The 47,168-nt window shown below is 70.2% G+C and carries 23 protein-coding genes and 1 pseudogene; 6 read left to right on the forward strand and 18 right to left on the reverse strand.

The window, feature by feature from the left end:
* The 9 genes and pseudogenes from IEZ15_RS36695 to eccD all read right to left on the reverse strand — a co-directional run.
* Positions 1-11,426: pseudogene (locus tag IEZ15_RS36695) on the reverse strand (hypothetical protein); the annotation flags it as partial.
* A gap of 6 nt (positions 11,427-11,432) precedes the next feature.
* Positions 11,433-11,768, reverse strand: a complete 336-nt coding sequence (locus tag IEZ15_RS36700) for a hypothetical protein (RefSeq protein ID WP_189281185.1) — start codon at positions 11,766-11,768, stop codon at positions 11,433-11,435.
* 5 nt (positions 11,769-11,773) lie between these two features.
* Positions 11,774-12,298, reverse strand: a complete 525-nt coding sequence (locus IEZ15_RS36705) for a YbaB/EbfC family nucleoid-associated protein (RefSeq protein ID WP_189281186.1) — start codon at positions 12,296-12,298, stop codon at positions 11,774-11,776.
* Positions 12,295-14,943 carry an AAWKG family protein gene (locus IEZ15_RS36710; protein ID WP_189281187.1) on the reverse strand — a complete coding sequence of 883 codons (2,649 nt, stop codon included), beginning with the start codon at positions 14,941-14,943 and terminating at the stop codon, positions 12,295-12,297. The genes IEZ15_RS36705 and IEZ15_RS36710 overlap by 4 nt, the downstream gene beginning before the upstream one ends.
* Before the next feature lie 57 nt (positions 14,944-15,000).
* Positions 15,001-15,468, reverse strand: coding sequence for a type VII secretion system-associated protein (locus tag IEZ15_RS36715; RefSeq protein ID WP_189281188.1), 468 nt, complete (start codon positions 15,466-15,468; stop codon positions 15,001-15,003).
* Positions 15,469-15,566: 98 nt separating this feature from the next.
* Complete coding sequence (locus IEZ15_RS36720) at positions 15,567-15,890, reverse strand: WXG100 family type VII secretion target (RefSeq protein ID WP_189281189.1); 324 nt, start codon at positions 15,888-15,890, stop codon at positions 15,567-15,569.
* Between the two features lie 68 nt (positions 15,891-15,958).
* Entirely contained in the window at positions 15,959-16,192 is a 234-nt protein-coding gene (locus tag IEZ15_RS36725; RefSeq protein ID WP_229846352.1) for a hypothetical protein, read from the reverse strand.
* Positions 16,193-16,529: 337 nt separating this feature from the next.
* Positions 16,530-17,993: a type VII secretion protein EccB gene (gene eccB, locus IEZ15_RS36730; protein ID WP_189281191.1), complete on the reverse strand. Its 1,464-nt coding sequence runs from the start codon at positions 17,991-17,993 to the stop codon at positions 16,530-16,532.
* A gap of 47 nt (positions 17,994-18,040) precedes the next feature.
* A complete protein-coding gene (gene eccD, locus IEZ15_RS36735; protein ID WP_189281192.1) occupies positions 18,041-19,441 on the reverse strand; it encodes a type VII secretion integral membrane protein EccD in 1,401 nt (466 codons plus the stop codon).
* Between the two features lie 259 nt (positions 19,442-19,700).
* Here eccD and eccCa point away from each other — a divergent pair, with 259 nt between their 5' ends.
* On the forward strand, positions 19,701-23,645 hold the full coding sequence (eccCa, locus tag IEZ15_RS36740; RefSeq protein WP_189281193.1) for a type VII secretion protein EccCa: 3,945 nt from the start codon (positions 19,701-19,703) through the stop codon (positions 23,643-23,645).
* Positions 23,646-23,719: 74 nt separating this feature from the next.
* On the opposite strand, the gene IEZ15_RS36745 is transcribed toward eccCa, so the two are convergent.
* Together IEZ15_RS36745 and IEZ15_RS36750 are read right to left on the reverse strand one after the other, a co-directional pair.
* Complete coding sequence (locus IEZ15_RS36745; RefSeq protein ID WP_189281194.1) at positions 23,720-25,003, reverse strand: S8 family serine peptidase; 1,284 nt, start codon at positions 25,001-25,003, stop codon at positions 23,720-23,722.
* On the reverse strand, positions 25,000-28,323 hold the full coding sequence (locus tag IEZ15_RS36750; protein WP_189281195.1) for a right-handed parallel beta-helix repeat-containing protein: 3,324 nt from the start codon (positions 28,321-28,323) through the stop codon (positions 25,000-25,002). Before IEZ15_RS36750 ends, IEZ15_RS36745 begins: the two co-directional genes overlap by 4 nt.
* Positions 28,324-29,064: 741 nt before the next feature.
* Here IEZ15_RS36750 and IEZ15_RS36755 point away from each other — a divergent pair.
* Positions 29,065-30,189 (forward strand): ricin-type beta-trefoil lectin domain protein, encoded by a 1,125-nt coding sequence (locus tag IEZ15_RS36755; RefSeq protein ID WP_189281196.1) that lies wholly within the window; start codon positions 29,065-29,067, stop codon positions 30,187-30,189.
* A gap of 84 nt (positions 30,190-30,273) precedes the next feature.
* Positions 30,274-30,645: a VOC family protein gene (locus tag IEZ15_RS36760; RefSeq protein WP_189281197.1), complete on the forward strand. Its 372-nt coding sequence runs from the start codon at positions 30,274-30,276 to the stop codon at positions 30,643-30,645.
* A gap of 234 nt (positions 30,646-30,879) precedes the next feature.
* On the opposite strand, the gene IEZ15_RS36765 is transcribed toward IEZ15_RS36760, so the two are convergent.
* Positions 30,880-35,013, reverse strand: a complete 4,134-nt coding sequence (locus IEZ15_RS36765) for a S8 family peptidase (protein ID WP_189281198.1) — start codon at positions 35,011-35,013, stop codon at positions 30,880-30,882.
* Between the two features lie 376 nt (positions 35,014-35,389).
* Positions 35,390-38,329, reverse strand: a complete 2,940-nt coding sequence (locus IEZ15_RS36770; protein WP_189281199.1) for a helix-turn-helix transcriptional regulator — start codon at positions 38,327-38,329, stop codon at positions 35,390-35,392.
* A gap of 276 nt (positions 38,330-38,605) precedes the next feature.
* Between IEZ15_RS36770 and IEZ15_RS36775 the strand changes: the two genes are divergently transcribed.
* The gene (locus IEZ15_RS36775; RefSeq protein WP_189281200.1) at positions 38,606-39,589 is read left to right on the forward strand and encodes a transcriptional regulator; all 984 of its coding nucleotides are present in this window, start codon (positions 38,606-38,608) and stop codon (positions 39,587-39,589) included.
* Positions 39,590-39,656: 67 nt separating this feature from the next.
* Positions 39,657-40,148, forward strand: coding sequence for a hypothetical protein (locus tag IEZ15_RS36780; RefSeq protein ID WP_229846354.1), 492 nt, complete (start codon positions 39,657-39,659; stop codon positions 40,146-40,148).
* A gap of 236 nt (positions 40,149-40,384) precedes the next feature.
* Here IEZ15_RS36780 and IEZ15_RS36785 read toward each other — a convergent pair whose 3' ends face one another.
* The 5 genes from IEZ15_RS36785 to IEZ15_RS36805 form a co-directional block, all read right to left on the reverse strand.
* Positions 40,385-41,119: a TetR/AcrR family transcriptional regulator gene (locus IEZ15_RS36785; protein WP_189281201.1), complete on the reverse strand. Its 735-nt coding sequence runs from the start codon at positions 41,117-41,119 to the stop codon at positions 40,385-40,387.
* Positions 41,120-41,354: 235 nt separating this feature from the next.
* The gene (locus tag IEZ15_RS36790; protein WP_189281202.1) at positions 41,355-41,783 is read right to left on the reverse strand and encodes an SRPBCC family protein; all 429 of its coding nucleotides are present in this window, start codon (positions 41,781-41,783) and stop codon (positions 41,355-41,357) included.
* A 334-nt stretch (positions 41,784-42,117) separates the two neighbouring features.
* Positions 42,118-42,693: a TetR/AcrR family transcriptional regulator gene (locus IEZ15_RS36795; RefSeq protein WP_189281203.1), complete on the reverse strand. Its 576-nt coding sequence runs from the start codon at positions 42,691-42,693 to the stop codon at positions 42,118-42,120.
* 805 nt (positions 42,694-43,498) lie between these two features.
* Positions 43,499-45,766: an ATP-binding protein gene (locus tag IEZ15_RS36800; RefSeq protein WP_189281204.1), complete on the reverse strand. Its 2,268-nt coding sequence runs from the start codon at positions 45,764-45,766 to the stop codon at positions 43,499-43,501.
* Positions 45,767-45,833: 67 nt separating this feature from the next.
* Complete coding sequence (locus IEZ15_RS36805) at positions 45,834-46,772, reverse strand: alpha/beta hydrolase (protein WP_189281205.1); 939 nt, start codon at positions 46,770-46,772, stop codon at positions 45,834-45,836.
* A gap of 204 nt (positions 46,773-46,976) precedes the next feature.
* Here IEZ15_RS36805 and IEZ15_RS36810 point away from each other — a divergent pair.
* A partial coding sequence (locus IEZ15_RS36810) for a helix-turn-helix domain-containing protein (protein WP_189281206.1) occupies positions 46,977-47,168 on the forward strand: 192 nt, incomplete at its 3' end.

A 47,168-nucleotide genomic window follows, 5' to 3' on the forward strand; every position in this document is an offset into this window, starting at 1 on the left:
GCCGCGGCCACACGTTCGACCCAGCCGGTCTGCACCTCACGGAACGCCACGGTGTCATCGTCCGTGCCAATGACCAGCCGCAGATGCACCCGGTGCTCGGCCAGGATCTCGACCGCCCTGGCCGTCGCCTCGTCCGGACCCCCGACAGAGTCCTCCCCCGTGACATAGCCGACCGTGACGTCGTCGGCCGTGTCCGCAGGTCCGGTCCCGGCGCTCCGGTGCGGCTGTGCGGGCGGCGTGGCCGCCGACCGCGACGGGCCGGGTGCCCACGGGGCACGCTCGACGGTGCCGGTGGACGGATCCGGCCGCCCTTCGTCGGCACGCCCCTTTCCCGGGTCCGGCCGCTCGCCACCGGTGGTCGTCGAACCGTCGCCGGTCGTCGAACCGCCGGCGGATTCCACTGCCCGGATGTCGCTGAGCAGACGCCCCACGTCGATGCCCGCGGGTGCGCTGACCGGGCGGGCCAGACGTGTCAGCGGCACGGTGAGCATGCCGGGCACGGCATGCGCGCTCATGGGGGTGATCGGTCCGGCGGTCAGGGGGGACGGCAGCCCCGGTCCCGATTGCTGCCCCGGAGTCGACGGGGTGCGCGGCGACCTGTCGAGGAACGAGGCGATCAGCGGCGAGCCCTGGGCGAGGTGGTCGAGGGTGTCGGAGTACGTGGGTGCGGGCCGCTCCCCCGCCGGGTGGGTTTCGATGGTGAACACGGCCCGTCGGCGCAGTTCGCGAGGGTCGGCAGGCACCCGGGACCGTGACTGCGCGGTCGTCTCGGGCAGCCGCCGTCCGCGGTTCTCGCGCTGCACCTCGAAGTCCTTCGCCGTCACCGCGGTGGCGGGATCCGCGCCCTTCTGGAGGTTGGCCAGCGCCTGGTCCAGCTCGTCGAGGAACATCGCGCGCACCGAGTCCAGCCTCCGCCCGCCGGTCGCACGTGCCCGTCGGTCCCGGTCCGGAAGGGCGGGCATCCCGTCACGGACCCCGTTGCCGCCGGCCGAGACGCCGATGGTGGGCAGGGGGAGCCGGTTGCGGTGGTTCCACAGCGCGACGCGGGCCACTCGGCGGGCCAGAAAACGGAGCTTGGGCCGGTCGTCCTCGGTCAGCTCGGCCGCCCTCTCCGCGAAGGTGAACCGGCTGCTCAGCTCGTCGGGCGCGCTGTGCGCCCCGACGACCACCGCGGTGAGCGGGTTGACGACGATGCCCGGCCTGCCGTGCTCGTGCATGCCTGCCAGCTGGTCGTGGAAGGTCTGGTTGCCCCACTTTCTGACGAGCCGCATGTGCCACAGGGTGCTGGGCGTCTTCAGCCCCTGACCGCCGGAGTACCGGTCGAGCGCGCCGACGGCGGCCCGCTCCGCCGGTGTCGGAGCCTGCGGTGCCGTGCGCGTCGCGTCAGCCGTGCCGGGTCCGGCCGCCACCGCGTGCGCCCGAGTCGCCCGCTCCTCACGTACGGCGATGAGCGCCTGCGTCGCGAGGACGCCGGCCCTCGCCGAGGCACGGGCCCGTCCGGTGGCCGTGCTCTCCTCGGCCTCGTAGGCCGCCCGCATCTCCTCCAGGCGGTCGCCGTACCGCTCCAGATTCCGGCCGACGGCGTCTCTGAGAGCGCGTTGAGTACTGCCGCGCCGTGCGTAGTTCTCCAGCGTGACGTGGGAGCTGCCGTCCTCGGCGGCCAGCACCACGGCGGCGTAGTGGTAACCGAAGGGGTTGTCGACCGGGTGGAACGCGCCGACGTGGTCCTCCAGCGTGAACTGGCCCTGCTCGTTCTGCGAGCCGATGGACTGCGTGAGGTAGCCCTCGCCGACAGCCGGCCAGGCGTCCTGGTTGATGTCGACCCGTGGCCCGGTCCCCGCCGGAGCATGCGGGCGGGTGCTCAGGAGAGCGCCGTAGCGCTGCCCCGGCAACGGCGTGGTTGCCGACGCCGGGGACGACGCTGCGGCGGCGCGCGCCCCGCGTCCGCGCGCCTTTCCGGCGGCCCAGAAAGTGTCCGGGACGACGCCGGGACTCGCCTGGCCGTCCACGACCTGAACGATGGCGTGCGCGAGGCGGTGCAGTTCACTGACCTTGAGCCCGTCCGCGGCGTTCATCGGTCCCAGCGCGGTGTGCCCGTCCGGATCGCGGAAGACCAGGTGGTCCGGCATGCCGCCCAGCACCTGACCGGCCAGGTCGCGGCAGACGTCCGTGGGGTCTTCCAGGAAGTCGGGGCGAACCCGGTACAGGGTGCGCTCGGTTCCGTTGTGCCGGACGGTGACCGAGACGTTCTCGTCCAGAGCGAGCCGTACGGAACCCCCGGTGGCCTGGAGCAGGGCCTGGGACCGCTCGAAGGCGGCCCGGCTCGCGAACGCCTCCCGGCTTTCGTTCTCGGTGCTCACGGCGAGGGTGCCGTCGGCCGACACCTGGAGTGCCGGGTGTTCCGGGGCGGCCAGGTCCTGCCGGATGCCGACCAGGCGCGGCACGCCGTCGTCGCTGTGCTGCGGGGCGTTCGGCTCCTCGACACCGGACAGGCCGATCGGCGTGACGTGCTGGAAGACCGGCCCGCCCGCCGGATCCGTAACGTTCACCACGTAGTCGGTGGTGGCGCCGGGGGGCAGGTCCTGTGCGCTGTCCGTGACGGTGATTTGCAACGGGGCCGGACGCCGTCCCACCCGGGTGCCCGAGGGTCGGGTCCCCTCCGGGCGGCCGGATTCGGGCGTGGCGCCGGACAGTCCGCCGTCGGTCCCGGGGTCCTCCTCGGGGATGGAGTACAGCGTCCTGTCCACGCGCACCGACGCGACGGAGGCGTCCGTACCCGCCTCGTCCGAGAGGGACGACGCCGACGTGTGGGCCCGGTACCGCACGACCAGACCCTCGGGGTCGGTGTGCCCCCACGCGCGCAGTGCGTCCTCGTCCATGCGCAGTCGCATGCGTGCGGCACTCTGTGCGATGGCGTCCCTGGCCGGGGCGTCGGCATCCGGCACCGGGACACCGCGGGCCGCCTCGATCCGCCGGCGCCGACGGAGCGCGTGCACTTCGGCGACCCGTTCGTGGGACGCGAGATAGCGCTGCCAGACCGCGGCCCGTGTCGCGGGGAAGTGGTCGGGCCGCCCGGCGCGGTCCGGCACGTACCTGTCGGCGTCCTGGTCGAGCTGCTCCAGCCAGGGCCGCAGGTCCTCAGGGGTCTGTGCTTCCGGGTCCTGAGGGGCGGACTCGGGCACAACGCGTGAGTCCCGCGCTTCGTCCGGCGCTCGGAGAGCAGGCACCGTACGCAGTTCCGCGGCCAGTTCCTCGTCGAGTTCCGGTCGGCGCAGCAGCAGGCGGGCCCGGTCCAGAGGCGTCAGGCCGGCGTCCTTCACGCGGACCGTCGCATCCGGGTTGAGGGTCCAGGTGACGTCGAGTGCGGAGTTGTGGCTCAAGCCGGCCAGGTCCCGCTGGGAGACGTGTGTCCCCATGAAGGGGGAGGTATCGAGCCGCTCCGTCAGCCGGTCCCCGAGCCCGCCGTGCCGGTCCAGGAACGCGGGCGACCGGTACCCCTCGCCGTGGAACACCGAGGGGGTGTCCCGCAGTGCGCGCAGGAGGTCGTCCAGCGCGCCCTCCTGGCCGGTGCCCTCCTCCGTACGGGACAGGCCGGTCCGGGAGGCGATCTCCTCGACGGCCCCGTCCGCGTTGCGGAGCGTGACGTGCGCGTGCCCGTAGGCGCCGCTGACGACGCCGTGGACGCCGTTGCCCGTCACATGGACCGGCAACTCGCTGCCGTCGCTCAACGCGACGCCACGGCCGTGCACCGGCGGCGCCGGCAGCGAGCGGACGATGCGGGCCGGTCGGTGGCTGTCGAGCTGGGCGTCGACGGTCAGCACCGGCTTGTCGGTCACGGACTTGGGGCCGGTGCCGTCGGCGAAGCGCACGTGCTTCTCGGCCGGCGGCTCGGAGGGCGCGGGATCGGCACCAACGACCCCCTCATCGGCCGAGGAAGGAGTGTCTTCGCCCGATGGACCGGTGGTTCCGGGCGCCGGTGGTGACTGCGCAGGGGACGGTGCCGCCGTGCCGTAGGTGTCGAGGACCCGCTGGAAGCGCGCCCGTTGCTCGTCGGAGAGCGTGGCCTTGGCCAGTTGCTCCTCAAGGACCCCCTTGTACGGGTTCTCACCGACGCGAGTGGCCATGACCGTGATCACGGTGGGCGCCGGCCTGGTCCGGGGCAGGACGGTGACCGGCGGGTGGTCGGCGAGCATGGCGACCACCAGGTTCCCCACCTGGACCGTGTTCGCGTCGATGATGACGATGTCCTGGTCCGGCCCGACGACGACATCGGCGAGCAGCCCGGTCGCGGGGAGCGTGCCTGAGGCGCCCGACTCGCGGAAGCGTCGTTCGGCGGCCTCCGGCGTGGTGGACAGCTCCACGAACGCCGTCGCGTCGACGTCGTCGTGCCGGGGGAAGTCCTCGGTGCCTGCCGGGACCAGGGTGACCGGCTCCCCCTGGTATCCCGTCCTCGACGCCGGCTGCTGCTGCACGCGGAACAGGGGCAGGCCCCCGTTGACGAACCTGGTGACGAGGTTCTCCACGGCCGGGTTGATCTTCTGCCCGTCGAACTGGGTGTCACTGATGTAGACGGTTCCGCCCTCGATGGGGACGGCGAACCGGTGGAAGCCCCTCTCGTGGGTCATCTCCTGCATCGCACCGTCGATCAGCACCTGGCGTGTTTCCGGAGCATCGGGTGCGGTGGGTGCCACGAGGGCTGCGGGGTCGTCGGGTACGACGGGCCCGGCGGGCGGGACGGGGGGCTGTGCCGGCTCCGGGGTGGGGGGCGCGGCCGGCGGATCCGACGCCAGCAGCGGAGGCAGCGTGTCGGTGGACCGCCATGTGCCGTAGTCCAGGCCGAGACGCCAGGAGAGCTGGCGGGCCGCCCGTTCGCCCGCGAAACGGTGTTCCGCCGCGATCAGGCGGGTGAACGCCCGGAGCAGTTTGCGCTGTTCCGACGCGACAGAGACCGATTCCTCGGACACCGTCGGCCGCTGGTGGTCGAGTGCCACCCGGAGTTTCGCCCACGACCGCCAGGGGTCGTACTCCAGCGCGATGTCCTCGTCCGGTTCCAGGGGGAGTCTGTCCAGCGCCCCCTGGTCTCTCTTGGACAGTTCGGTGACCGGCGCGGCGTGCTCGCTCCAGGAGCGGTCGACTCCGGACCGCATCGCTTCGAAGAAGGTGTCGGTGGATTGGGAGGGAAAGTAGGACTCGACGAGATGGGAGAAGTAGGACTTGGACGAGGCGTGTGCGCTGATGTAGGTGCTGACCGGATCACTGCCGGTCCCGTCCTTGAGGAAGCCCCGGACGAAACCGGAGGCGTTCGACGTGGCCTCGCTGTGCGGGGCCGAGATGTGGGCCAGGACGTGCGGGAGGCCCTTTCGCAGTTGGTTGGCGCTGACCGGGTATGTCGCGAGGACCTCGATGTCCGGGTCGAGCACCCGATCGGGATGCTCGATGAACAGTGCGCCGGGGTTCGTGTCCCACTTGGTGTTGCCCGGGAACACCTGCTCCGCCCCGAACCGGAAGGCGATCACGTCCGGATGGTGCGGAATCTTCACCGCGACCGTCGGCTGTCCCTCCGGGCCGGTCATGACAACGACTTCCGCGTCGACAGCGGCCGGGTCGGCGGCGTTCTCCACGTAGGCGCGCAAAGGCTCCAGCGACTGCATCACCGTCGGCTGAACATGTCCGTCGTGGTGCTTGGCCGTGCCGTACCTGTCGCCGAACTCGTCCAGCAGCTTCAGTGCGGCCTGCTCACCCTCCTCGCGCAGCCTGTGCGCACCCATGAGGGCAAGGTTCGCCAGCAGGTCCAACTGCCGTTGCTGGGTCGTGGTGGCCCCCGACTTCCGCACCAAAGGACGCTGGTGGTCGAGGAAGACCCGGTTCAGTGCCCAGTCCAGTTCCCTCGGGCTTCCCTCACGGTCCAGCCACGCGCGGGCTCTGCTCAGAAGCAGCTGGTCCTTCGGGGTGAGCTGCAGAATTCTCGGATTGTCGGCCCAGTCCCGGCGCGTACCTCCACGCATGTACTCGATGAGGGAGTTCGGTGCGACGGTGCCGGACCGGGCCACTTCGTGGCCGACCGCGGCCCGCACGAAACCCCGCGCGAAGGCGACGCAGTTGTACGACACGAGGTTGTAGGTGTGCTGGGCGTTCTCCGCCGTGTACTTGTAGGCCGCCGCCAGCTGGTCCGCGTCGACCTTGTAGGTGCCGAGGATCTCGGCCCGGGGGTCGTTGAACGGGTCTCCCGGTTCGAGGGTGACGATTCCGGGCGCCTTGCCGTCCACGAGATGCACGGGCGCGACGTTCTCGGCCATCCGGAAACCGAGGCTGACGAACCGCTGATCCCACGGAAACCTCAGCGCGACCAGCGCATGACCCGTGTCCTGTGTCTGGACCATGTCGACGAAGCCGAGCGCTCCCGGATAGGACATCAGAACGACGTCCACGTTCGGCGCGGAACGATCGATGGTGTGCTCGGCGTAGAACCGGATCGGGCTCATCAACCGCTCGACGCTCGGCGGCAGCCGCAGCCCCGTTTCCACGGACACCACGGCCCTCTCCGCGAACATCGGTGCGGGGACGTCGTCGGCCGCGGACCGCGGCGCGGGCCTCCGGTCGGACTCGTCCGTCTCGTCCGTCTCGACCGTCTCGCCCCGCACCACTTCCACCGACGCCCTGTGGTCGTCGGGGAGGAAATCGAGCACGACGACGTCGTCGTCCGCCGCATCGTCCGGGTCGAACAGGGCGTCGGTCTGCGGCGGCTCAATCGTCTCGGCCGGGGTGTGGACCTCGGCCGGGGTGTGCACCTCCACCTGGTCCGGGTCCCCGTGAACCGATTCGTCGGGGTCGTCGAAGTGCCCCTCCCGCAAACCGAGTTGGATCTCCTCCATCAACCGTTCGAGGTCGCCCACGACCCTGCTCGGTCCGGGTGTCGGGAGATCGGCGTCGAACACAGGATCCGGTTGTTCCGGGTCGGCCCCGCCGACCAGGCCCGTGATCCGCCGGGTCCGGTAGCGGTGGGCCAGCTCCAGGGAGAGTTCGCGGCTTCTGTCCGCGCTGTCCGTGAGCCGGCTGTGGCTCAGCAGGGTGACGAACGCCTCGATGAGTTCGCGTCGCCGGCCGGCCTCCGGATGGTGGGCGTCGATGAACCAGGTGTGGTCCACGGACACCTGGATGTGGGCCCAGCGCTCGGCCTGCGTCAGCTCGCGCGGGGGGACGCCGCGCAGGAACGCCTCCGCCTCCTCCAGTGCCGCCCGGTCCTCGGCGGTCAGCCCGGCCGGACCCACCCGGACGGCACTCGAACCCGGTGACGGCGCGGAGTGATCCTCCTCAAGGACGGTGATATCGGCCGACCACGCCCGCTCCAGGGCGGCCGTGACGTCTTCGGGGGTGCCACGCAGCATCCGCTGGGCCACGACGACCACGTGCTGATCCGTCAGGGACAACTGGTCGAAACCGTCGGCGTTCTCGTCGAGCCGCGCGACGAGCCGGCCCACCCGGTCCGGCGATCCGTCCAGGGCCGTGTAGGCGTCGGTCAGTGCGGTCAGGACCGGGCCAGGCAGCCTGCGATCCGCCGATGTCTTGCCCCAGAGCGTCTCGAACAACCGCAGCGCCTCGGCATGCTCACTCTCCCGGTCGGCGGACCCGGTGCTCTTGCCGAGTTCCGCTTCGGGATCCGTCTTGTACGGGCCCGTACCGAAGGAGGGTGAGGCAATGGGCGCGATCGAGTTCTTCCGCGAGAAGTTGCCTGCGTACGTCGGCGGGCGATCGTCGTTGAAGAAGGAGACGACCTTCTCGTCTCCCCTTTCTATCGGCTCGACAATGCTCTTGTAGATCGCTTTGCCATCGGGGTCCGTGGGATTCCAGTACATGGCGGCGCCGTGTACGACCGGACTGAACCTGTCCTTGATCTCCTCTATGGCGTTTTCGTAGGTCTGCGGCGTGAGCGCCGTCCCCCCGATCGGCGTAAAGAGGTCCAGCAGGTCGATGTCGGCGGCCACCGGCCGGAGGGTGTCGCCCTCCTTGTGGTAGATGATCCCGTCGACGACGGAGAAGGCACTGTCCGGCTCCGCCAGCTTGGCCGAGTACTTCGCGAACTCGCTCTTGCGGCTCTCGTACCGCTGCTGGATCTTTGCCTGCTCCTCCTCGCTGTACGACGAAAGGTCGGCGGGCAGCTCCGGATCGAAGATCGCGCCCAGGCCGAGCTGCTTCTTGGAGAACCGGGAGCCACCGAGTATCCGGTCATGGGGGTTGAGCGACTTCGCCTTGATCTCCAGCGGCTTGGGCATCGCTCCCTCTTCGAGCCGGGGCGCGGCGTACTCGTTCACCCCCCGGGTCACGATGATGAGGTTCATCTCACGGCTGATCTGCCGCAGCCGCCCGGAGTTCTTCGCCGAGATGCCGCCGATGGCCTCGGTCGACTCGTCGAGATCGGGTTTCCACCCACCCCAGTCGCCACCGAACCCGGTGCCGGTCGCGGTGTCGCCGTCGTCCGGCTGCCGGACGGCGAGCGGTCCCGCCTCGAACCCGGACGGCGCGGTTTCGTGGGGCGCGACCAGCGCGTCCCACCGGTAGGGGGCGGGAGCGGGGAGTGCGGGTCCGGCGGATGTCGGACCGACCGGTTCCGGCACTGTCGTCGCCGCCGTCGTCGTCGGCCGGGGCGAGTCCGGTGCGGTGTCCTCGTCCGGGGTGGCCGGCTCGTCCGTCGTGGTTCGCTCGTCCGGCTGCGGTCCGGTGAACATCCGCACCGTGACGTCCTCGGCGGTGGCTCCCGCGAGGGGGTGCGTCTTCGCATCGGTGGGTGCCACGAGGTCGTCCGTCCCACCGACCGTGGTCGGGAGGCTGTCGATCCAGCGTGCGATGTCCTCCGGCGACCGCGGCAGGCGGTCGGCGCGGGCGAGCTTCTCCGCATCGGTCGTCGGTTTCGTCCCGTCGGCGGGCTCGACGAGCGTGTCACCGGAGTCCGACACCGTGTCGACGACCGTGATCGCGTCGTCCGTGTCCGAGTCGTCCGGAGCAGAGTCGTCCGGAACCGTGAGCGAGTCGCTGACCGCGACGATGTTCTCCGCCGTGGCGGCCGGTGCGTCGTCGGCCCGGAACACGGTGGGCATCGGGACGGGGGCGGCGTCGTCCTCGTCGTGCGTGCCGGTTCCGTCCGGGGCGGCGGGCGAGGACTCGGTGGACTGCACATCCGTATCGGTGACCGAGTCGGTCTTCCGCCTGCGCTCCTTGCGTCCCGGGGCGCCGGAGGCGGCCACGAGACCCGTCACGGCGGGGTCGGTCCGGGGGCCTCCGGACGTTCCCGGTCCGTCGTCCGTCGTGGTGCCGTCCGTGGCACGACCGTCCGTGTCGCGGCTGTTCGTGTCGCGGCTGTTCGTGTCGCGGCTGTTCGTGTCGCGGCTGTTCGTGTCGCGGCTGTTCGTGTCGCGGCTGTTCGTGTCGCCGGCCGGGCGGGGGGAGGAGGCCGGGGTCGAGACGGTCGCGATGGACGCGGTGGCGGGCTGGTCCTCGTCCTGCGCACCGGCCGGCTCCTCCGACCGAACGTCCTCGGGCACGTCGGCGGCGTGCGTCGCCGCGCCTTGTCCGTCCAGGGTGGTCACGTCCGTCGCCGTGGACGGGTTGCTCGGGTCCGAAACAGGCGTGTCGGTGTCCGCAGCGCTGTCGCGCTCCGTGTTGCGACCGGTGGAGCCGTGCGTGCCGTGGGCCTGGCCGGTGCCGTCGGCCTTCACGGCGGCCGGGGCGTTCGCGCCCGCCGCCGCACCGGCGTTGGTACCCGTGCCGGTGGGCGCGGGGGTGGCCTGGCCGTGCTGGGACGGGACGGACGTCCCGGGGCCGGAGGCTGTCACCGGGCCGGTGACGGGTGTGGTGCCCGGCTGGGTACCGGGAGTGTCCTCGCTCTCCTGGTCGCCAGGGGCGTTCTGGGTGTTCTGGGCCTCGGCGTCGTCCCCGGCATGGGCCGGCCTGGACCCCGGCCCGGTGTGGGGTGCGCCGGACGAGGTGGCGCCGGCGGCACCGTGACCCGAAGCGGGAAGCGTGCCGCCTTCCGTCTGCGCCGGGGACTGCGCGCCCGTCGTGTCACCGCCGGGAATCGCGAACGCCGGGTCGGAGCTCCCGTGCGCGCCCGTATTCCTCGCCGGCTGGCTCCCGCCGCCGGACACGGTCGCCGGGCCCGGTGACTGCGCGGCGCCCGCGGCGACGGAGGACGGGTTCGGGACGTCGATCTGCGAGGTGGTGGGGACCGGCGCCGGAGCGGCACCGGTGAAGTCGCCGGAGTACTCGGGGTGCGGGCCCGGCAGACCCGATCCCGTGGCCGGGACCTGCGTGGCGGGGCCCTGCGTGGCCGGGCCCGGATTCGTGTCGGCGAGGTACTGCTTCCCGCCGGTGCCGGTACCGGTGCCCCCGGCCGACGTCTTCGAGGGGGCGAACGGGTCGGTGTTGAGGTTCTTCAGGAACGAGAGGTCCGGCATCTTGATGCCGAGGCTCTGGGCCCCCAGGGCGAGTGCGGACATGGACAGGGTGCTGACGGCGCCACCCCAGAAGTCCATCGAGTTGAAGCCGGAGATGGCACCTCCGGTCAGGTACTCCGACAGACCCGCGCTCGCGGCGTCGAACGTCTGGTCGGCGGAGGCGGCCGCGATTTTCTGCCCGGTGGTCAGCGGCGGCTTCTTGCTCGGCGTCGGCACCGGCAGGTTGTTCTTGTCGTTGAACTTCTTGTTGAAGCCGGGACCGAGGTCGGGCTTGTCCTTGAAGAGCCCCTTGAAGATGTTCTTGCCGCCGTGGAAGAAGTGCTCGAAAACCGCGTTGAGCGCTCCGGCCGCTCCGCTGACGAACAGGTCCTTCACATCGATGCCGTGCGGCTTGCGGCCGGGCGCCGCCGACCACATCAGGATCAGACGGGACGCGAGCGCGGTGAACATCTCTTCCAGCATCTCGCTGATGGTCGGCATGAGATGAATGCGCTTGAGCAGCAGCGTCAGCATGCCCAGGATCTTGTACCGCACAGTGAGTTTGGCCGCTGCCGCCAAGGATTCCGTGCCTCCGAAGACGAAGGCCGCCAGTGCGTCCAGGAAGGACAGAATCATCGCCAGAAGAGCAAGCTCGACAATGATGTTGATCTTGTTCTCGGCGATCTGGATGGACGTCTGTACGCGCCCTTCGGCGATGTCGTCCAGCTGCTTGGCGAACTCGATGACGTAGTTCTTGCCACCGTCGTTGGTCACCATGTGGGTGGCGCGGACGTAACGTTCGGCGATCTCGGGCGGGAGAGCCCCGCTCGAGGCCTTGATCGACTCCTCCAGGAGCTCGGACAGTTTGTGCAGCCGCCCCGAGAAATTCCTGAACGACTCGTGGCTCCGGTAGGCGAGGTCCTCATCGGCCTGCGGCATGCGCTCACCAATGATGACGAAGAACAGGACGTTCGCCCACTCAGGAACCACGATCGCCATGACGGATCAGTGCTTCCCCGACTTGGACGACTCGTCGTTGATGGCCTCGGAGGCGTTGTTCTGGGCACCCTGGATGACGTTTCCGTTCACCCTGAGCGCCGTCGAGATGCCGGCGATGGCCTGCATCAGCGACGTGCCCGTCTCCGTGGTGTCCTTGCGCTCCTTCTGGTCCCGGGGCCTGAGATCCTCCGCCATCGAGTCGTCCCTGCCGACCCAGTCGAGACAGCTGCGGGCCTCGGCCTCGAAATCACGCACGGCACTGTCCGTGATGTCCGTGATGTCGCGCATGAGATTCTGCCACTGCCGGATGCGCGACACATCCGCCGAGAAGACATCGCCCACAGCGCCTACTCCTCCCCGTCCTCGTCGATCTCGTCCCGCAACCGTGCGTCGCCCTTGCGAAGCGCCGCCTCCGGCTCTTCCAGAACACCCGGTCCGAAGAGATCGGCCCAGTCGATGTCCATGCCGTCCATGAGCGGCACACCCGGCAGGGGCTGCGTGAACGGAGCCATGGTGGACATCACCTGACGGGCCATCGAGTCCCTCGCCTGCGACACGGCCTCCAGCACCGAGGCGGCGAGCTCGGTGGAACTCATGGTGCGGTACTTGTTGTCGAGGAACCTCAGGTCCATCAGCTGCCCCTGGTGTCCCACCGTGGCCTCCACCGTGCGGTCCCGGGACCGCACCACGTAAGTGGCCTGGCTCAGCTCCGCCTTGGCCATGGCCATGTCGGCGGTCACGGACTCCAGGGCGGAGAGCGTCTCGGAGAGGCGCGCGTTGAGCGACTCCGTGAAAGGATTCGCCGCCACGGTGGCGTCGGGCTCGTCCTGCCGGGCGCGCGCCGCGCCGGTGCCGTACTCGGTCCCGCTCATCCGATCACCGCCGGCGTTCCGCCTTCCTCGGTTCCCCACACGTCCTCTTCCTCCTCCACCCAGTTGGTGCGCTGCCGTTCACCGCTCTGTGTGGACTGACCGCCCTGCGTGCCGCCACCCATCGGAGCACCGCCGCCCATGGGCGAACTGGTGGTCTGGGTCCCGTTCTGCCGGAAGGGCATGACCTCGCCGTCGATGGCCGACGATACGGAGCCGTTGCGACGCGACGCGGACATGTTGTTCGCGTCGCTCAGTACCGTACGCACACGTTCCCCGTTCGCCCCGCCCGCTCCCGCGCCACCCGCGCCGGCTCCAGCCCCGAAACCTGGGTTGAGAGGTGTTCCTCCCGCAGGTGCCTGCGAGGTGTTGGCACCGGCAGTATCGTAACCTCCCACATTTCCGCCCAGCGTACCGCCCGTGAAAGGTGTGCTGTCGTAGTCCAGGTAGTCGAGGTCCGGGTCGTCGTGGAGGTTGCTGCCGCCGTGGTCGAGGGACCTGCCGTTCAGCGAGGAGGTTCCACCACTGTGCGAGAGGTTGTTTCCGGTGCTCGTCAGATCGGGTATGTCGATCGGCTTGCTCAGGTGGGTCGTGCTCGTGTGACCGTCTGGCTTGGTGGTCTGCAGGCTGCCGTCCGACGGGTCGAACACCGTCTTGGTGCCGTCCTTGGACTCCGTCGTGACCGTGCCGTCCACGTTGAGCTGGGTGTGACTTCCGTCGGGGTTGGTGATGACGTCGCCGGGGTTGAGCCGGGTCGTGGTCGTGTGACCGTCCGGGTCGGTCGTGACGAGCCGGCCGGTCTCGGGGTCCAGCACCGTCCTGGTGCCGTCCGGATACGTCTGGACCAGATTCCCGTCCGCGTCGAGGCGGGGGCTGCCGTCGTCGGTGAGCGAGCCGGGTTTGAGGTTGAGCGGGGACGTGCTGCCGGTTGACGAACCGCCGGTGAGGGAGCCCCCGTTCAGGGACGGGAAGGGGTTGAGCGGCAGGGACGTTCCGGAGTTCAGGGGACTGCTGCTCGGATCCGTGCCGCCGAGGTCGCTGAGCGCGTTGTTCAGACCGCTGTTGAGCGGCGCCGTCGTACCGCCGCCATCGAGGTTCAGGCCACCGCCGAGTCCGTTGCCGCCGCCGTTGAGGCTCTGGGTGAAGCCGTCGCCCAGGTTGTTCAGGCCGTTGTTGAGACTGTCGCCGAGCCCGTTCAGCCCACTGTTGAGCTGCATCTGGTTGCTGTTGGCGTCCTTCAGGCCATTGCTCAGGTTGTCGAACAGTTCCTTGTTGCCGCTGTTGGCGTCGGAGAGGTTCTTGTTGAGGCTCTCCCACGCCTTCTTGCTATCGTCGGCGGACTTCTTCGCGGCCTCCTTCTCGCTCTTCGTCTCTTCCTTCTCATAGGTCTGCGAAAGACTGTTGGGATTGCGGTCCGTGACCTCTTTGCCGACTTCGGCGGTGGCCGCGTTCCAGTTCTTCCCGAGGTTGGAGAGAGATTTCTTCGCGGCAGCGACGAGGTAGCCTTCTACGTTTCGGTTCCAGCGGGCCACCGCGTTTTCCCCGATGGTCTTCCAGGTGTTGATGTCGTCCAGGGCGCCGAACCCCGGATTGTCGCTGAACCCGGGGAAGGTGCCGAAGGTTTCGCCCGAGTCGTCCTTCACGTTCCAGAGGTCTTCTACGCCGTCGTCGTCCGGATCGTAGAAGGTTTGCCCATGGGGAACCGTGACACTGACGAGTGGAACGTTGTTGATCAATATCCACCGGGTGAGTTCGTCCAGTTCCTCGAGCAGTGCCCGGTGCGGATCGTGTTCCATCGAGTTGGCCCAGTTCAACCAGGCGGCCTGCATCTCCCGTGCCTCCCAGTGGAGGTCCCACTGGGCCTGGCGCAGGCCTGCGGCGTAGGTGGACCGGGGCTGATAGCCGTCGAGCATGGTGAGGTCGGACTTGTACTCGCGCCCTCCCATCTGTTCCGCGTAACTGTCGTAGTTCTTGTAGAGGGACTGGATGAGGGTCCGTACGACGTCGGCGGACTGGCCCTTCCAGGCGGCCTCGTCACCGCCCAGCGAGTTGTACCAGTCCTCCAGCGGATTCAATTGCTCCCGGAAGAACTGCGCCGCCCGGTCGAAGGCCGCCGCAGTCCGCTCGAAGGAAGTGAGGTCGACGGCGTCGCCGTCCGGCACACTCACCCCGTTGTAGGAAGAGTGCGTCGTCTTGTACGTGTCCACCAAGGCGTCCAGGACGAATTTCGGAGCGGACACGTAGCGCCACAGGTCACCGTCGTCCCATTCGTCCTTGTACTTTCCGGTGAATTTGCCTCCCTCTCGGGTGGCTCCGGCGTCCGTCAGATGGCTCTTGCCGTTCTCGTCGGCCAGGGTTCCGATGAAGATGATGTCGGCCGTGAACAGCCTGACCTTGTCCGAACCATGGTGCGTGTAGAAGGCCAGCCGGTAGTCCTCACCATGGGAAGCCTGCCATCCCGAAGAGGCGGCGTAGTCCAGCTTGTCGACGGCGCGCCCCTTGTGCTCAACCAAGTTGACCCGCATGAGCGGAATTCCCTCTTTGCTCTTCAGCTTGTCGAAGAGGGACTTACGACTCGGCATCGAGTAGCCGGTGTAGAGGCCGACCGCCTGAGCCCAGTAGTCATCCGTGTCGAAATTGATTGCCATGTACGCGCTCCGCTTGGTGAAAATATGGAGAGGGCCGACGGAGGAGGGGCGCCCGGACTACGAGTTGGTGCTCGTGTTCTTGCTGGACGGGCTCATGTCGTTGTCGACGTCCTCGAACAGTTCGAGCAGCTTATCGGCGTTGATTTCGGTGATGTTGTCGCCCTGCGTCGACCCCATGAGCTTCAACGTCTGCCGGAAATCCCTGTCGATGTCCTTGAACAGCCTCTGCTGTCTTTCCAGGATTTCATCGACCGACTTGGCCGCCGATTTCACGGCCTCGATCAGACTTTTGCCATGGGTGGTGTCGTCGTTGACCATCGGCCCGAGTGCCAGAAGCTGGTTCTGCGCCATCGTCTCGGGAGTGGTCTCCCCGTCGACCAGACTCTTGAGGGACCTGATCGGACGCTGGTCGTCCCCCGCATATTTGTCCCTGCGGATTTCCTCCGTCTTCGTCAGGAAATCCCTGAGGTCGTTGTCGATGAACGTCTGCAGCGACTTCCCGTCGAGATGCGAAAGGTTTCCCATGGAACCTCCAGAAGTAGCGGAACGCGCGGTTGCGGGGACAGTACGTCGTACGGGGCCGATCTGCCCGAGCGGTCAGTTCGGCCCCGTGGACGCGATGGTCAGGGCTGGACCTTCACGTCGGCCCACATCTGGGCGAGCGACCGCTCCGTGTACTTGTAGTTGTCGGACACGTCCGTGAGCAGCACGGCATGGGAATTCAGCATCCGCTCCATGTCGCCCACCGCTGTGTTCCAGGCCTGCTGGCAGACTTTGTACTCGTCGCTGTCGTCACCTTCCCAGTGCGTCATCAGCGCCTGGAGCTCCGCGTCGAGGTTGGTCAGGGTCTGGTCGATGGCCTTGGTCTGCTGGATCAGGTCGTCGGCCGCGTTCTGCATGTGGTTGTAATCGACGTGGATGACGCCGTCTTCGAATGGGCTGGACATGTCGGCCTCGTGGTGTCTCGAAAGGGGTCAACGGTTCGGTTGCGGGGGGTGTGGCACCGGGGCCCGGGTCAGGCGCCCATCAGTGTGTGGTACGTACTGTTGCCGGCGTTCCTGATGGCGTCGTTCGACGCCTGCTGGTTCTTGTCGATCTCCGACAAGCTCGTGGTGAGGGTGTCGATCATGTGCTTCAGGTTGTCGAGGATCTTGCCGCACTGCCCGTCCCACTGCACGATGAGATCCCTGTAGGCACGGCCGTCACTGCCCTGGTAGCCCGTGGTCAGGCCGGTTCCGGTGGCCTCCACATCCTGACGGCACCTCTGCACCCCCCTCATTGCAGACTCCAGGGCCTGGATGCCGTTGCGCGCGGCCCACGCGTCTGACCTGCGAAGATTGCCTTCGGCCATGTTCAGCCTCCCGATTGCTCCGTCGAGGAGTTGACACTCTCCCGACACTTGATGGTGAGTGGTGTCCGGTGTGTTGCGGAACGTCCGTCACCGGGCGGATCGACACCGAGGTGTTGCCTGCTCCGCTTCCCGGAACAGCGACGGCCGAACCCGGCGCACATCTACCGTACCGCTTGAGGTGTGTCCTCATCGGCCACTCGCAAGCGATACGTGTGAATGTTCCGCCGCCGACAACCTACCGGCCCGGTGACGGGCACTGCGTCTGCACCGTGGGCCGGGTCGCCCCGGTCGCCGCGTCCGGGTCCAGGGCGGGCCCGGTCGGCAGCATCGAGAGCAACGGCGAGGGCAGGGCAGTGACCTGGCCCTCGCTGTAGCCGAGGGCGCCCAGTGCCTTGGCCGCCGGAACCCGGAACTTGGTACCGGTGTCGTCGACCAGGTAGGTCGTGGTGCCCAGGGTGGTGCCGCCGGCTCCCAGGGCACGCACCAGCGCAGCGCGGCCGGGACGCACCACGACCGCGTCCACCCGCAGACAGGCTCGTGCGACGTCCGCCGACGGCTGGGCGACCGGCGTCAGGGCGTCCGTCGCCACGAGCAGCGTGGTGACCTTCGTGCCGTCGTCGCCGGGTTCCACACCCGCGCAGGCCGACTCGTCCGCGGCGATGGCGGCCGGCTTCGGCGGCTCGGCCGGCAGGCCCTCGGTGGCCGGGGAGCGGCCCTCCGCCCCCGGCGCCAGGTGCTGCTTCAGCGCGTCGGCGCTCAGTGTCACCGTGCGCGGGGTCTGTCCCGCGTACGCCTTGTCCCGCGTGTGCGGGTCGCCGAGTACGAGGGCGGCCTGCGTGGCGGTCACGGGGACCAGCCCCTCCTTGCGCAGGAGGTAGTACGGATGCTCGTCGGAGCCGGGCACCTCGGCCTGGAACACCTGGCCCGTGGCACTCGCCTTGCCGTCGAGCGACGGTCCCGCGTCGCCGCGGTCCGGCACCTCGGGTGCCAGCAGGTCCGGCCCGGCGACCAGGGCGTTGAGGAAGGCCGCGGAGACCGGCCGGGGAGTCACGGAACCGTAGCCGAGGGACACGGCGGCACCGGAGTCCTTGTCCAGGCGCAGCCGACTGCCCTGCCAGACCAGGTAGGCCGTGTGGTCGGGGCCCTGGGCCACGAAGCCCTGCCCGGCGCCGACTCCGGTGCCCTCCACGGGAGATCCGGCCACCAGCGTGGTGCGGCCGTCCGAGGCACGGGCGCCGGTGGTGGAGCAGACCAGCCACGTGTCCCGGTCCAGGTTGTCCGCCGAGGGCACCGACTCGGGGGCACCCGGGATGCCGATGGGCTGCCCCACGGGGGTCCCCTTCAGGGAGGCGGTGGCGACGGTGGAGGTGGCGAGGTCGCTGCCAGCGATCAGGCGCGCGGAGGCGTAGTTGCGCACCGGCCTGAGCCGGCCGTCGACGTACAGGTAGCGGGCGCCCGTCTCCTTGTTGACGACGAGGGTGCCCGGTGTCTTCCACGAGGTGTTGCCGCCGGGCGAGATCAGCCCGTACACCACGGCCCCGGCGGCCAGCAGCACCGCTATGAGCACACCTATGAACACACCACGGGTGGTCCGGCCCAGCGGGGTGTCCGGGGCGTCGGGCTCCGCGAGGAGCATGCCGGCCGTCAGCCGGCTCATGATGAAACCGTGCGCCTGTACCTGGTCGCGCTTTGACTGCATGGTGGTGGCCTACCTCGCGGGTTTCTTCGGAATCGGCATGATCGCGGTCAGCCGGAGATGGCGCGCAGTTCGCCGAACACCCCGACGGCCCAGAGCGTGACCGGCAGCAGGCCGATGGCCAGGGTGGACTGCAGCAGCTCGGCGGCGCGGCCCCAGTAGGGCAGCATCCGGCGTCCGGGGACGGTCCAGGTGATGACGGCGAGCACGGCGGCCAGGCCCAGCAGTCCGGCGACGAACACGGGCCGGTCACCGGGGGCGAGGTGGGCACCGGCGCCCACGAGAACCAGCGCGGCTCCCATCGCACCGGGGACGACCAGGACCAGCCGCTGCCACACGTTGACCATGCCCCGGCCGTGCAGGAGCAGGATCAGGGAAAGGAGGACGGCGATCAGCGCTTCCGGGAGGTTGGGGCGGCGCACCAGCGGAATCAGGCAGCCCGCGCAGACGACGCCGATCGCGCCGTACAGGGCGATCATCCAGCCGCCGGCCAGCTCCGTCCGGGTGGCCACCTCGGGGCCGTCGTACGGATCGATGCCGTCCTGGAGCTGCCCGGGGTTGGTGGGCAGCGGCGGCATCCGCATGCCGGCCAGCTTGAAGGCGATGGCGGGGACGAAGCCGCCGATGACCACCAGGCAGGCGGCGACCACGCCGGCGGCCTTGTCCACGGATACGTCGAAGACACTCATCAGCGCCCCGGAGACAGCCGCCGCCACGGCGACGGCCGCCGTGGACAGGAAGAGCGGGGCGTAGACGGCAGCGGCCGCGAGGGCCAGTACGGCGGCGCCCGCTCCGGCGGTGCCGGCGGCCAACAGCCGTGCTCCCAGCACGTGGTAGGCGTGGGGGCCCGCGATCTCGCCGTCGGGCAGCAGCCAGCCGGCAAGCGCCAGTGCCGGGACCGCCATGACGCCGAGGGCGGCACCCGTGGCCGCGTCGCCGACGGCGCGGGCGGCCGTGGCGGCTCCGGCGAGCAGCAGCAGACCGGCGACGCCCGCGGTGGCCGCGCGGGGCACGACCGGGCCGCCGGGCCAGGCGAGCACGCCCAGCGCGATGACGAGGACGCAGACGAGGAAACCGCGCAGGAGTTGCCGGCTCCGGTCCGGGGTCCAGGCTTGCAGACGATCCCGGGTGATGTCCGCGATGCCCTCGACCAGGTCGTCGAGGCGGACCTCGGGCATCTCCTCGGCCCGGGGACGCAGGTGGAGGACCTCGCCGTCGTGCAGGTCGATGGCCTCCAGGGTGGCCTCGTCGTCGAGGGCGGGGCCGCCCAGGCGCTGGAGTACCCAGCCTCCGTGGTCGAGGCCCTCCTCCTCCATGCCCTCCACGCAGTACCTGAGCAACGTGGGGAGGAGGTCGGCCACCGGAACGTCCACCGGGACGGCAAGGTCGATCGTCCCGGAGGGTGCCCGGACGGTGAGGCGGCACAGGCTGGCCACCGAGGTGTCGCTCATGGTCGGCACATTCGCTTTCGCGGAAGGTGATCAGGGCGGACGGATGTGAAAGTGAGATACCGGTAGACACGTAGGTGTTTGATCCGGTGAGGTGTCCATCCGTCTATCGTGTGCAGAGTACCTCTGTCCGCCGGGCCGTCTTCACGGCCCCGCCCTCCCGCCAACGGGCCCGGTGACACCTCACTGGCTGCCGCCCGAAGGAGCCGATGCGTTGAGTTCCGTGCTTTTTCGTCGTCCCGCGCGTCGTCGTGGACCGGACATGCCCCAGGGGGAGTTGAGCCTTCAGGAGCCCCCGGTGCTCGCGGAGTCGGTCCCGGACAACTCCGCGGTGTGGACATACATGCCGATGGCGATGATGTCCGTCTCCATGATGCTGATCTTCCTGCGTCCGGGTGGGTCGAACGGTATCTTCATCTACCTGTCACTGGGTCTGATGCTACTGGCGTCGGCCGCCATGATCATCGGGCAGTTCATGCGACGCACCAGTGAGCGCAAGCAGCGGCTGCGCGGTGAACGGCGGGACTACCTGCGGTATCTCGGGCAGATCCGCAAGCAGATCCGGCGCGCGGTGGTCGAACAGCAGCTGGCGCTGGCCTGGCGTCATCCGGAACCGGCGGCACTGCGCACCCTGGTGCGCACCACCCGTCTGTGGGAACGCCGGGTGAAGGACGAGGACTTCGCCGAGGTCCGGATGGCCGTCGGCGATCAGCAGCTGTCCATGAAACTGACACCACTGGCCACCAAGCCGGTCGAAGACCTCGACCCGCTCGCGGCACATGCGCTCCGCCGCTTCATACGTGCCTACAGCACGGTGCCCGGTCAGCCGGTCGCCGTGTATCTGCGTTCCTGGTCGCGGGTGTTGATGCGGGGTGACGACACCACCCGGCGGAGTCTGGTGCGCGCGATGCTCTCGCAGCTCGCCGTCTTCCACGTCCCGGAGGAAATGTGGATCGTCGTGTGTGCCGCCGACGAGCACCGCGCCGACTGGGAGTGGGTGAAGTGGCTGCCGCACGGCCAGCATCCGCAGGAGAAGGACGGAGCGGGCCCGGCCCGGATGGTGACGTCCGCGTTCAACGACCTGGAGGACCTGCTCGGGGCCGAGTTCGGCGAGCGTCCCGGCTTCGATCCGGAGACGCCGCCCGGCCGTGAGGAGCCCTACACGGTCGTCGTCCTGGACGGGGTGGCCGTGCCCGCCGGGCACCGCATGGACGGTCAGGGCTTTCGCAACGCGGTCGTCATCGACCTGGCCGACACCCTCCAGTGGCGGCCCGGCCGCAGCACGCTCCGCCTCGACGTCCGGCCCGACCGGGTCGGCCTGGTGCGCACCGACCGCACCCGCAAGGAGCAGACGACGCAGCTGGGCCGGCCGGACCTCATGGGGCCGGTCGCGGCCGAGGCGCTGGCCAGGATGATCGCGCCGTACCGCATGCGGCTGGCGGCCTCCGCCGCCGAACCGCTGGCCGCGGACACCGAACTCACGTCGCTGCTCGGCATCGGCGACCTGTACCGGCACGATCCGCAGACCCTGTGGCAGCGCGCGGGCGGCACCTCACGGCTGCGGGTGCCCATCGCGGTGGGCAGCGACGGGCTCCCGGTGGAGCTGGACATCAAGGAGTCGGCGCAGGGCGGCATGGGACCGCACGGGATGCTCATCGGCGCCACCGGTTCGGGCAAGAGCGAGCTGCTGCGGACCCTCGTGCTGGGCCTGGCCCTGACGAACTCCTCCGAGACGCTCAACTTCGTCCTGGTCGACTTCAAGGGCGGTGCCACCTTCCTCGGTCTGGACGAACTGCCGCACACCTCGGCGGTGATCACCAACCTGTCGGACGAGGTCGCGCTGGTCGCCCGTATGCAGGACGCGCTGCACGGCGAACTGATCCGCCGTCAGGAGCTGCTGAGGGCCGCCGGCAACTACTCGTCGGCGCTGGAGTACGAGAAGGCGCGCGCCTCGGGCACGGAGCTTGCCCCGCTGCCGAGCCTGTTCGTCGTGGTCGACGAGTTCAGCGAACTTCTGTCCGCGCACCGGGAGTTCATGGAACTGTTCGTCATGATCGGCCGGCTGGGGCGTTCCCTGGGCGTGCATCTGCTGCTGGCGTCGCAGCGCCTGGACGAGGGCCGGATGCACCAGTTGGAGAGCCATCTGTCGTACCGGATCGGTCTGCGTACCTTCTCGGCCATGGAGAGCCGGGGCGTGCTGGGCGTCCCCGACGCCTACCAGCTCCCCTCGCAGCCCGGCAGCGGGTATCTCAAGAGCGGAGTCGAGGCCCTGACACGTTTCAGGGCGGCGTATGTCTCGGGCGAGTACCGCAAGCGGGGCGGAGCGGTCGCGCAGGCCCGGGTGGCCAGCCAGGTGGTGCCGTGGACGTCGGGGTACGTGGTGCCGCGCACGGTCCAGCCCGCCGCGGCGGAACCTGTCGCCGAGGAGAAGCAGGAGACGGGTGACACCCTGTTGTCGGTGGCGCTGGACCGGCTGCGGGACGCCGGACCGGGAGCGCACCAGGTGTGGCTGCCCCCGCTCGATCTGCCGTCCCCGCTCGACGAGTTGCTGCCGCCGCTCGCGGTCAGCGCGGAACGCGGGTTCACGGCGGCGTCGTGGCACGGGTCCGGCCGGCTGAAGGTACCGGTCGGCCTGGTCGACAAGCCCTTCGAGCAGCGCCGCGACCCCCTCGTGGTCGATCTGTCCGGAGCGGAGGGACACATCGGTATCGCGGGCGGTTCACAGAGCGGCAAGTCCACCTTGCTGCGGAGCCTCATCGCCTCCCTGGCCCTCACCCACACCCCTGGTGAGGTGCAGTTCTACTGCCTGGACTTCGGTGGCGGGACGCTGTCCGGGCTGTCCGGGCTGCCGCACATGGGCGGCGTCGCCTCCCGGCTGGACAGCGAACGCATCAGCCGGACGGTCGCCGAGGTCACGGCGGTGCTCAACCACCGCGAGCAGTTCTTCCTGGACCACAACATCGACTCGATGGCGACCTACCGGCGCCGCCGGGCGGCCGGTGAGTTCGCCGAGGAGCTCCACGGCGACGTCTTCCTCGTGGTGGACGGGTGGACGACCCTGCGCCAGGACTTCGACCAACTGGTCCCGACATTCAACCAGTTCGCCACCCGCGGTCTGAACTACGGCGTTCACCTGGTCGTGACGGCGTCCCGGTGGATGGAGATGACGACACAGGTGCGCGACCAGATCGCCACCCGCCTGGAACTCAAGCTCGGCGACAACATGGACTCGGTGATCAACGTGCGGCGGGCGGCGCTGGTGCCGCGCATCCCCGGACGCGGTCTCACGGTCGAGGGGAAGCTGCACTTCCTGTCGGCGCTGCCCCGCGTCGACGCCAGTTCCTCCGCCGACGACCTCACCGAGGGCGTCGCGGATCTGGTCGAGCAGATCTCGGCCGGCTGGCACGGTCCCGCCGCGCCCGCCGTCCGCATGCTGCCGCACCTGCTGCCCGCCGCCGAACTGCCCGCACCCGAGAGCACCGGTGGTCTGCGGATGGCACTGGGCCTCGACGAGGAGACGCTGTCCCCCGTCTGGCACGACTTCAGCCGTACCCCGCACCTGATCGCCGTCGGCGACACCGAGAGCGGCAAGACCAACCTGCTGAAGCTGGTGACGTCCGCGATCACCGCCCGGTACACCCCCCAGGAAGCACGGATTCTGGTGGTCGACTACCGGCGGGAGCTGGTGGAGACCGTCCCGGAGGAGTACCGCCTGGGTCATGCCGTGTCCCTGACCGCGCTGCAGGAGCTGACGGGCGGTTCCCAGCAGGCGCTGAAGACGCGTCTGCCGGGGGAGGACATCAGCCCCGCCCGGATGCGGCAGGCCGACTGGTGGTCGGGGCCGCGCCTGTTCGTCCTGGTCGACGACTACGACATGCTGGGCGGCAGCAACGCCTTCGACCATCCGTTCGCGCCGCTCTTCGAGTTCCTGGCGCTCGGGCACGAGGTCGGCCTGCACTTCGTGATCGCCCGGTCCGCCACCGGCGCCGGCCGCGGTTTCGGCGACCAGCTGCTGCGGCGGCTGAGCGAGGTCAACACCCCCGGCCTGCTGCTGTCCTGCCCGCCGAGCGAGGGGTACGTATTCAGCAACGTCAAGCCGCGCAACCTGCCGCCGGGCCGGGCCCGGTACATCGCCCGGAGCAAGGCGACGCTGCTGCAGACGGCGGTGGTCGACACTCCGCAGGAGGAGGGGGACCAGGACCGGTAGGCCGATACGACGACCGGGGGCGGCCGAGGGGGTGTCCCCCCCGGCCGCCCCGGGTCGTTCGGCGCCCCGCCCGTTCAGCGTCGCGGCGGACGCCAGCCGCGGGCCCGGCCGCGCGGGACGGCCAGCGCTGCCCATCCGGCGAGGAGGAGAACCCCGAGTCCGGCCGCGGCAACCAGCACAGCGGTCCTGGTGGCGTGTTCCCCCTGCGTGTGGTCGGGCATCCGTACGACGCCGGCGTGCGCGTCGGCCCTGGCACCGGCCCCCTTCGTGCCGTCCTCGGGCACCGAGGCGACCGCCGCGTAGGCGTCCAGCCGGGGTACGTAGTCGGGGTAGGCCGTCGAGATCAGGCGCCGGGCGACCTCCGCGGCCGACAGGTCGGGGAAGGCCGACCGTACGAGGGCGGCGGCTCCCGCAGCGTACCCGGCGGCCAGCGAGGCCCCGTTGCCGACGAAGTGCCCGCCGCCCCGCGGCCCGATGCCGACGACGCCGTCGCCGGGGGCCGCCAGGTCGACGTCGACCGGGAGCAGCGCGCCGTCCTGGCGGACGCCCTTGACGTCCACGTCCAGGACGCTCAGCACGCCGGGGAAGGCCGCGGGCCAGTAGTTGCGGGGTGCCGGTGTGCCGGCCCCGGTGCCGCTCGGCGGGTCCGGTACTGCGGCGGCCACGATCAGGCTGTCGTGCTTCGCGGCGTAGGACACCGCGTCGTCGAGCGCGGCCGACTTGGTCTCGAACGCCGCCGACACCTCGACGACCTGGGCACCGGCGTCCACGGCGTCGCGGATGCCTGCCGCGACACCGGCCGCCGAGGGTGTCCCGCGCTCGGTGGTGGCGCGGACCGCGACGATGCTCGCCCGGGGGGCCACGCCGTGGAAGGCGACGCCCTTGGCGGGTGCGGCGGCGATCAGTCCGGCCACGAAGGTCCCGTGGCCGACGCAGTCGTCTCCGCCGCCGCCGAGGGCCTCGACCCGTCCCGCGAGGGTGAGCGCCTCGGTGGAGACGCCCGTGTCGACGACGCCGACCTTGACCCCCGCGCCCTGGGAGATCCGTGCGGCGCGGAGCAGTTCCAGGCTCTGGTGCTCCCAGGGCACGGCCGTGGCCTTTGCCGTGGACCGCTTGGTGCAGTCGGCGTCGTCGGCCAGCACAGCGGTCATGACGGGCAGTCTGACGGTCGGTGTGCCGTCGGCGGCAGCGGCGGCGGGCCCCACGGCCAGCACGGCCGTCGCCGTCAGGGCCGGTGGCAGCAGGACCGCCGCACCCAGACGTACGGCCGGCCGCAGCAGTCCCGTCGCACCCGTGCGCACGGCGGGCCGCAGTCCCGCACGCGGGCGCAGGGTTCGCTCTCCCGGTCTGCGGATCATGCGGACAGTCCCTCCCGCCGTGGGGCGTCCTGGGGCAGCAGCAGCCGCAGGTCCTCCAGGCCGGGCGCCGCCATGCGGCTGATCCGGCCGGCCTGACGCGTCATCATGCCCTCCAGTACCTGGCGTGCCAGGCGCGCGTTGCCGAAGGACCGGTCGCGCGGCAGCGTCTCGAAGTACTCCCGGAGCACCTGCCCGGTGCCGGGTCCGCACTCGTAGCCGGATGTCGCGGCATGGGCCCGCACGATCGTGACCAGTTCGTCGGAGGAGTAGTCGGCGAACTCGACGCGGCGGGAGAACCGCGAGGACAGGCCCGGGTTGGACGCCAGGAACCCCTCGATCTCCTCGGTGTACCCGGCGACGATCACGACCACCTCGTTACGGTGGTCCTCCATCAGCTTCAGCAGCGTGTCGACCGCCTCGCGGCCGAAGTCGGACGCCGAGGCGCCCGCCGGGGTGAGGGTGTACGCCTCGTCGACGAACAGCACACCGCCGATGGCCCGCTCGAACACCTCACGGGTCAGCTGTGCGGTGTGGCCGATGTACCGGCCCACCAGATCGGCGCGGGAGACCTCGACGAGCTGGCCGCGGGGCAGCACGCCCAGCGAGGCGAGCAGTTCGCCGTACAGGCGGGCCACGGTCGTCTTGCCGGTGCCGGGCGGGCCGGTGAAGACGAGGTGGTGGCTGATGCGCGGCGCTGGCAGGCCCGCGGCCTCGCGCTGACGCGCGGTGGACAGCAGGTTGACCAGGTCGGTGACGTCCCGTTTCACGGCTGCCAGACCCACCAGATCCCCCAGTCGTGCCAGCGGGTTGGTCTCGTCCGGGGTCTCCTCGCCCGATACGGCGGCGGCCGCCTCGGGGCCCACGTCCTCGGGCAGCAGCAGTTGCAGGTCGCTCTCGGAGATCTCGGCGAGACCGGCCAGCCGGGTCGCCTGGCGTTCCACCATCTCCTCGAACACCCGGCGCGCCTCGCGGCCGTTGCCGAACGTGGCGTCCTTGGGCATGCGGTCGAAGCGCACGGCCAGTGCCCGGTGGGTGGACTCCTCCATCCGGTACTGGTGGCCGAGGCACATCTTCTCGACGATTGAGCCCAGTTCGGGCACGGTGTAGTTCTCGAACTCGATGGTCCGGGAGAAACGGGAGGCGAGGCCCGGGTTGGACGCCAGGAAGTCGTCCATCTGGGAGGAGTAGCCCGCGGCGACGACCACCACGTCGTCGCGGTGGTCCTCCATCAGCTTCAGCAGTGTGTCGACCGACTCGCGGCCGAAGTTGGCGCCGGATCCCTTGCCGTCGGACAGCAGCGTGTACGCCTCGTCGATGAACAGGACGCCTCCGAGGGCCTGGTTGAAGGCCTCGGTGGTCTTGATGGCGGTACCGCCGACGATCTGGGCGACGAGGTCGGCCCGGGAGACCTCGACCAGGTGTCCCGACCGGAGGGTGCCGAGCCCGGCGAGGATGTTGCCGTAGAGCCGGGCCACGGTGGTCTTGCCGGTACCCGGGGGGCCGGCGAAGACCAGGTGCCGGCTCATCGGCGGCGCCGACATGCCGAGTCTGGCGCGGTGCTGGGCGAGTTGGGTGAGATTGACCAGCGTACGGACCTGCTGCTTGACGTTGTCCAGGCCGATCAGGGCGTCGAGCGCGGCCAGCGAGGCGTCGTCGCCCGAGCCGTCGCCGTACTCCTGGGTGCCGGGGGAGGCGGCCGGGTCGGTGCCCTCGGCGTCGCCGACGCCCCACGCGTCCCGCTTGCCGTTGCCCGCGCTGGTCAGGCCCTCCACGGCCACCCGGTCACCCGCCTTGGCCTGGATCAGGCCGCCGCCCTCGTTGTCGCGGACGGTGCAGTTGACCACGGAGACCGGGGAGTCGGACTCGATGCGCACGCCGTCCTTGCCGCTGCCGCTGATCTCGCAGGAGTTCAGGGCCGCCCGCCCGCCGTCGGCGATCAGCACGCCCTGCTCGGTGCTCTCGTGGGCCGTCACCCGGGTCGCGGTCAGGTCGCCGTCGTTCTCGACCAGGACGCCGCTGAGCGCCGCCTTGCTGATCGCGCAGTCCCGCACCGTCATGGTGCCGCCGGCGCCGACGGAGAGCCCGGCACCCTCCGGGGCGTCCACCGTTCCCCCGCCGACGTAGACGTTGCCGTCGTCCGCCACGCGGACACCCGCGCCCCCGGGCCGCTCGATCAGGCAGTCCTCGAGGCGGCCCCGGCCGTCCTTGACCACCTCCACGCCGTGTCCCGCCGGGGAGATGATCCGGGCCCGGCGGACCAGCGGATTGGCGCCGGTGCGCACACAGATGCCGACGCCCTTGGCGTCCACGACCTCCAGCCGGTCCAGTTCGGCCGCGGACTCCTCCTCCAGCAGCAGCGCCGTGCCGGCGCAGTCCCGGACCGTCAGGCGGACGAAGACCGGCGAGGCCGATCCCGTCACTCGCACCGCCGGCGCCTCGCAGGAGTCCGCCCAGCAGTCCTCGAACGTGCCGCGGGAGCGGTCCGTGACGAGTACCGCGTGCTCCTTGGTACGGGCCACCCGGCAGCGGCGCAGCAGCGGATCGCTGCCCTTGCCCACGGCGATGCCGACACCGGAGGTGTTCGTCACCCGCACGTCCTCGAAGACGGTGCGCGACTCGCTCGTGATGTGCAGGCCCGTGGACGTGTCGTGCAGCACCGTGCGCAGCACACTGGTGGTGCTGCGGCCCTCCAGCGCCACCGCCGGCTGGTCCGTGGAGGAGATGTCGCACTCCTCGACCGATCCCTGGGCCTCGCCGTTGGCCAGGACGCCGTTGCCGCGGGCGTCGCGGATCGTGCAGCCCCGCACGGTGACCCGCCCCTGTTCACCGATCACGACGCCCGTCGTGCCGAGGTGTTCGAGTGTGGAGGACTCCACGGAGCTGTCCGCGGGAGAGGTGACGACGACGCCGGCGCCCGTGCCGTTGGTCACCCGGCAGTCGCGCAGGGCCAGCGAGCCGCTGTTGCGGGCGAGCAGCGCGGTCCACGAGGAGGCCGCGATCTCGCAGCCGTCCATCGCCACCTGTCCACGGGGCGCGTCGACGACCGGAAGTTCCTCGTCACGGCCGCGCAGCACCAGGTCGGTGAGCATGACGGCGTCCGCCTTCAGCGTCAGGGCGGTGCCCCGGCGCGGGGCTATCTCCACGGTGCCACGTGCCTGGGCGGCTACGATGGTGACCGGCGTGGTGATCGTCAGATTCTCCGGGTAGGTGCCGGGAAGGACGCTGAGGACCGCGCCACTGCGCGCTCTGGCCAGCGCCTCCCCGATCGTTGACAAGCCGTCGGCGCTGTCCGGGCCGACGGTGAGTACCTGGCGAGACACGCGTGGTTCCTCCTCAGACGGACACCCCGGAAAGCCGCGAACTGGGAGTGTCTTGCACGGGCAGCGACCATGTTGCCGTGCGCCCAGGTCGCTGGGTTGACGGACCGGGTGGACACGTCGGCAACCGTGCGGCGGATACCTGTCTTGTCATCGGCCCTGCCGACACCCCACTCGATTGCCTCGGTGGCCCTCGGCCGACCCGGGACCAGAGTAGTTGAGGTTCAGCGGCATGGGGGAACCATGTGCCGACCGGGACACATATGTCACGGGTGATGACGTGCCTCGGTATACGTCAGCCCTGGCACATGTCGGCCCTGGGGTGCGCCATCCCCGGCTCCAGGCGAGCCGGCCGGGCACCCAGGCATCGGAACGCCGCCCGGCCGAGAGGCCGGGCAGCGTTCCGATGTGCGCCACAATGTGTTTCCCCCTTTCTCTCTCCTCTCCCTTCCTGCCCGCCCTCATAGATCGGCCCGATATACTCACCTGCCAACGGCCCGTCAGGGTGTGCTCGCCGCCGCGGACCGATCCCTCCGGCTGCTTCTGCCGCACCGTTCGCTGCACCCCTTCGAGTCGTCGGTCACGGGCCGGTATGAGTCACATGCCATACGTCGTGGCGGTCGTGGCGGCGAACCGGGACGGCGGTGGATCTGCCTTATGTGTGGCGGACCGGACCGCCCGGGAGACCCGTCGAAGTCCGTCCACGACACGGCTCCGCGCCCGCGCCTCGCTCGAAAGGAACACATGAAGCCTCCACACACACCCCGGTCGGCGCGCGATCTCCCCAAGAGAGTCCCGGGCAGCACCCGTTCCATCGGGCGCGGTGCCGGGCCCGCTCAGGACGGTGACCCGGCCGGTAACAGGCAGCCGACCGCGCCGGACGGCGGCGACCCCATACCCGACGCGGCCGGCCAAGGCGCCCGTCCGCCCCGGCTCACGCAGTTCTCCTCGCTCGGGTCGCGGAGCAACGCCGGCCGCGGCCCCACGGCACCGACCCCGGTGGCCGGCGCTCCGGCGGACGGGTCGGCCGGAGAACGTTTCGACGAGGACTTCGCACGTCACCGCGGAGCGCGGAGAACCCCCGCTCCGGACATCGTCGTACCGCCCGCTCCGGCCGGCCGCCGTCCCAAGGACAAGACCCGGCGCGAGGGTTCACGGGGTGCCCTGGTCGTCGTGGGCGTCGTGGGACTGCTGGCGGCGGGCAGTGTCCTGCTGACCCTCGGCCTGATCAACGGCGACCAGGGCGCGGAGCGTGACAGGGCGTCGGTGACCGTCGCCCCCGACCTTCACAGCAGTGACGTCCTCGACGGGCTGACCGCGCCTTCGGCGAGCGCGGCCGGCAAGCAGGCCGACGGTTCACAGAAGCCCGCGCCGTCGGCGTCGCCCACCAGGAGCGCGTCGGGCACACTCTCCGCGTCCCCAGGCGCGCACGTCAGCGCCTCGGCGAAGGCGACGACCAAGGCCGGAACGACCGCACAGGCCGCAGTGCCGGGGACAGGCGTCTTCAGCCACGCGTCCCACCGCTGCATCGACGTCGTCGGCGGCAAAGGCGTGCCGGGCACAGGGCTGGTGATCTCGGACTGCTCGCAGTCCGCCTCGCAGCACTGGACGTTCACGGGCGGAACCATGCGCTCGCTCGGCATGTGCGTGCAGCTCGCGGGCGGCTCGACCGCTGATGGGACGGACCTCGTCCTGGCGACGTGCGACGGCGGTGCGGCGCAGCGGTTCGTGCTCAACTTCCGCCATGACCTGGTCAGCGGTCTCGCCAACAAGTGCGCGGACGTGCGCGACCAACAGACCACGAACGGCACCCGGCTCCAGCTGTGGTCCTGCGCCGGTAGCCCCAACCAGAAGTGGTCCACGGACTGAGTGCCTGTTGACCGAGGGCGGCGAGGTTCTGATACGCCTCTAGGGTGTTCAGCCCGGAAGTCCATCGACCGGCCTGGAGATGCCATGACCCTGCAGATGCAGTTGGTTGCGATAACGCTTGACTGCCCCGATCCACTGGCTTTGGCTGCGTTCTATCAGCAGGCCACCGGCCTTGAACCGCACCCGAAGTCGGACGCCGACTTCGCGGGCCTCAACGGTGAGCACGGACTCTTGATCGGTTTTCAGCGGGTTGCCGACTACCGGGCTCCGAGTTGGCCCGACCAAATCGTTCCGCAGCAGCTGCACATCTGCTTCAAGATCGAGGAGGGCCTGGGCGAAGCCGAGGCCCGGCTGCTGGAGTTGGGTGCGAGCAAGCCGGATCACCAGCCTCACGGGGACAGGGCGCGGGTCCTCACCGATCCGGCTGGGCATCCCTTCTGCATCAGCACAATCTGATTGCCGGAAGCGGACTGCTGGGGACGACGTGGTTGTCGAGGAAGTTCCGGCAGACGCTCCCCGCCCCGACCGGTGACACACCGGGCGACCCGCCGGAGGTGCGGTCAGCCGCCGACGCTGCGCGCACCCGGGGTTGTCGACGAGTTGTCGAGGGACAGCGGACGGCCGGGGCGAGATCTCAGTCTCGCCCCGGCCCATGACCTTTCGGTCGGTTCACCGTTGCGGCGGCACCCGTCAGCGCAGCTTGTACGCCGTGGGAAGGGTCTGCTCGACAGTGTTGCCCTGGCTGTCGGTCGCGCTGATCCGCAGCCCGACGCCCTCGGCCGCCTGCTTCCGGCTCGGGTTCTTGATCTTCGCGGTGAAGGTGTCCGTCCCGGCTTCCTTGGTGGACACCGGACGCCAGGTCTTGCCCCCGTCGTAGCTGGCCTCGACGTACAGGGAGGTCAGCTGGGGCGAGGCGGTGAGGCCCTCCTGGTGATAGCCGGTGATCGTGATCTGATGGGTGGCCCCGGCCTTGGCGGTGTTGTCCAGGGCCAGACCGAGGTCGTACCGCAGGAAGGTCAGCGGCTCCGGACGGCAGGCCGCCCGGTTGTCGCCGACCACCTTGCCCACACAGGGGTGAAGCTGCGGAGCATCATCCTTGGCCGGCTTCTCGGAGCTGTACGTCCATTCCGTCCTGACCCCGTTGGTCCTGGCCTCGAACGTGTACCGGGCCGATTCCGCCGACAGGTCGTAGCCGGCGAGCTTGCCGGTGATGGTGAGGAGCCCCCAGTAGTCGAACTGCAGTGGCGTCAGACGCCGTTCGACTTCGCCACCGGACTGGTTGCGCAACGTGAAGTCGCAGGTGTAGTCGAGGGTCGGCTCGGTGGGCGGGGCCGTCGGACCACAGGCATAGGCGCCGAAGAGGAGTTCCGTGAGTTGGTCGTTGTCGACGATTCCGGCCATTGCCTGGCGGGCACCGCCGCTGCTGGTCAGCTGGAAGGTCGGGTAGAAGGTGTCGCCCTGCCGGCAGCCCGAGCACGGCGTTGACGTGTCGAACAACATTCCGGACTTGCTCCGCACCTGCGGCGCGGCGCCCGGTACGAGCGGTCCCTGGTTCCAGTGGACTTCGTCCTGCCCGGTGAGAACCATCTCCCGGCTCTCACTGCGGTCCCGGACCAGGACAGGGTCGTCTCCGTGGTCGGCCCAGGCGGTGAGGAACTGGCTGATGGCGTTGTTCTGCCGTTTGATGAAGGTGGTCATGGTCTGCTGTGTGGCCGCACGGGGCAGGTACATGCTGATCCCGCCCGGCATGGAATCCGACAGCTGCGTCCAGGCCATGTTGGTGACCACTCCGGGCCGGTCGGCGTGGAAGTAGTGGTCGGCCCTGTCGAGTTGCTCCATACCGACCCGGCGCTCGGGGTTCGAGGCGATCCGACCGTCCGAGTAGTAGCGGGCGGCATAAGCCCTCGGCGTGGCTGCGCCTCCGAGAGTGATCTCGACGTCGGCGTCGGCCTTGATCCTCGTGATCAGGCGGTCCGCCTCGATGTCGGGCACCCGCACGATCGGCAGTGCGGCGTACGGCTGGACCTCTGGGCAGCTCTTCGGCCCGTCGGTGCAGACGGTGCTTTGTGCGGAGCCGCCCAGTGAGGTGAGACCCGGCGCCGCGACCAGTACACCGACGGCGCCGGCGGCGGCAGCGGCGGCCACCCGCTCGTCCCTGAGCTTCGGGAAGTCACAGGTGTCCTGGCAGATGTCGGTCGGCGTCAGCAGCACCAGCTTGCCCCGGGCGTCTGTGTCGGCGAGCTCGGAGGCGGTCCCGGTGCCCGCGTAGACCACCGGTAGGTCTCCCTTGATCGGCAGTCGCGCGATCGGGACCGAGACATTGCGACGGACCGACTTCCCGTCCTCGAGCCATGTCTGCGAGCCGACGAGCGAGACGTCCGGGGTCCGGTAGCGGGCGGCCAGGCTGAAGGGAGCACCGCCGCCGGTGGCCTTCATGGTGACGACGGGAGTCGTCTGCACGGTGGAGATCTCCTCGGTGAGGGTTCCCGTGCGCACCTTCTCGGTCGGCAGCGTCCACCAGTTGGTCGTGCCGTCGTACCCGGTCACCATGGAGGCCGAGATCACCCATGCACGGTCCGCCGAGTACCGGGTCGTGAGGTCGACCATCTGGTAGACCTCGGTGGTCTCCGGGAACTGCACGCTCACCCGCTTGAGGTCGCGCAGGTCCAGCGTGACCGTGGTCGCCTCGCTGAGACTCACCTCCGGCGCCATCGGTGTGGCTTGCTGCCACTCCCCGGACGCGTCCCGCCACTTGACAGGGAAAGTGGCCGCGTAGGTTCCGGTGAAGAGCGACGCGGTGACCTTCTCCCCGCCGGCGACGAGCGCCGGAACCCTGCCGAGGCCGGGGATCTCGTCGTCGTCCACCGGTATGAAAGTGGCGTAGCCGTACCGGATGTCGGTGGCACCCGGCGGGGGTACGACCTTCACGGTCAGGGGAAGCTTCGGGGGCTCTAGGTAGGTGGTGACCGGTGTGGCCGCCCACAGGGCTCCCGAGGAGTCCCTGGCGCTCAGCGTGCCCGTGTAGTTACCGAAGGCCCCGTCGGTGTCGGCCCCCCGGCCGTCGAGTGTCGCCGACACCTCGGTCGATCCGCCCGCAGGCACGACCACCTCATCCGTGCTGAGGCTGACCAGGCCGGCCGGGGCGGGCTTCCCGGCGGAGGAGAGCGACGCCGTGAGGTGCAGCGTGGTCGCCTCGTCGGTGTGGTTGACGTAGGTGACCTTCTTCGTCAGCGGTGTGTGCGGGTACGCCAGGCGGCCGAAGCCCAGGTTTCCCGCCGTGGTGATCCGCGGATCGATCGCGGCGGCGACGTTCACCCGCCCGACACCCTGCGCGGTCGCGGCGTAGCCCAGGTCGGTGGCCGTGCTCATCAGCAACGACTTGATCTGCCGGCCGGTCAGGTCCGGATGCTGCTCGGCGACGATGGCCGCGGCACCGGTCACATGCGGTGTGGCCATCGAGGTCCCGTTGGACGAGATGTAGTACTCGTTCACCGGCGTGCCCAAGGTTGTACCGGCGGCACGTGCCGCGACGATGTCGGCACCCGGAGCCGCGATGTCCGGCTTGGCGGCGCCGTCCCCGACCCGCGGTCCGCGGCTGGAGAAACTGGCCATCCTGTCCTGCTTGTCCACCGCCGCCACGGTCAGTGCCTCGTCGGCGGAGCCCGGGTTGTTGACCGTTCCGCTCGTCGGACCGCTGTTGCCCGCCGCCACCACGAACAGGGTTCCGGTGCTGCGGCTGAGCTCGTTGAGCGACTGGCTCAGCGGGTCGGTCCCGTCGGTGGGGACATCGCCGAGGCTCATGTTGACGACCTCGGCCCCGGAGTGGGCGGCCCACTCCATGCCCGCGATGATCGCGTCCTCAGGGCAGTGCCCGGTGTCGTCGCAGACCTTGCCGACCCGCAGCTTGGCGCCGGGGGCGACACCCTTGTACCGCCCGTCGGACGCGGCGCCGGTGCCCAGGATCGTGGACGCCACGTGGGTGCCGTGCCCGTGCCCGTCCCGGGCGCCGTTGGGGTTGCCGGTGAAGTCGACCTGGTCGACGATGCTTCCGGCCACGTCCGGGTGATTGGGGTCGATGCCGGTGTCCAGCACTGCCACGGACACGCCCGTGCCGTCGTACCCGCGGTCCCAGGCGACCGGCGCGCCGATCTGCGGCACGGACGTGTCGAGGGTGACCTCGGCCATCCCGTTGAGCCACACCTTCTTGACCCCGGACAGCGACCCGGCGGACCGGGCGACGCTCGAGCGGGTGTCCGTCTTGCCCTTCACCTGCTGCCACCACCGGCCGCCGCCGTCGATCTTCATCGAGCGGCCGTTGACGCTCGGCAGCGCCTTGCCGCCGGTCGCACCGGCCGGCTTCGGAGCCTTGGCCGCGGCACTCCTGTCGGTGTAGGTGACGAGCACCGGCACCTCGCCGGTCTTGCCGGCCGCGGTGAGTTCCACCAGTTCGGTCAGGTCGAAGAGCCCCCAGTCGAGCAGTCCCCCGTCGAGCAGTCCGAGTGCGTCGTTCGGCACGAAGTGCACGGTGCCCAGGTGGGTGATGGTCTGGAAGACGACCGGGGTGCTCTCGGGCCGCGCCGCGCTCTCGACGTTGCGGACGACCGGTCGGCCGTCAGTGTCGACGCCGACGTCCACCTTGTCACCGGTGATCAGCGTGACCGGTACGGTCCCGCCGGCCGCGGAGACGATCTTGCGCAGGTCGTCATCGGCGGTCGGTGACACCTTCTTCTGCACGGCGTCCGGGTGCGACGGCTGCCGGGCCGAATCGGTGGCCCCCGCCGTGGGCGACATGATCGCCCCGAAGATGGCCAGACCAACGGTCACCGCGCCCAAGCGCGTTCTGAGACGCTGCGTTGTCGGACTTCGCTTCATCTATCGATCTCCTGTTGGATTCACGAGGAACATCTGGGGAGGGCGGACCGCGTGAGAGCACAAGGTCGTCGCCCGGGCAAGCACGGTCCGGCCACGCGCCTCACTAGAGCGGTTCGTACTCGTCGACGTCGTCGGCATCGCCCTCGCTCCGGGTGGTGGGGGCGTCTGCCGGCCCGGCCGGCGGTCCTGCCGGTAATGGTTCGTCGTTCGGCCGGCGTGCCGGCACGGCTGGGTCACCTGCCGGCTGGGGTACAGACGGTTCTGCGGGCACCATGGCGACGAGTGTGCAACCGAGCCCGGTTGCGGCTCGATTGGTCAGATGCGGGATTTAAAGCCGTCGCCCGCTCACACGTATTTCTTCGCGTCCGGTCGAGGACGGTGGAATTTTCTCGTCGCCCGTCGGCGGTTGCCCCTGCTCACCGACGAGACCCGACTCCACGACCTTGAGCGCGAGTACGGTACGCGACGTCACACACAGTTTGCGCATGGCTGACTTCAACTGGCTGGCCACGGTCTGCGTCGACACCCCCAGCGCCTCGGCGATCTGACGGTTCGTCCGGCCGCCGACCAGCAGACGAGCCACCTCCAGCTCGCGCGGGGAGAGCCGGTTGCCGTAGCCGGGGCGGCCCCGCCCCCGCGCCGCCCGGGTGTCCCGCCCTCGCTCGTTCAGGGTCTCTGCCACCCGGTCGGCGTCGTTGTGGGCGCCGAGGTCCGCCAACGCCCGCGAGACGTCGGACAGGATCAGCAGGCCGGCCTCGTGCGGGTCGGCGGCGAGCAGGCAACGGGCGTGGCGTTCCCGAGCGAGCAGGGCGTCGTACGGGCGCGGCAGTGCCTGCCATGCGTCGGCCGCCCGGGCGAACAACCCTGCGGCGTCGGTGAGTCGGCCGTCGGCTTCGGCCAGCATGGCGCGGCACAGCACCAAGGATGCCTGCGGCGCCGGAGCGTCCGTGCCGCCCAAGGCCCGTTCGAACGTGGTCACCAGGTCGGCGGCGTGGCCGAGCCGGCCGGCGGCCACCAGGGCCGCGACGCGTACCGGCGCGACCTCGACCGCCCGGGACCAGATTCCCGTGCCCACGCTGATCTCGGCCGGTTCCTCCGTGAGGCGGAGTGCCTCGTCGATGTCGCCGTCGCGCAGACACAGTTGGGCCAGCGCGGCCGCGGCCTCGATACGTTGCTGGTCGTCCTGTGCGGCGAAACGTAGCCGCTCCGCGGCCTCTGCCCGGTCTCCGGCGGCAGCTTGGAGCAAGCCCGCCACGAGGATCGCCTCGCACCGGTCCTTCAGCGGCACCCCGTCCTCGTCGTCGATCAGCCGGGACGCTCTCTCGGCAAGTCCCGCCCAGGCGCCGGTGAACCAGTCGAGGTGGGCCCGGCTCGAGGCGATGGGCCCAAGGTAGTCCCGGAGCTCGTGGCGTTCGGCGAGTGCCTGGGCCCCGGCCAGTCGTGCGCCGGCCTCATCGCTCCGTCCCCACCGCATCGCCGCATCGCCGACATTCCTGTGGCCTATCGCGAGCGTCGCCGCCTCCCGCGGATCGGCGGTGTCGTCCGGGATCCGCCGGGCCTCCGTCCACCCGGCCACCTCACCGAGCAGCAGCAGCGCGAAGGCGCGTTCCTGCACCAGACGCAGCCGCTCGTGGGGAGGGATCGACGGCGCCACCGCGGGTGCCTCGCCCAGCCACCGCAGATGCTCCGACACGGGCTGCGCGTTCCCGAGGGGCAGGGCGAGGAGGGTTCGGGCTCGTGCCGCCTCCAGCGAGTCCGGCGCGAGGTCGGGCACCGCTCTCAATATCTCGTGCCGACCCGCCTCGATGACACCCGCCACCATGAGCACCCGGCCGATCTGGAATCGGACCGGTGCCTGCTGTTGCGGTGTCAGAGCCTGGGTCCGGAGGGCCGACTGCAGTGATTCAATGATCGCCGAGTACGGGTCGGAGCCGGGCAGCGCCTGAAACTGGATCTCCATCGCCAGCCGCACCAGCGGCTCCACCGGCAGAGCGACGGTGGTGACCAGGTTGTGCAGCAGCAGTGCCGCGGTGGCCACGTCACCGGTCTGCATGGAGAGGTCGGCCGCCCGCTCGGTGTACCGGCACGATGCCTCGACATCGCCGGCCAGCCGGAAGTGCCGGGCCAGCTGCGCCACCGGCGGCACCGGCAATTTCTCCAACGCCCGGCCGGCGCGCACATGCAGGGCACGCCGTTCCCGGGCCGGAATGGCCTCGTACACGGCTTGACGCGCCAGGGCGTGGTGGAACGACCAATGCCCACGTCCGTCCTCACGCAGCAGACCGCACCCCAGCGCATCGGCCGCCGGCTCCGCGAACCGGTCCTCGGACAGACCGGTCACCGCTTTCAGGGTCACGTAGTCGGCCGGAGCGGAGAGCACCGACACGGCGTACAGGACTGCCTGGATATCGGGCGACAGCCGCCCCACGCGTTCCAGCATGGCGTCGCGGATCGTGGGCGGCACCTCGATGCGGTCCAGTCGGCGGCGCGCCCAACCGCCGCCCTGACGGATCAGGTCGGCCCGGTCATGCATCAACCGCACCAACTCCTCGACCGCCAGCGGTATGCCTTCCGTTCGTGCGTGCAGGAAGGCCGCGAACGCGGTCGACAGAGGCTCGTCGGCCAGCATCGAGGAGACGATCGCGGCGGTTTCGCCGATCCCCAGCGGCTTCAGTGCCAGCCTGACCAGGTGTGCGTCGGCGGGCAGCCGTGAGAACAGCTTCAACAGCAGTGAATCGGGGGGCACCTCCTTCCGCCGGTACGTCACCACCACGCTCACCGGCTGGGGTCGGCGCGAGACCAGGAACAGCAGGAACTCCAGAGTCGCCTCGTCCGCCCAGTGCACGTCCTCAAGTGCCAGCACCGCCACGTCGAGCCGGTTGAGCACCTCGACGAACGCATGGAACAGCCGGTGCCGGGCGGCGGTCGCGTCTTCCAGCGGCTCCGGCGTCGGCGGCAGGTCGGCCGCCCACTCGGGAAACAGCGGCCGCAGCGCGCCGCACAGTCCGCTCAGTCCCAGCCCGGAGACGCTGCCGACGCCGTCGCGCACCGCGTCCACGACCGCGCCGAGCGTGTACGGCACGCGCAGCTCCGGGCAGGTGCCGACCAGGACGCGACGGCCACGCTCGCCCGGGGACACCAGGAACTCCCGCAACAGCCGGGTCTTGCCGATGCCCGCCTCGCCGTCGATCAGGACCACGGCAGGCGCTTGCCCGAGCGCCTCGCCGAGCACGGCAACCTCCCGGTCCCGCCCGACGAATCGCGGCACGGAAAGTGCTGGAAGTCGACCGGCATCGGTGTTGGCCCGTCTCACCAGCGCACACCTCCCTCAGCCGGTCACCCGGTTCGTTCAACCTGCCCCGACCACGTGTGGGAGCGAGGAGTGTGACGACGGCCGGTGCCGCACACGGCAACAGGGCGCCGTCGCAGCGTGCAAAGTGAACGCTGTACCTCGGACAGGTGTCCAGATACTCTGCTGGCGGGTTTGGACGGATGACCAACCGCGCCACAGATGTCATGTGCCGATAGACGGAGGTGCGCATACGTGTTCACGGCCCTGGGCATAGCCGAATACGATGAGCAGGTCTATCGGTGCTGTGTGGACCACGGTCGGGTGACCGTCGCGGACATAGCCGCCTCCCTGAGGGCGTCGGAGCACCACGTCCTGCAGTGCCTGACCCGTCTGAAAGACCTCGGGCTCCTGTATGTCACCGGCCGAGGCCACTACCGGGCGACGGACCCGCAGACCGCACTGCTGCCCCTGCTGGCCAGACGTCAGTGGGAGGCGGAGACCGCGCTGGCCTCGGCGCGCACGGAGATCGACCGGATCGCCGAGCGCCACCGGGCGGGCCGGCTGCGCTCCGATCCGGACAATCTGGTGGAGGTCCTGTCGGACCGTGAGCTGATCCTGGAACGGATCGAGGAGATCGGCGCCTGTGTGACCAGCCACGTCTGGGCCCTGGACCGGCCTCCTTACGTGTGCCGCCCGTACGGCCGGCACCACAGCGACGAGGACGAGCTGGGCATCACCACGCAGTGGCTCCGGCGGGGCATCGACGTGAGGTCGATCTACTGCCCGCAGTCCATGGAACGGCCCGGGCGGTTCGCGACACTGCTCCGGCTCGCCGAACTCGGCGAGCGGTCGAGGATGTTGCCGTCCCTGCCGTTCAAACTCCATATCATCGACCAACGGATCGCTCTGGTTCCCCTGTCCGGACCGGCCTACGACGACCTCGTCGTCATCCATCGCTCCGCTGTTCTGGACGCCCTGATGGAGCTCTACGAGGCCTACTGGGCCCGCGCCGAGCCACTCAGCGGACCGGCGCCCGCCCGGGACGACGGTCTCGACGCGGACGATGTCGTCCTGCTCGGCATGCTCAAAGCCGGGCTGAAGGACCAGGCCATCGCCCACCAGCTCGGGTGCAGCACACGCACCGCCACCCGGCGCGTCGCCGCCGTCCTGGCCAAGCTGGGCGCCGACACACGCTTTCAGGCGGGCGTCCGGGCAGCCACCCGCGGACTGATCTGACCGGCCACGCGCCCGGCACGGCCCTGGCTCCAGCTGTCCTGATCGTCGGCCGGCGGAGGCCGCCTATGTGGACGTCGAGGCGATCGGCGCGTTCAGCAGCGCCTCGGCACCGCTGGAGGACGCCTGGCGTGCGGATCCCGGGCACGGCGCGTCCCTGCGCTCCGCGACCGCGGCGGTCCAGCCCGTGCTGAACAGCGACGGCGACCTCACGACGGCCCACCGGCTGCTGGTCGGCGCCATCGAGGAGGGCAGCCACGGCTACGACGCCGAGGACCCGGCACTCATCGACGCGCTGCACTTCCTGCTGCTGTGCAACTACGGGGCCCGCGAGGAGCCGTGGACGTCCTGTTACGCGGCCGTCTCCCGGCTGCGCCCCAGTCCCCCGCGGCTGCTGTCGGTGTCCGCGCGGACCTGGGGCGACCCGGCCCACGCCGACGTGGCGACGCTGCGGGAGCTGGACGAGATCATCGACAGCACGACGAAGGAGACGGACCCCGCCCGGGTCGTCCGGGTGGGAACCGCCGCGGTGTATCCGGACCGGCCGGCGGCGGTGCGGTGACGGTTCCGGTGAACGCGGTGCGCAGCGCGTTGATGTACATCGGGAGCGTGGCAACGGCGGTGGCGCCGATGAGCAGGCGTCCACCGAAGGCGGAGGGGTTGGTGCCGGTCATGTCTCCATGGTGGTCCGCCGCGCCGGGCGGGGTGTGGCCGTGTGTGCCACAGCGGCTGACCTTCCGTGCCGGTGCGACCGCCGGCCACGCGTCCGGTCAACCGTGCCACCGGCCACATGCCCGGTCAGCCGACCTCGTCGGCCAGCCGGTTGAGCCACTCCTGGAGGAGGGAACGCTCGGCGGGGCTGAGCGCGGTGGTGTCGTCCTGGCCGAGGGCGGCGAGCAGCGCCATGGCACTGCTCGCCACGGTGCCGCCGGGGGCGACGTCGCTTCCCTCGGCGGGCGCGAGCGTGAGGGTGTCGATCACCATCTCGCGGGCCGTGTGGGCGGTCCGCAGGTCGCGTACGGCGTCGGGAAGGCTGATCAGGGTAAGGATCGTGCCCACGCCGGCGGAGTGCATGACCTCGGTCGCGCGCTCGACGCTCATCCGAAGCCGCCCGGCGGCGGCGACCCGGGTGATCATCCGGCGCAGGTCGGCGGCGGCCCGCAGGCCGGCCTGCGGCGTGTGGCCGGGGCGGACCTGGCCGTAGACGAGGGAGTAGTACGCCGGGTGCTCGAGTCCGAAGCGGATGTGCAGGTCCCACGCGTCTCGCAGCGCCTGGACGGGGTCGTCGCCGGTGAGCAGTTCGGCCTTGATTTCGAGGTAGCGCCTGAAGCCGTGCTCCGCGACCTCTTCGAGCAGTCTGTCCTTGTCCCCGAAGATCCGGAAGATCGACGGGGTCGGCACGCCTGCGCGCGCGGCGACGGCGCGGGTCGACACCGCCTCCAGGCCTCCCTCCTCCAGCAGCCCGGCGGCGGCCAGGACGATCTTCTGTCGCAGTGTGGGCCCTGCCTGGTCGGGTGGTGTCTCCGTCGTCACGGATCGACGATATCAGATTTGCGGATCATTGATCCGATCAGTGACACCGTCGGGGTATCAGCCCCGGCGGCCGTACAGCCGGGCGCCCTGCGGATCGCCGAGTTCATATGCGATTCCACCCGACACACATTTCCAGCCAGGGCCACACTCGCCGTTACTCCGATAAATACATGTTTGCTTGTGGGCTCGATGTCGTGGCTTCTATCGCACCGGTGACCCGGGGCCCGGAAACGGATCAGCCGGCCCGCAGGGGCCCCGCGAAGGACTTGCGCAGGGACGCGGGAGCGACCAGGGGGAGCAGCGAGGCGAGCACCTTGCCCTTGAAAGCGCTCGGCTGCCGGGTCAGCTCGATGTCGACCCGAGTGCCGTCACCCTCGGGGGTCATCCGGAACACCCAGCCGCCACCGGCCCCGAACAGCTTGGAGTCGAGCGTGGTGATGGTGACCGTGTCGCCGCCCGGCTCCCACTCGTAGCGGGCGCGCTCCCAGGCGGCGGCGGTGCCCTCGGTGACCTCGGCCCAGGTGTCGCCGAGGTCGTGGACCTCGAAGTGTTCGGCGTCGATCGTCGGCCAGGCCTCGGCGCGGGACGGACCGAAGTCGGTGAGCACCCCCAGTACATCCTTGGGGCTGAGCGTGGAGACGAGGCGGATACGTACGACTGCCATGGGGCTTCCTCACCAAACAAAGTAACTGTCTTGAGCGGTGACGAAAGATTCCCATGCATTTATGTCACCCGTCAAGACGGTTACCTTTGAAAGAGCATCAGTCACGCGTCAGAAGGGTCACGTGAGACATGTGTCCTCGTGCGGGGCGCCCGCGCTGGACCTCGTGCGGGAGTACGGGTTCGTCCCCGCCTTCCTCAGCTCCGGTTCTCGGCCTGGAACATCCAGCTCTGCTTCTCCAGTTCGGCGGTCGAGCCGATCAGCAGGTCCGAGCCGCCGACGTGCTGCGGATCAGTCGTTTGACTGCCGCCCGGAAAGACCTGGATGGCGCGGTGTCTCAGTCCAGCGCCCTCAGCGCCCCGGCGACGGCGGACTCCAGGAACGCCCGGTCGGCGCGCGCCTGGCCCATGACGTGAACACCCTGGACGAACGTGGTCAGGAAGCGGGCCAGTTCCACCGGGCTGCGCTCGCCGCCCAGCTCACCCCGTACCCGGGCGCGCTCCAGCACCTCGGTCAGCACCGACTCCACGGCGGTCATGGCCGTACGCACCTGCTCCACCGTGCCCTCGTGGGCCGCGCGTTCGATGGTCGCATTGACCAGCAGACAGCCACGCTCCGGGGCCGCCGTGTCGGCCGTGACCATCGCGAGCAGCAGCCCCCGCAAGGCCGTACGGATGTCGGCGCCGGCCCGCAGCTCCCGGTCGAGCGACTCGACCAGACCGTCGCAGTAGCGCTTCAGGGCCCGGGCGTAGAGGCCGTCCTTCGAACCAAACGCCGCGTACAGGCTGCCGCTGCCGATCCCCAGCAGCGCCGTCAGCCGCGGCATTGAGGCGGCATGGTAGCCCTGGGTCCGGAACAGGCTCATGGCCTGCTCCACTGCCGTGTCGGTGTCGAACTCACGAGGGCGCGCCACACCGGGATCCTTTCGTCGGCGGAATCCTCGAACATGTACGAGGACGGTGGTCGGGGTGCGGCCTCGGCCGGGGTGTCCTGGGGCGGGAGAACAACGCACGGACCTGACTGTGACGGTACGGCCGGCCCGAGGCATGAGTCGATCGACTGCGAACACCCCGACACCTCGCCTTGGTCCTGTCCGCAGCCGAACCGGCTTCCCTACCGATCCGGGCAGGGGCATGCTCGGCCATGTCTTGTGCGGTGAGCCTCGACGACATTGACGGCAACAGCCCGAGGACCGACATGCAGGTGCACTTGAGCCCCACTGGAGCCCGGTGACGCGCCTCGGCACGCCGCTGCCATCGTCGCGACCCCCGGGGTTCCCCGCACCGGCCAGACGATCTGCAGCAGACCGGACAGGCCGGACGGGTTGCTACCCCGGATGCCCGCGCAGCGCAGCACACGTGTCCCGGCAGCTGCGTGGGAAGGGGGGTGACGAGCGACAGCGTGTGCTGCCCCTCCTTTCGTGCGGCAAGGGGAAAGAGCCCGGTCTGCGCGTTCATCGATGACCCCTGTTCCGCGGCGAACGACCCCACCGGTTCAGGGAGCGCTCCGCCCTGCTCCCATCCCACTGGAGCGGTGCCTGCGGAACCAGGCAGTTCGCATGCAGCTTGCCCCCGCGCGGGGAGGCACCCCCAGGCAGCGGGCGGGCGGGGCTCTGCGTGGGCGCGGGTGAGTACGGCCTGTGGCAAGCGTGGGTCAGTGACACTCGGGCCGGGCGCGGGCCGGTACCGCGCGGGCGCAGCGCGTCGGAGAGGGCCGCGTCAGACCTGCCCGGAGGGGGCCGCGGGAAAGTCCAGGGCACGCGCGTTGGCCCGCATCCGCGCCGCGCGCGGACTGTGGACGGCGCTCAGCAGGTCGGCCGCGCGCAGCCAGCTGGCCCGCGCCCCTGTACGGTCCCCCCGCTCCCGTTGCGCTGTCGCGAGGTGGTCGAGCACCTCGGCCTGGTTGTAGCCGTCAAAGGCGTCTCCGTAGAGCCGCAACGACTCCCGGTAGTCCGCCATCGCTCCGTCGAGATCGCCGAGACGCTGCCTGGCGTAGCCCATGCTGTCCCAAGCGGCCGCCTCGATACGGAGGTTGCCGCATCGCTGCAACAGGGGGATCGCCTCCTCGCACAACGTGATCGCCTCCTCGTACCCGCCGAGCAGGGCGAGGTACCACGCCACCGCGTTCAGCTCGCGGGCCGTCGCTCCGTCGTCCCCCAGCGTGCGGTAGATCTCCAGGGCCCTGCGGGCATGGTGCAGGGCCTGGGTGTGGCGCTTCTGACGACCGCACACCCAGCCCACGCTCCGCTCGGTGGCCGCCCGCTCCGCCGGACCGAGCCGGTGCAGTAGCCCGAGCAGCAACTCGACCTGCCGGTCGGCCTCGTCGAGCCGGCCCGTCTCCGCCAGCGCACGGGCGAGATCCGCGGAGTTCCGCGCGATGGCGATCGGCTCGTCCAGCAGCAGAGCGGCGTCCAGGCCGATCCGTTTGGTCTCGATCTCCTCCGTCCAGCGGCCCGTGACCGAGTAGTAACTCACCCAGTCCTGCGTGAGGTTCATACGGAAACGCAGCAGCCGCGGGTCGTCCATGGAGCGCAGCGCCGCCGCGACCGTCGACTCCTCCTGCCGGAACCAGCCCAGCGCCTCCTCACGGGTGTCCATCACGACGTGCACCACCCCCTCGGCCGGCGGCTCGGCATACTCGGAACTGGCGCGCCCCAGCAACCGGTTGGCCATGTGGGCGTTGTGGCGCAGGTAGTCCAGCAGACGTGTCTCGGCGCCCGGACGGTCGTCCTGCTCCCGCTCGACGAGCTCGGCGCCGTAGACCCGCACCAGGTCGTGCAGCACGTACCGGCCCTCCGAGTCCCGCGACAGCAGGTTCGCCGAGGTCAGCTCGCGCAGCTGCCGCCGGGCCGCCGCCTTCCCGGCCCCCGCGAGCGAGGCGGCGGCCTCCGCCGACACCGACGGCCCCGGATGCAGGGCCAGACATCGGAAGAACCGCGCCGTCTCCGGCGTCAGAGCCCGGTACGACCAGGAGAACACGGCACGGACGTCGACCCGCCGGTCACCGTCCGACAGGGCGTCCAGCCGAGGCCGGGCCTCGCGCAGCTCGCGCACTCCCAGCCCCAGCGGGACCTGCGGCGACACGTTCAACTGGGCACCGACGATCGCGACCGCCAGCGGCAGGAACCCGCACAGCTCCACCAGCTCCGATGCCGCCTCCGGCTCCGCCCGGCACCGCTCCTCACCGATCCGCGCGGCCAGTGCCGCCAGCGCCTCCTCTCGCGTCCACGTGTCCAGACCGACCAGCGAGGCGCCCTCGGTCACGGCCAGACCGGACAGCTGACTGCGCGAGGTGATGATGGTCAGACACCCCGCCGACGCCGACAGCAACGGCCTGACCTGCTCTTCGTCGCGAGCATTGTCGAGTACGACGATCAGCTGCCGGAACGCCGTACGCTCCCGGAACAGCGCACTGCGCTCCTCGGTACCGCGCGGCACCGAGGAACTGGGCACGCCGAGCGCGTCGAGAAACCCGGCGAGGGCCTCACCGGGATCGAGCGGCCGTCCGGTGTCCTCGAAGCCGCGCAGGTTCACATACAGCTGGCCGTCCGGGAACCGGTCCGCCACCTGGTGGGCCCAGTGCACCGCCAGCGTCGTCTTGCCGACCCCCGCCATGCCGCCGATCGCGGAGACGACGACATGTCCTCCGCGCTCGGCGACGTGTGAGGTGAGTCCGTGCACGTGTGCCAAGGCCTCCTCGCGGCCGCGGAACGTCGCGAGGTCGGGCGGCAACTGCCGTGGAACCTGCCTCGTCGACTGCCCCGTGCGGCGCGTCGATGCCTCGACGAACCGCCGGCGCCCGTCCTCGTCCAGCTCCAGGGCATCCATCAGCTCGCTCAGCGTCGCCTGCCGCGGGAGGCTCTGCCCTCGCTCCATGTCGCTGATGGCGCGCACACTCACCCCGGACGCCTCGGCGAGACTCTCCAGTGTCAGCAGTGATCGCTGCCGCGCCTCACGCAACAGCCTGCCGAACTCCGTTCTGTCCATCCCCACCCCCCAGGGGCCTCCGTTCTGGAATGGCCATTAAAGCAAGGGGGTCGACGGGGGGCCGGAGTCAGACCGGGGTCACACCCGCGCCGTCCAGGTTGGTGGTGAAGAAGTCGGTGAGCTTTTCGACGGCGGGGTCGATGTATTCGCGCTTGTCGTAGAGGTCGACGTGGCTGGCGCCCTTGATCCAGTGGAGTTCCTTGGGGCCTGTGGCGCGCTGGTGGGCCTCGATGGCCATCCAGGCGGTGACGGCGCGTTCGCCGATGATCTGCAGGATCGGGCGGGGGCCGATCAGCGGGACGGCGTGGAAGACGTCGCTGGAGGCCATCTTGTCGATGCTCTCCCAGGCCAGGAACTTCGCGGAGCGTTCGTGCTCGCCGCGGGAGGTGCAGTAGTACTCGAAGCCCTCGATGCCGTGCCGACCGCCCAGGACGCCGGCCTGTTCGGCGGTGGCGGGGAACATGGTCATGACGCCGGGGTCCTCGCCGCGGGCGGCGGTGGTGCGCGCCTGGGCGGCGGCGTCCAGGAGACTCTGGAAGACGGCCGGGTCCTGGGTGCCGTCGGCGCCGAGGCGGAACTGGCGGGCGGGTTCGGCGGTGCACACGGTGGCCACGGCCCTGACCCGGTGGTCACCGCCGGTCGCGGCCAGCGAGTAGCCGCCGGAGGCGCAGATGCCCAGCAGACCGATGCGGTCCGCGTCGACCTCGGTGCGGGTGGTGAGGTAGGACACGGCGGCCTTGAAGTCCTCCACCCGCTGGGCGGGGTCCTCCAGACCGCGGGGCAGGCCGCCGGACTCGCCCTGGCAGGCGGCGTCGAAGGCGAGCGTGACGAACCCGCGCTCTGCCATCAGCTGTGCGTAGGTGCCGGAGGTCTGCTCCTTCACGCCGGTACCGGGGTGGCCGACCACCAGCGCCGGACGCGGACCCGGCGCCGCGGTGCCGGGAACGTAGAGGTGAGCGGCGATCGCGATGCCGGCGCTGTCGAACGTGACGCTGGTCCTGGCCATGAGAACAACTCTCCCTGCAAAACGGTGACGGATGTTTCGGCTTGCCCCCGGCCGGCGGACCCCCTGGGGGCCCGCACCCTTCCGGGCACACATCCACACTCCGCCATCCACCCCACCCGCAAAAGAGACAGGTTTCTGCCTGGGAAAGAACCTGGCCCCTCACATCTGCCCCCGGTCCGTGGCGATGCGGTGACACTGGAAAGCATGAATTCGGCATCCGATTCCAGACTCGGGGCCTTCCTCAAAGCCCGCCGGGCGCAGCTCACACCATCCGCGTGCGGGCTGCCCGGGGCGGACTCCGCCCGCAGGGTCGCGGGGCTGCGCCGTGAGGAGGTCGCCCGGCTCGCCGCGATCAGCGTGGACTACTACACCCGGCTCGAACAGGGCCGCGTCCGG

The organism is Streptomyces atratus (genome assembly GCF_014648655.1).
Taxonomy (GTDB): Bacteria; Actinomycetota; Actinomycetes; order Streptomycetales; family Streptomycetaceae; genus Streptomyces; species Streptomyces atratus.

Coding starts and splice junctions, on each gene's coding strand:
- IEZ15_RS36705 (WP_189281186.1), bottom strand. CDS start 12,298: ATGAGCGGGACCGAGTACGGCACCGGCGCGGCGCGCGCCCGGCAGGAC.
- IEZ15_RS36710 (WP_189281187.1), bottom strand. CDS start 14,943: ATGGCAATCAATTTCGACACGGATGACTACTGGGCTCAGGCGGTCGGC.
- IEZ15_RS36715 (WP_189281188.1), bottom strand. CDS start 15,468: ATGGGAAACCTTTCGCATCTCGACGGGAAGTCGCTGCAGACGTTCATC.
- IEZ15_RS36720 (WP_189281189.1), bottom strand. CDS start 15,890: ATGTCCAGCCCATTCGAAGACGGCGTCATCCACGTCGATTACAACCAC.
- eccB (WP_189281191.1), bottom strand. CDS start 17,993: ATGCAGTCAAAGCGCGACCAGGTACAGGCGCACGGTTTCATCATGAGC.
- eccD (WP_189281192.1), bottom strand. CDS start 19,441: ATGAGCGACACCTCGGTGGCCAGCCTGTGCCGCCTCACCGTCCGGGCA.
- eccCa (WP_189281193.1), top strand. CDS start 19,701: ATGCCCCAGGGGGAGTTGAGCCTTCAGGAGCCCCCGGTGCTCGCGGAG.
- IEZ15_RS36745 (WP_189281194.1), bottom strand. CDS start 25,003: ATGATCCGCAGACCGGGAGAGCGAACCCTGCGCCCGCGTGCGGGACTG.
- IEZ15_RS36755 (WP_189281196.1), top strand. CDS start 29,065: ATGAAGCCTCCACACACACCCCGGTCGGCGCGCGATCTCCCCAAGAGA.
- IEZ15_RS36760 (WP_189281197.1), top strand. CDS start 30,274: ATGACCCTGCAGATGCAGTTGGTTGCGATAACGCTTGACTGCCCCGAT.
- IEZ15_RS36790 (WP_189281202.1), bottom strand. CDS start 41,783: ATGGCAGTCGTACGTATCCGCCTCGTCTCCACGCTCAGCCCCAAGGAT.
- IEZ15_RS36800 (WP_189281204.1), bottom strand. CDS start 45,766: ATGGACAGAACGGAGTTCGGCAGGCTGTTGCGTGAGGCGCGGCAGCGA.
- IEZ15_RS36805 (WP_189281205.1), bottom strand. CDS start 46,772: ATGGCCAGGACCAGCGTCACGTTCGACAGCGCCGGCATCGCGATCGCC.